A 47,297-nucleotide genomic window follows, 5' to 3' on the forward strand; every position below is an offset into this window, starting at 1 on the left:
GCTCCAGCCCCCCGCGGCCGCTCGTGCCCCCGGCACGGCGCCCCGCGCTCGTGCCGCAGACACGGCGCCCACCCCACCAGCACAGGGCTAGGCGGCGTCCGGGTGCGGTTCTGGCAAGGCGGAGGAGGAAGCCGTAGCGGCGCTACGGCGCCCGACGACAACGCCGCCAGAACCGCACCCGGGCGCCGCCTAGTCGTTGCCGAGGATGATGATGGCGGCGGTAGGGGGTAACGCGTCCTCGTGGTACCGCTCGATCTCCTCGATGGCGATCGGGTCGGCCTGCTGGAGGAACTGGGTGAGGCGGGTGACCTCCTCGGTCTCGCCGATGGAGTCGGCGGCGCGGCGGAGGGCGTAGAGGGAGAGCAGGAATCCGCGGTTGGGTCCGTGGCGCCAGGGGATGGGGCCCTGGCCGCGCCAGCCGGCTCCGCGGAGGAGGTCGAGGCCGCGGTGGTAGCCGACGCGGGCGTAGGCGTAGGAGGGGAGGGCCGCGTCGATGCCCCAGACGCTGTCGGCGAGCAGTGCCCAGGCCAGCGGGGAGCGCGGGTGGGCGGCGGCGAGGGCGGCGAATTCGACGGCTCCCGGGTTCGCGTGCTTCGCGAGGGCCGCGGTGACCGCGGGCTCGTCGGGGAGGAGGGTCGGTTCGGGGCCCAGCAGGTTCTCGCCACTCATGCCTCCCAGGCTATCCCGCTCGGGGCTGTGCGGGTCCGGGGTCCGGCCGTCCGGCGCACGACGGTCGTCCCTCCACAGGGGCGTCAGCGGAGGGAGCCGGGCGGTTCGCCGGTCGTCGCCGTCGTGCGCGGGGGTGCCGCCGATAGCATCGACCCATGGCGACGAACCGCAGTGAAGTCGAGGCCTGGCTCACGGACATGGACGGCGTGCTGGTGCACGAGAACAAGGCGCTCCCCGGCGCGCCCGAGCTGATCCAGGAGTGGACCGATTCGGGCACCCCGTTCCTGGTGCTGACGAACAACTCGATCTTCACGCCGCGGGATCTGGCGGCGCGGCTGCGCGGGTCGGGGCTGCACGTGCCGGAGGAGCGGATCTGGACGAGCGCTCTGGCGACGGCGGACTTCTGCGCGTCGCAGAAGCCGGGCGGGAGCGCGTTCGTGATCGGCGAGGCGGGGATCACCACCGCGCTGCACGAGGCGGGCTTCATCATGACGGAGACGGCGCCGGACTACGTGGTCGTGGGCGAGACCCGCAACTACAGCTTCGAGGCGATCACGAAGGCGATCCGCCTGATCGTCGCGGGTGCGCGCTTCATCGTCACCAATCCCGATGCGACGGGGCCGAGCGCCGAGGGCGTGCTTCCGGCGACGGGGGCGATCGCGGCGCTCATCACGAAGGCGACGGGCAAGGATCCGTACGTGGTCGGCAAGCCGAACCCGATGATGTTCCGCTCGGCGATGAACAAGATCGGCGCGCACAGCGAGAACACCGGGATGATCGGCGACCGGATGGACACCGACATCGTCGCGGGCATCGAGGCGGGCCTGCACACCGTGCTGGTGCTGACGGGGATCAGCGACGAGGCCGAGATCGAGCGCTATCCGTTCCGCCCGGACGAGGTGCTGAGCGGGGTGCACGAGCTCCTGTCGTCGGAGCCGTTGGAGTCGGAGTTCCCGCCGGATTCGGCGGTCTGAGTCCCGGCGGCCCGGCAGCGGGTCGGGCGCCGGTTCCTGACACCGCACCGCGGGTCGCGGGGGTCAGAAGCGGACGTGCTGCAGCACCCAGGCGTGCATCGCGACGGCTGCCGCCGCCGAGGCGTTGATCGACCGGGTCGAGCCGAACTGCGTGATCTCGAGCACGGCCTCCGAGGCGGCGATCGCCTCCTCCGAGAGGCCGGGTCCCTCCTGCCCGAACAGCAGGAGGCAGCGCTCGGGGAGCCGGTAGGTCTCGAGCGGCACGCAGCCGGGGACGTTGTCGACGGCGAGGAGGGGCACGTCCGCCTCCGCGGCCCACTGCACGAGGTCGGCCACCGTCTCGTGGTGCTGGACGTGCTGGTAGCGGTCGGTGACCATCGCGCCGCGCTTGTTCCAGCGCCGCCGGCCGACGATGTGGACGCCTTCCGCGCCGAACGCGTTGGCGCTGCGGACGATCGAGCCGATGTTCATGTCGTGCTGCCAGTTCTCGATCGCGACGTGGAACGGGTGCCGCGTGCGGTCGAGCTCCGCGACGATCGCGTCCATCCGCCAGTAGCGGAACCGGTCGACCACGTTGCGCGCGTCGCCGCGCTCCAGCAGCTCCGGGTCGAGGCGGTCGTCCTCGGGCCACTCCCCCTGCCAGGGGCCGACGCCGTTCGTGGTGAGCTCCACGGAGGCGGTGGGTCCGGTCGCGGGGGTCGCCTCGTTCTCCTGCACGACGAGCGATCCTACTGGGCGCTCCGCGGCTCGGCCGGGTGCACCGGGCCGGTGCCCGGCGGCATCCTCCGAGGCCCGAGGGACGGCGCGCGTCAGGCCGCGGGAGTGCCGGCGAGGGAGCCGGTCAGCTCGCCGCCGCCCGCCCGGTCGACGAAGCAGTAGTAGCTGCGCTCGCCCGCGTCCCACTGCTCCTGGGTGACGGGGAACGCACCGGCGACCTGCACGTCGCCGTAGGTCTCGGCCGCCGCGACGTCCACGACGCCCTGCGCCTGGCAGAGCGAGGAGACGGTGACGGCCAGAGCGTCCTGGCCGGGGAACGCCGCGTCGGTCAGCTCCGCCGTGGCGACGAGCTGGGCGGAGTGAGCCGCCGCGCAGTCCACGACGGTGAACTCCTCCGCCCAGACGGAGTCGAAGGGATCGACGCACTCGCCGCCGAGGAGCGCGCTCCAGGCCCAGGTGCCGACGGGCAGCGGTCCGACGGTCGGGAGGGTCGCGGTCGGCGTGGGCGAGGGGGTCGGCTCCGCCGTGGGCGTCTCGCTGACGACCGGGGCGGCCTGCGGCTCTGCTCGGCCGCCGGCGCTCCCGACGGCGATGCCGATCGCGAAGAGCCCGGCGAGGAGGATCACCGCACCCGCCGCGATCAGGCCGATCAGGAGCCGGCGTCGGCTGAGCGTGCGCCACGCGGGTGCTGCGGCGGGCGCCGAGTCGCGCTCGCGGCTCTCGGGTCGGGACCGGGCGGAGCGGCGCTTCCGCGGCGGAGCGGCGTTGACGTGGGCGGCCGCGGGAGCGGTGCGGAAGGGTGCGGGCTCGGCGCGGTCGGCGGGCTCGGCGGCCGGCTCGAGGTTCCACGAGTAGGCGCCGGCGGTCTCGCGCCACAGCTCCTCGTCGCCGCCGTCCTCGTCGGGCTCGTCCTGCGGAGCGACGACCTGCTCCCACACGGGCGGCTGGTCCCAGTCCCCGCGCGGGTCGGGCCACTCGTAGACGGCGGGCGGAGTCGGCTCGCGCGGAGTCGGCGGGGTGGCGCCGACCGGGCGTCCGTCGGCGGGGTAGGGGACGCCGGAGCGGCCCGCCGGGTCGACGTCGGCCGAGGATCCGGCATCGGGCTCGTCGTCCGGCCGGTGCGCGCTGCGCAGTCCGGCGGGGGCGGTCGGCAGGTCGGCGGGAGGGTCGGTGTGCGGCAGGACCGGGCGCACGGAGTCCGCCCCGCGGCGGTGCACCTCGGTGCGGCCGGCATCGGTGGAGGCGTCGGAGCCGGAGCCGTCGGCGTTGTCGTCGCGGAGGGGGGCGAAGAACGCGTCGAAGGCGTCCTCGTCGGACACGTCCGCGTCGGAGGCACTCGTCTCGCGGGCAGTCCTCCCACCGGCACCCGCCTCGCGGACACCCGTCTCGCGGGCACCCGTCTCGCGGGCACCCGTCTCGGGCGCTCCCATGGCGCGGGCTCCCGTGTCGGGGGCTCCCGTGTCGGGGGCTCCCGTGTCAGGGCCCGGAGAGCTCCGTCCCTCGGCGGAGACGCCGTCGCGGTCGGAGGAGCGCTCCGGCTCCACGACCGTTCCGCGGTCGGCGTCGGCGTACTGCTCCTCCACCCGAGCGGAGTCGTCCGCGGGTTTCGGGAGGTCGCCGCCGGCCTCCTCGGCGGCGGGCGTCGCGCTCAGCACCGGCTCCCCCGGCCACAGGCCGACCGGAGCGGCGGGGGCACGGGGCGGCGCGGCGTCGGAGTCGCTGTCGCTGTCGCCCGAGGACGGTCCGGCCGCGTCGGCGGAGGAGGCCGACTCGCTCGCAACGCTCCGCTCCTCCGCTGACGCGTGGGCCTCGTCGGCTGCGGACTCAGCAGGACCGGACGTCCGCTCCGCGCGCGACTCCTCCACGGAAGGGACGGGGCGGGGCGAGTCGAAGATGCTCTTCAGGCGGCCGCCGCTGAGCTGCTGGAGCAGCCACTCGCTGCTGCCGACGGGACGCTCCGGCTCGGGTCGCTCCGGCTCGGCACGCTCCGGCTCGGCACGCTCCGGCTCGGAGGCCTCCGATCCGGCAGGCTCCGGCTCGCGGCCCTCGGACCCGCGGCCCTCCGGCTCCGGGTGCTCGCCGCCTCCCGGGCCCCCGCCGCGTCCCCCCTCGTCGACCATCAGCTCAGGCCGAGGTCGGCCAGACCGATCGCGGCGAAGTACGGGTAGCCGGCGTCCTCGATGATCTCGCGGGCCCCGGTCGCGCGGTCGACGACGACGGCGACTCCTGCGATCTCGGCGCCGACCTTCAGCAGGGCCTCGATCGCCTTCAGCGGCGAGCCGCCGGTGGTGGACGTGTCCTCGACGACGACGACGCGCTTGCCCTCGAGGTCGGGGCCCTCGACCTGCCGGCCGCGGCCGTGGTCCTTGGGCTCCTTGCGCACGACGAACGCGTCGTAGGCGAGACCGCGGGCGGCGCCCTGATGGAGGATCGCGGCGGCGATCGGATCGGCTCCCATGGTGAGGCCGCCGACGGCGTCGACGCGCTCGATGGGCGCGATGAGGTCGAGCATGACCTGCCCGATCAGCGGCGCGACGCGGTGGTCGAGGCTCACGCGGCGCAGGTCGACGTAGTACGACGCCTTCTTGCCGCTCGTGAGGGTGAAGTCCCCGTGGAAGACGGCGTCGGAGCCGATGTACTCGATGAGCTGCTGGCGTGCGTCGGTCACGCGCCTACTCTACGGGGAGACCCCTCCCCCGCTCGGGAGCGCGCCCGCTGCGGCGTGCTCGCCCGCCTCGTCGCCTCCTCCGCGGAACTGCGTCATGTAGAGCTCGTAGTAGGCACCGCGCTGCTTCAGGAGCGCCTCGTGCGCGCCCTGCTCGACGATCCGGCCCGACTCCATCACCAGGATGGTGTCGGCGTCGCGGATCGTGGAGAGCCGGTGCGCGATGACGAACGAGGTCCGATCGGTGCGGAGCGCGTTCATCGCGTGCTGCACGAGCAGCTCCGTGCGGGTGTCGACCGAGGAGGTGGCCTCGTCGAGGATCAGCAGCGACGGGTTCGCGAGGAACGCGCGCGCGATCGTGATCAGCTGCCGCTCGCCCGCCGAGACGCTGCCGCCGTCGGCGTCCAGCACCGTGTCGTAGCCGTCGGGCAGCTGGCGCACGAAGCGGTCGACCATGGTGGCCTTCGCCGCGTCGACGATCTCCTCGTCGGTCGCGTCCAGGCGCCCGTAGCGGATGTTCTCGCGGATGGTGCCCTGGAAGAGCCACGCGTCCTGCAGCACCATGCCCACGCGCGAGCGCAGATCGCCGCGCGCGAGGCTCGTGATGTCGACGCCATCGAGCAGGATGCGCCCTCCGGTGAGCTCGTAGAAGCGCATGACCAGGTTGACCAGCGTGGTCTTGCCGGCGCCGGTCGGACCGACGATGGCGACCGTCTGCCCGGGCTGCGCCGAGAAGGTCAGGTCCTCGATCAGCGGCTGCTCCGGGTCGTACGAGAACGAGACGCCCTCGAACTCCACGTGGCCGTCGGTGCGCTGCGGGAGCGACGCGGTCGCCGTCTCCGGCTCCTGCTCCTCGGCGTCGAGCAGCTCGAACGTGCGCTCGGCCGAGGCGACGCCGGACTGCAGCATGTTCGCCATGCTCGCCAGCTGGGTCACCGGCTGCGTGAACTCGCGCGAGTACTGGATGAACGCGGTCGCGTCGCCGAGCGTCAGCTGACCTGAGGCGACCCGCAGGCCGCCGACCACGGCGATGAGCACGTAGGAGAGGTAGGAGACGAAGGTCATCGCGGGCATGATCATGCCCGAGACGAACTGGGCGCCGAACGAGGCGGTGTAGAGGCTGTCGTTGCGGCGGTCGAACTCCTCGAGCATCTCGCGGTCGCGGCCGAAGGCGCGGACGATCTCGAGCCCGGAGAAGGTCTCCTCGATGTGGCCGTTGAGCGCGCCCGTGTTCTTCCACTGGGCGGCGAAGAGCTTCTGGGAGCGGGCGCCGATCACGCCCGCGATCACGCCCGAGAGCGGGATCGAGATCAGCGCGATCAGCGCGAGCTGCCACGAGACGATGAACATCATCGCGGCGATGCCGATGATGGTGAGCACCGACTGCACCAGCTGCGAGAAGGCCTGCTGCAGCGCCGTCTGGATGTTGTCGACGTCGTTCGTGACGCGCGACATCACGTCGCCGCGCTGCCGGGTGTCGAAGAAGCGCAGCGGGAGGCGGTTGAGCTTCGCCTCGATGTCCTGACGGAGGCCGAAGACCACCCGCATCACGAGGCCGTTGAGGATGTAGCCCTGCGCCCACATGAGCACCGACGCGACGACGTACATCAGCAGCACGATGATGATCAGGCGGCCGAGGATCACGAAGTCGATGCCCGCGCCGGGCACGATGTCGGTCTTGGCCAGCATGTCGGCGAAGGTGCCGTTGCCCGAGGCGCGCTGCTGCTCGATGATCTGCTCGAGCGGGACGCCGGCGGGGAGCTGCGAGCCGATCACGCCGTTGAAGATCGTGTCCATCGCCTGCCCGAGGATCTTGGGCGCGATGACGGTGAGGACGACCGACAGCGAGACCAGGGCGACCACGAGGACCATCCGGGCGCGCTCGGGGCCGAGCAGCGAGAAGAGGCGCTTGGCCGAGGGCCAGAAGTTCTGCGCCTTGCGGGCGGGCGGCCCGTCCCCGAACATGCCGCTGTCGCCCTCGCCGGGCTCGAACTCGGGCTCGGGGGACGTCGTCTCCTCGGGGGCGGTGGTGTCGCGTGTGCGCGCCATCTCAGGACACTCCTTCGACGCTCAGCTGGGATTCGACGATCTCGCGGTAGGTCGCGTTCGTCTCGAGGAGCTCGTCGTGCGTGCCGCGGCCGACGACGCGGCCCGCGTCGAGCACGACGATCTGGTCGGCGTGGCGGATGGTCGACACCCGCTGGGCCACGATGATCACGGTCGCGTCGGTGGTGGCGTCGGCCAGCGACTCCCGCAGCCGCGCATCGGTCGCGACGTCGAGCGCCGAGAACGAGTCGTCGAACAGGTAGACCCGCGGCTTCGCGACGAGGGCCCGCGCGATGCAGAGCCGCTGGCGCTGCCCGCCGGAGACGTTGGTGCCGCCCTGCGAGACCGGCTCGTCGAGCCCGTGCTCCTTGCTCCGCACGAAGTCCTCGCCCTGGGCGATGCGCAGCGCCTCCCACAGCTCGGCGTCCGTCGCGTCGGGGCGGCCGAAGCGCAGGTTCGAGGCGATCGTCCCCGAGAAGAGGTAGGGGCGCTGGGGCACGAGCCCGATCACCTCGGCGAGCTGCGCCCGGTCGAGGGAGGAGACGGGCACGCCGTCGATCGTGACGGTGCCCTCCTGTGGGTCGAACAGGCGCGGCACGAGGCCGAGCAGGGTGGTCTTGCCGGCGCCGGTGGAGCCGACGACGGCCGTGGTGCGGCCCGGCTCCGCGACGATGTCGATGCCCGAGAGCACGGGGCGCTCGGCGCCCGGGTAGCCGAAGACGACCCCGGAGAACTCGACGCGGCCGCGCGCGGGCGTCGGGACTCCGCCCTCGGGCGTGGTGAGGCTGGTGCGGGCGTCGAGCACCTGCTGGATCCGCTCGGCGCAGACGACCGCGCGGGGGATCATCATCACCATGAAGACGCCCATCATCACGGCGGTGAGGATCTGGAGGAGGTACTGCAGGAACGCGGTGAGCGAACCCACCTGCATCTGACCTGCGTCGACCCGCTGCCCGCCGAACCACAGCACGGCCGCGGTGGCCAGGTGCAGGATCATCATGATCGCGGGGAACATCAGCACGAAGATGTTGCCGACCTTGATCGACACCTCGGTGATCGCCGCGTTGGCCTTGCGGTACCGCTCGGACTCGAACGGCTCGCGCACGAAGGCGCGCACCACGCGGATGCCCGTGATCTGCTCGCGGAGCACGCTGTTGATCCCGTCGATCCGGTCCTGCATGAGGCGGAACAGCGGCAGCAGCAGGAACACCAGGAAGCCGACCACGACGAACAGCAGCGGCACCGACACCCAGACCAGCCAGGAGAGGCCGGCGTCCTCGCGCAGGGCGAAGACGATGCCGCCGACGCACATGATCGGCGCGGACACCATGAAGTTGAGGGTCATCAGCACGAGCATCTGCACCTGCTGCACGTCGTTCGTGCCGCGGGTGATCAGGGTGGCCGTGCCGAAGCCGCCGACCTCGAGCCCGCTGAGCGAGTCGACGCGGCGGTAGACGTCGCGGCGCAGGTCGCGGCCGACGGACATGGCGGTGCGCGCGCCGAAGTAGACGGCTCCGATCGCCGCGGCGACCTGCACGACGCAGACGCCGAGCATGGTCATGCCGGTGCCCCAGATGAAGTCGGTGTCGCCGCGGCCGATGCCCTGGTCGATGATCTCGGCGTTGAGGCTCGGCAGGTAGAGCGCGGCGAGCGTCGCGACGAGCTGCAGCACGACGACGGCGGCCACCCAGCGCGCGTAGGGCTTCGCGTAGGCGGAGGCGAGGCGGAGCAGGATCATGGGTCCTCCGGAGGGGCGGAGCAGGAGCGGGAGGGGAGGGGACCGGGCTGGGGAGCGCGGAGCGCCGGGGAGCCCGTCGGGCCCGCACGGCGCGGGCGGCGGCGGCGTCCGGACGGCGCGACGAACGGCCGGTCGGGACGGCGCTAGACAACCATCGACCACCGACACCGGTTCCGCAATCCGCCGAGGGGATGACTCCCCCGGCCCGCGGCCGCCGGGACGCGCGGAGGACGCGCAGGAGACGTGTCGGCGGCGGCTCCTACACTTCCAGGATGCGCATCGCCACCTGGAACGTGAACTCCATCCGGGCCCGCACCGGCCGCGTCATCGACTGGCTCGTGCGCGAGGACGTGGACGTCCTCGCCATGCAGGAGCTCAAGTGCAAGCCCGAGCAGTTCCCGCACGAGGCCTTCGCCGACGCCGGGTACCACGTCGAGATGGTCGGGCTCAGCCAGTGGAACGGGGTCGGCATCGCCTCGCGCCTGCCGATGGAGGACGTGCAGATCGGCTTCCCGGGCATGCCCGGCTTCGCGAAGGAGGCGGCGGCCGACGGCTCCTACCCGCTCGAGGCCCGCGCGATCGGCGCCACGGTCGACGGCGTGCGCGTCTGGAGCCTCTACGTCCCGAACGGCCGCGCGGTCGACGACCCGCACTACCTCTACAAGCTCGAGTGGCTCGCGGCCCTCGAGGCGAGCACCCGCGAGTGGCTGGCCGCCGAGCCCGACCTGCCGCTCGCTCTGGTCGGCGACTGGAACGTCGCGCCGCTCGACAGCGACGTGGGCGACCCGAGCCTCGGCCCCGGATCCACGCACGTCTCGATCCCCGAGCGCGCCGCCTTCGCCGCCTTCGAGGACGCGGGCCTGCGCGACGTCGTCCGCCCGCTCGTGCCCGAGGGCTACACCTACTGGGACTACAAGCAGCTCCGCTTCCCGCGCAACGAGGGGCTGCGGATCGACTTCGTGCTCGGCTCCCCCGCGTTCGGCGAGCTCGTCACCGGCGCCTCGATCCACCGCGACGAGCGCAAGGGCGACGCCCCGAGCGACCACGTCCCGGTGGTGGTCGACCTCGACCTGGAGACGACCCTCGACGACGACCGCCCGATGATCTTCTGAGCATGGCCTCGTCGAAGAAGAAGCGCGCGCGGGCCCAGGCCGCCTCGGCCGGCGCCTCCCGCCCCGCCGCCCGACCCGCGACGGCACGCCCTGCGACCGCCCGCCCCGCGACCGCCCGCCCCGGAGCCGCGCACGACGAGTTCCGGTCCGACGCCTACCGCTCGGTGGGCGAGATCATCGCCGCCGGGAAGCCGCGCCGGCGCCGCTGGGACCTCGTGCTCTCGATCCTCGGCTGCCTCGCCCTCGGCCTGCTCACGATCGTGCTCGGCTACCTCGCCGCGATCCTCTCGGTCTTCCCCGCGCAGTGCGAGGGCCAGAACTTCGCCTGCGACTTCGACCGGATCGACTGGGGCGTCTCGATCGCGCTGATCGGGCCGCCCGCGCTGACGCTGATCGCCGTGGTCGTGACGGTCGTGCGCTACCTCGTGGGCCGACGCGCGTTCCTCGTGCCGGTCATCGGGTTCGTGCTCTGCATCGCCACCGCGTTCCTCGCCTCCTCGCTCGTGACGAGCTCGATCCCCGGTTCGGCGCTGGTCTAGCACTTACCCGGGGGGCGCGTCAGCGGTCGGAGCGGTCGGCGCTGGTCCAGCACTTACCCGGGGGGGGCGCGTCAGCGGTCGGAGCGGTCGGCGCTGGTCCAGCACCGACCCGGGGGCGCGTCAGCGGTCGGCGTGCTCGGGGCGCGATCGCGCGGTCAGCCGCAGGCGGGCTCGTCGTTCAGCGTGACCGCGGTGGGGTTGATCATCGGGGTCACCCGCACGGTCTGGTCGCCGAAGCCGGAGGCGTCGCCGGCGCTGAACTGCACGTCGAACGTCTCGGACTGGCCGGGCGAGAGCTGCACGGCGACCTTCGAGACGGGACGGCCGAGGTCGTCGAGGCTCTCGGGTCCGTAGCCGGTGCCGTCGGCCCAGGCCGCACTCGACACCGTGGTCCCGGGAGGGCCGTAGACGTAGATGTTGGTGACGAAGTCGCCCAGGGGGTACGCACCGCGCCCGCCGGCCGCGGCGACGTAGCCGGGCAGCGTCCGAGCGACCGCCTTCGAGATCGTGTTGGTCACGGTGACGGAGGTGGTGAAGACCGCGCCGGAGGCGGCGCACCGGCCCGCGCTCGACTGCGTGACCGCCGTGCTCAGGTAGTAGTCCATCTTCGAGCCGCCCGAGGCGTCCTGGAAGAACACTCCGGTGGTCGTGCCGTCGGTCGTCGTCTGCGGCAGGACCCCCGCGATCGGCGTGGGCGCGAGGAGCGCCTGCTCGTCGACGTCGGAGCTGTAGGCGAGGATGCGGCTCTCGTCGACCGCCTTCACGATCGCCGGGAGCATCTTCGTCGGCTCCATCTCCCCGCCGAGGATCTTGCCCAGGACCGTCGCGCTCGCCTCCGAGAAGAACTCGTCGGTGCGCTCGGCCACGACCGACTCCGGGTAGCGGAAGTAGACCTCGTTGAGCAGGGTCGAGACGGTGTTCTCGCTCGTGAGGACCGTGCCGTCGGTGAGGGTCACGGGCCCGGTCGAGCCGAGGAGGTAGGAGAGGGCGACGGGGTCGATCGCGAGGACGCCGTCGATCCTCTGCTCGGGGAACTTCTGCGCCCAGAACTGCGAGGCGATCGAGGCGGCCGTCGGGAAGTCGGGGCGGCTGGTCGAGACGTTGAAGGTCGTCGCCATGTTCTCGCCGATGGTGTCGAGCGCGCTCTGGTCGACGGTGACGGGCGCCAGACCGCGGAAGTCGCCGCTGCCCAGCTGACGGCCGATCGAGATCGCGCCGCCGTCGACGTCGAGCTGCATCACCGACGACGCGCCGCCGCCCAGAGCCTGCGACTCCGCCAGGTTCTGGAACATCACCAGGTAGTGGCGCGGGCCGGAGGCTCCGAGGGAGTCGGGGAGGATCGCGGTGAGCGGCTCGACCTGCTCCATCGCCGCGGTGGCGGTGGCCAGCTGCGGAGTGAAGGAGTCGAGGGCCGAGGCCACCTGCGGCACCAGCGGGCCGCGGTCGATGCCCTCGACGCGGGTCTGCGCCGCGTCGACGACCTCCTTGGCGACGGTGATCTTCTGCGACAGCTCGGTGATCGCCGCGAGGTCTACCCTGCCGTCGACGGGCTTGAGGATGTCGAGCGAGGTCGTGGAGAGCGGCGTGACGATCCGGCCGGAGACGTCGTCGGCGATCTCGGTCGCGGCGCGGACCGCGGACAGGTTCGGCCCGAGGACGGGCACCACCTCCATCACCCGCCACACCGGGTCCTCGGTCTCGTCGCGCGCCTCGCCGGTGAGGGTCGCGATCCGGCCCGCGGTCTCCTCCGCCCCGGAGGTGTCGAACGTCGTCAGCCTGTCCGTCACCTGCGACACCAGTGGGATCGCCTCGGTCAGCTTGTCGCGGACGGTCATCGCCTTGTCGTAGGTGCGCACGCCGAGGAGCACCGCGACGACGGCGCCGATCAGCAGGACCAGGAGGACGATCAGCGTGATCCAGAGGCCGCGACGGCGGCGCGGCCTCCCGCGGGCGGAGCGGTCGGCGGACGTGGTGGTGCTCATTCGAGAGAGCCTAAGCGACGGTCGGCGGAGTGCGACCGGGCCCGCGCCACCGGCCCCGTCCCAGGACGAGGGACACGCGACGCGGATGCGCGGGCCGTCCGGCGCCTCCGCCGGGACCGAGCGGGAGGCGGGGATGCTTCTCCGCTCAGCCCAGCAGGAGGGACACCCCGATGAGCACGGGCACCGCGGCGACCGTGGTCACGAGGGCCGTGTCGCGGGCGACGGCGACGCCCCGGTCGTAGCGCGAGGCGAAGGTGAAGATGTTCTGCGCGGTCGGCAGCGCGGCGGTCACCGTCACCACGAAGAGGTGCTCGGAGTCGAGGTGGAACGCGAAGCGCCCCAGCAGCAGCGCGACCGCCGGCATCACCAGCGACTTGAGGACGGACGCGACCACCACCTCGACCCGCGCCGGCCCCGCCTCCAGCGGCCGCTGCCCGCGCAGCGACATCCCGAAGGCGATCAGCACCAGCGGGATCGACGCGTTGCCGATGATCGAGAACGGCTGCAGCACGGGCGCGGGCAGCTCCACGCCGGTGAGGGCGACGACGAGGCCGAGGGCGGAGGCGATGATCATCGGATTCCGCAGCGGCTGCGTGAGGATCGCGCCGACCGAGGTCCGCCCGCTCGTCGAGACGTCGAGCAGCGTCAGGATCGTCGGCGCGAGGACGATCAGCTGCAGGAGGAGCGTCGGCGCCACCCACTGCGGATCGCCCAGCACGTAGATGGCGACCGGCAGTCCGATGTTGTTGGCGTTGACGTAGGAGGAGGCCGCGGTCCCGATCACCGTCTCCGGCAGCGGGCGGGGGAAGAGCAGCCGTGAGGCCAGCACGTAGAGCAGGGCGACGGTCAGCACCGTCAGGAGCGAGACGAGGAGGAACGAGGAGAAGAGGACGGAGACGTCGGCCCGCGACAGCACGGTGAACAGCAGCGCCGGCGTCGTGACGAAGAAGGCGATCCGCGACAGGATCAGCCGGCTCTCGGGCGGGACGATCCGGAACCGCGCGATCAGGTAGCCGACCGCGATGACGACCCCGATGATCGAGAAGCCGGTGAGCACGCCCTCCACGCCGCCGCCTCCCCGCCGCGGCCCGTCCGCTGTCGCGCCTCCACCCTAGGCAGTGGCCGGGGCGTTGCAGCGCCGGCGCGACGCGCCTACGGTGTGCGGCATGCCGCATCTCGAGGTCCCCGGCGCGAGCCTCCACTGGGAGGCGGACGGCCACGCCTCCGCGCCCGCCCTGCTGCTCGTGCACGCGGGCATCGCCGACCTGCGGATGTGGGACCCGCTCGTCCCCGACCTCTCCCGCGACCGGCTGGTGGTCCGCTACGACGTCCGCGGCGCGGGCGGCACGAGCACGGAGGACGTGGAGTACGACCCGCGCCGGGACGCCCTGGACGTGCTCGACCACCTCGGCGTCGAGCGCGCGGTGGTCGTCGGCTGCTCGCGGGGCGGAACGCTCGCGCTCGACCTGGCGCTCGAGCATCCGGAGCGGGTGACCGGCCTGGTCGTGATCGCGCCGGGCCTGGCGGGCTTCGACTACCCCGCGCTGACGGCGGAGGAGGAGCGGCGCTTCGGGGAGGTCGAGGCGCTGGAGCTCGCGGGCGAGCGGGAGGCGTCGGCGATCGTCGAGGCGGAGCTCTGGGCCGTGGGTCCCGACCGCTCCGCGGACGACGTCGCTCCGGAGTTCCTCGCGCGGGTCCGGGAGCTCGCGCTCACCGGCGTCGGCCACGAGGAGGAGGCCCCCCGCCCGATCGAGCCCTCCGGGCCGGCGGGCGAGCGGCTCGGGGAGATCGCCGTGCCGACCCTCGTCGTGGCGGGCGCGCACGACCTCTCGGAGTCGCTGCCGGTGTGCGAGCACCTCGCCGCCGAGGTGGGCGGTGCCGAGCTGCACGTGCTCGAGGACGCGGCGCACCTGCCCGGCCTCGAGCACCCGGAGGAGTTCCTCGCGGTGCTGCGGCCGTGGCTGGAGCGCCACGGGATCTGATCAGGCCACGGCGGCCAGGTCGAACGCCCAGTCCACGTAGAGCTCCGGCGGCTCGCCCTGCTCGACGAGGTCGATCCGGTCGAAGCCGGCCTCGACGCAGGTCGCGCCGGCGTCCAGGTCGCTCTCCGCCACGAAGGCGTGCACGAATCGGGGCACGGGGAACGCCGCCGCCTCCTCGAGCAGCATCCGCACGGAGTCCGCGGTGATGCCGCGGGCGTGCGGAGCGATGCTCCACGCCGCCTCGTAGGCGACGACGCCGCGCGAGCAGCCGTACCAATAGCCGATGGAGCCGACGGAGAGTCCGTCCAGCTCGACCACGTAGAAGAACGCGTCGCCGTCCGCCCAACCGCGCAGGTAGCGGTCGTGGCGCACGAGGATCTCGCTCTCGCTCTCGAGTCCGCCGCCCGCGTGCGCGAGGGTGTCGCGCAGGACGGAGGCGTCCGCCTGCGGCCAGGGGAGCAGGCGGAGGTTCTCGGGGTGGTGGTCGATGCTGGCTGTTCTCTGGTCGCTTCCGGGTTCGGGTCCCGTCACGCGCTCCGATCCTCTCTCTCAGGATGGCTCGCCGATCGAGCGCGCCGCCAGGGTGTTCGGCGCGCCTGTCCGATCGGATGTCTCCGCACTCGGGATGCGGACACGGTGTCGCCCCATCTTCGACCCGATCAGGGGAGGGAAACGGAAGCGGTGAGGAATCTAGCCCCGGACGGGGGGTGGCACCTGCACAACACCTGGGCAACCGCTGATTGCGGGGCCTCCGAGGGGCGGCGGAGACGTGCGCCCACCCCTGCGAGATCGCCGCTTCAGTCCGCCGAGACGCAAGAAAAGCGCGCGCACGAGCCCATACGCTCGGAGTCGGAGCGCGTTCCGCTCCTGCAGCCCCGTATCACCAGCGTGAGGAGGATCACCATGTCGCAAGCCGTGCAGAGCACCGTCGTCGGAGAACCCGAGGTCGTCGAGGACCGCGTGGAGGAGTCCGCCGCCTGGCTCGACCTGAAGGCGGCCGCCGCCGCGCTGCAGCCGCTCCAGTCCCAGGACGGCTCGCTCGCCGGGCCCGAGAGGCTCGAGGAGGCGCGCACCCTCGTCGAGCGGATCGTCGCCGGCGTCCGCACCCTCGCCCCCGCGTTCCCGCACGACGCCGCGTACCTCGACGCGCTGGTCGTCGACCTCGAGCGCTGGAGCGCCGACGGCCTCGGCCTGCCGGACTTCCTCGACTCGCTCACCGCGTTCCAGCCGCAGCTCGAGCGCGTCGACGGCCGCCGCCACCTCGTCGTCTTCCCCATGTACACCCAGAACGGCAGCCGCGACCGCCACGTCGAGGCCGTCCTCGTCGAGGTCGTCTGGCCGCGGTTCGTCGCCGAGCTGGAGGCGGGCGACTACTCCAACGCCCTCTTCGTGCCCGTGCGCTTCGTCGACTTCACCGCCGGCTACGACACCGACAGCGCCGTGCTGTTCCCCGAGACGGTCGCGATGCGCTCCGTCCCGTCCTTCACCTGGGGCGCGATCTTCGCCGACCGCGAGGCGGCCCGGTTCCGCCGCGTCGTCACGGAGGCGGCCCGGATCACCCGTCTCGAGCTCCCGGAGGACGCGCAGCGCCTGCTGGCCGACCAGCGCCTGGCGGAGGAGTCCTTCGTGATGTGGGACCTCATCCACGACCGCACCCACATGCGCGGCGACCTGCCGTTCGACCCGTTCATGATCAAGCAGCGGATGCCCTTCTTCCTCTACTCGCTGGAGGAGCTGCGGTGCGACCTCACCGCCTTCCGCGAGGCCGTCGCCATCGAGCGCCGCCTCGGCGCGCTCGACCGCCGCGACGACGAGGAGGAGGCGCTGGCCGAGCGCTCGCGCTTCGTGCAGTACGCGATCCTGTTCGACCGGCTCTTCCGCTTCCCGCTCACCGGGTCGCGGGTGCGCAACTACGACGGCCTCGGCGGCCAGCTGCTCTTCGCCTGGCTGCACCAGCACGGCGTCCTGCACTGGACCGACACCCGGCTGGCGTTCGAGTGGGACGGCGTCGCCGACGTGGTCGTCGCCCTCTCGGACGCGATCGACGAGCTCTACTGGCGCTCGATCGACCGGCCGAAGACGGCGCACTGGCTGGCCGCGCACGAGCTGATCGCGGCCACTCTCACTCCGCACCCCGCCTCCGCCTGGGCCCGCGGGCTCCCGGACGAGGTGCTGCTCGGCGCCCCGCGCGGCCTCACCGACGCGGTGCTGGACGACGAGTTCCCGCTGTCGATGTTCTACGAGGCCCTCGGGAAGAAGATGGGCGACGTCATCGCCTCGACCCGGGGCATCACCGGCCGGGACTGACGTCGCGCCCGGGAGGCGGCGGGGTGCGCTCCTCCGCCTCCCGGGGCCCCGTCCGACCGGCGTCGGTTAGCGTGGGGCGCATGCCCTCAAGTGACGGAGCCGCGGACCCGCTCGACGCGGGCTGGATCCGGCGAGCGCCGAGCCGGGCCGGATACGTGCGCGACGCGGTCACCGCGGGGATCCTGCTGGTGGCGACGATCGTCTCCGTCGCGCTGTACTCCTCGGCGGGCTTCCCGGACGCGGCGCACCCCGTCGTCAGCGCCCACTGGGCCGTCCTGATGACCCTTCCCCTCGCGCTGCGCCGCCGGTTCCCCGCGAGCGTGGCGGCCGGGCTCTCCGTCGTCTACGCGCTCGGGATCGTGCTCCAGGTGCCGGAGTCGCTCTTCGGCCAGATCTGCCTGTTCCTCGCGCTCTACACGGTCGGCGCGTGGGGCCGGAACCGGCGCACGGCGCTCGTCGTCCGAGTGGCGATCGCGGTCGGGATGCTGGGCTGGCTGCTCACCACCCTCGCCACGGGCGAGTACTTCGGCAGCTCCGTGCCGGTCGACGACTCCCCCGGCCTGCTCTCGCCCTACGCGGCGGAGTCGGCCCTCGCGGTCGTGTCGAACCTGCTCTACTTCGGCAGCGCCTACGTCTTCGGCGAGGCGTCGTGGCAGTCGGCCCGCCGGCTGGAGGCGCTCGAGACGCGCACGGCCGAGCTCGACGACGAGCGGGAGCGCTCCTCGCGGCAGGCCGTGTCCTCCGAGCGGCTGCGGATCGCGCGCGAGTTGCACGACGTGGTCGCGCACCACGTCAGCGTGATGGGCGTGCAGGCGGGAGCGGCGCGGCGGGTGCTGGCGCGGGATCCGGAGCGGGCGGCGGCATCGCTCAGCGCCATCGAGGGCGACGCGCGCTCGGCGATCGAGGAGCTGCACCGCATCCTGGTCGCGCTGCGCGCCGAGGACGCGGTCCCGAATCCGCTCACCGACGCCGCGTCCACCCGCGGGGTGGCCCAGCTCGAGGAGCTGGTCGCGGCGTCCAGCGGGTCGGGCCTGCCCACCGTCTTCCTCACCCTCGGCACGCCCCGCGAGATCCCCGCGACGGTGGGGCTCAGCCTCTACCGCATCGCGCAGGAGTCGCTCACGAACGTCCGCAAGCACGCGGGGCGCGGCGCGCACGCCGAGGTGCGCCTCCGCTACGCCCCCGACGCGGTCGAGCTCGAGATCGCCGACGACGGCGGGTCCGGCCCGCACCCGAGCGCTCCCGCCTCCTGCGGACTGGGGCACACCGGCATGAGCGAGCGCGCGGCCGCGGTCGGCGGCTGGATCGAGATGGGGCCGAGGGGCGGAGGGTACCTCGTGCACGCCCGGGTGCCGCTGTCCCCCGTCCGGGCGAGCGTGCCGGACGCCGGCGACCCGGTACCGTCGTCGGAGACGTCGCGGGGGCGTCAGGAGCGAGCGAGCGGGGGCCGCCCATGACCGAGCACGTGCGCGTGCTGCTCGTCGACGACCAGGAGCTCGTCCGCGTGGGCTTCCGCATCATCCTCGAGTCGGAGCCCGGGATCGAGGTGGTCGGCGAGGCCCGCACCGGGCTCGAGGCCCTGCAGCGCGCCTCCGAGCTGCGCCCCGACGTGATCTGCATGGACGTGCAGATGCCCGGTCTCGACGGCCTGGCCGCGACCCGCGAGATCGTGGCCGACCCGCGCCTGTGCTCGCGGGTGCTCATCCTCACCACCTTCGACCGCGACGACTACCTCTTCGAGGCGCTCTCGGCCGGCGCCAGCGGGTTCCTGCTCAAGAACGCGTCGCCGGAGGAGCTGGTCGAGGCGGTGCAGGTGGTCGCCCGCGGCGACGCGATGCTCGCCCCCGACGTCACCCGGCGCGTGATCGAGCGGTTCGCCTCCGTGCCCGAGCGCACGCCGGCCGCCGCCGAGCACTCCGGAGTCGCCGACCTGACGGACCGCGAGCGCGAGGTGCTCGTGCACCTGGCGCGGGGCTGGTCGAACGCCGAGATCGCGGCCGAGCTGTTCGTGGGCGAGGCGACCGTGAAGACGCACGTCTCGAAGATCCTGATGAAGCTCGGCGTGCGCGACCGGATCCAGGCGGTCGTGTTCGCCTACGAGCACGGGATCGCGGTACCGGGGCGCCCCTGAGCGGTGGGCCGGGCGGTCGGCACCGTGGTGGACGGCTCGGAGGTGCTCGACGCCGGGGCGGTCAGCGCCGGGGCTGGCTCGAGGCCGGGCGCGGCGGGGTGCGGCGGACGAACTCCATCCGGATCTCCGGCACGATCTTCCGGTCGAGCACGACCGTCATGTAGCGGCCGTCGACGCGGGCGCCGATCGCGACCACGTCCGGATCGGTGTCCACGCGGTAGCCGCGCAGCGCCTCCCCGTCCACGATCACCGGGACGCCCCGCACGACGTCCTCGTCGCGGAGGGCGGCGGCGACGACCGGCATCCCGCCGCGGCGGCTGCGCACGCGGCCCGGGAAGGTGTTGCGGAGCACGTCGCCCATGTGGGCCGCGAGGCGGGACTCCAGGGGCCGGCTGCGCTCGGCGGGGATCGGCACGGAGGTGCGGACCGCCTCCCAGAGCACCGGGTACCGCATCCGCGTCACCTGGTCGACCATCCACGGCGGCAGGTGGTCGTTCTCGGCGCGCTCGATCGCGCGCTTCTGCTCGGGGGTCAGCGGGACGTGGTTGACGGGGTCGGCGCGGTTGCGCGGGTTCTTGTAGAACGAGTACGAGAGCGAGATCTCGACGAAGCGGCCGAGCGCCATCGTCTGCGCGGCGGCGAACTCCTCCAGCCGCGGCTGGGGCGCGAACGCGAGGACGGGATCGCCGAAGCGTGCCGCGATCTCGTCCACCCCGGGAGGGGCGGGCATGTCGCGGACAGCTCCCGAGGTGTCCATGCGCATAGGTCAAGAGTGGCCTGCCTCCCAGCCGATACCAACTTCTTGACGGAGATCGGCTTTCGGGTCGTCGTCCGTTCACCTGCCCGAAACAAACGGGGGGCAGGAGGGGCGTCGCGGAGGGCGCCTCCCGGGCTCCTCCGGGCGGCGGGCTGCGAAGATGGAGGGATGAGCGCTCTGCACGATCCCGACGTCCGCGGCTTCGCCTCCGACAACTACTCCGGAGTGCACGACGAGGTCCTCGCCGCGATCGCCGCGGCCAACGGAGCGCACCAGATCGCCTACGGCGAGGACGTCTACACCGAGCGCCTGCAGGAGGCGTTCCGCCGCGAGTTCGGCGAGCAGGCCCAGGCCTTCCCCGTCTTCAACGGCACGGGCGCCAACGTCACCGGTCTGCAGTCGATGCTGCCGCGGTGGGGCGCCGTCGTCTCGGCGGGCACCGCGCACATCACCTCCGACGAGGGCGGAGCGCCCGAGAAGGTCGGCGGGATCAAGATCCTCACGGTCCCCACGCCCGACGGCAAGCTGACCCCGGCGCTGGTCGACCAGGAGGCGTGGGGCTTCGGCGACGAGCACCGCGCCCAGCCGCTCGTGGTCTCGATCACCCAGTCCTCCGAGCTCGGCACCGTCTACACCCCCGAGGAGGTGCGCGCGCTCGCCGACCACGCGCACGGCCTCGGCATGCGGCTGCACATGGACGGGGCGCGCATCGCGAACGCCGCGGCCGCTCTCGGCCTGCCCCTGCGCTCCTTCACGACCGACGCGGGCGTCGACGTGCTCTCGTTCGGCGGCACCAAGAACGGCATCCTGCTCGGCGAGGCGATCGTCGTGCTCGACCCGGCGGCCTCGACCGGGCTGACCTTCCTCCGCAAGACCAACATGCAGCTGTCCTCCAAGATGCGCTTCATCTCGGCGCAGCTGCTCGCCCTGCTCGGCGACGGCGGCGAGGAGGAGCCCCTGTGGCTCCGCTCGGCCCGGCACGCGAACGCCATGGCGGCGCGCCTGCGCTCGGGGCTCGAGGAGGCGATCGCCGCCGGCCGGATCACCGGGCTCGAGTTCACGCAGCAGACCCAGGCCAACGCGGTGTTCGCGACGCTGCCGCCCGGAGTCGCGGACCGGCTCCGCGCCGCCTACCGCTTCTACGACTGGAACCCGGCGACCGGCGAGGTCCGCTGGGTCTGCTCCTTCGACACGACGGAGGACGACATCGACGCGTTCACGGCCGCGATCGAGCGCGAGCTGGCCGCGTGAGGGCCCGCCTCCCGCGCCTGGCGACGGTCGGCGCCGCGCTCGCCGTTCTCGTCGCGCTGACGGGCTGCACGTCGGCCGAGCGCTCGGACGTCGCGGCCACCCCGTCGGCGTCCGAGACCGCCGCTCCGACTCCCTCCGCGACTCCGACGCCCTCGCCCACGGCCTCGACCCGCCTGGGCTGCGACTCCCTCCTCCCCGCCACGCGGGCGGCCTCGGCGCTGGGGGTCTCCCGCAGCGCTCTCGAGGGCAGCCGCGAGGTGACGACGCGCTCCTCGGGCGAGCTGATCCGCGAGGCCGCGGAGGAGAACGGCGGAGTGCTCCGCTGCGCCTGGTACGACGAGGACGCCTCGATCACCGCGGCCGCGGTCGACGACGCCGCCGAGGCCTTCACCGGCCGTCCGGGCCCGCGCCTCGAGACCGCCGTCGAGGCCTACGGCTCCTGCACCGACGGCAGCTGCGACCTGGACCTGCTCGCCGGCGCCACCTGGGTGACGCTGCAGCTGCGCGGCGCCCCCGCGGCCGTCGACCTCGCCGCGCTGGCGACCGGCACCGCCTCCGCCGCGCTCGGCACCCTCGACGAGCCGGTCACCGCGACGGCGCCCGTCTGCACCGAGGTCCTGACGGCCGAGCAGCTGTCCGGTGCCGCCGGTCTCGCGCAGGCGACCGCGGGGACGGGGACCGGGACGCCGACCACCGCGTCGGCCGCTGCCGCCGCCCGGGCCGGGTACGCCTCCTGCAGCTGGAGCGACGCCTCCAGCGCCGCCTACTCGGGCGTGACGGTCGACGCGCTCCCGAACGGCGACGACGGCTGGCGGAACCTCTCGCTGACCTCGGGCCTGGCGATCCCGCTCGAGCCGCTCGACGGCTTCGGCGAGAAGGCCCTCACCGGCTGCGCGGCGGGCGTCTGCGAGATCGACGCGCTCGCCGACGACGTGTGGTGGCGCGTGACCGTCACCGGCGACGCGTCGAAGGCCGAGGCCGTCGCCCGCGCCGTGCTCGCGAACGCCTGACCCGGGCGCCCCGCTCCTCCGCGAGCGGGTCAGCGCCAGTACTCGTACCAGGACGACTCGCGGCAGCCGAGGGACGCGTAGAGGCGGCGGGCGCCGGCGTTCTCGGCGAGCACCTGGAGCCAGAAGCGCGCGACGCCCCGGCCGGACGCGTCCTCGAGGAGGGCGCGGATCACGGCGGAGGCGAGCCCGCGGCGCCGGGCGTCCGGGCGGGTCGCCAGGGCGAAGAGGCCGCCCCAGAGCTCGCCGTCCGGCGCCGTGACGAGCGCGAGGCGGCCGGTCGCGGCCGGGCCGTCCCCGTCGACGGCGAGAGCGTAGGAGGAGGGGCAGCCCGCGAGGATGCGCTCGGCGACCGCACGCTCCTCCGCGCCACCGCGACCGTCCACCGACCACCAGAGGGCGAGCCAGTCCTCGTCGGGAGCCGGGGCGAGCCGGACGCGAGGCCGCGGCGCGGGCCTCGGCGGCACTGACCTCGACGGCGCGGACCCCGACATCGTGGACAGGGCGGCGAGCGCCTCCTGCACCGATCCCGTCAGCACGAGCGTCCGGTCGATCGGCGCGGCGCCCCGCTCGGCGAGCAACCCGGTCAGACCGGCGGGGCTCGGCGGTCCGATCTGCACGAGGGGCGCGATCCCGTGCTCGCGGGCGAACGCCTCCGCCGCGTCGAGGGCCGCCCCCTGGTCGACGACGTCGCCGGACGCGAGCACCGAGTTCGCGCGCTTGGTGACTCCTGCGGAGGCGCGCAGCTCCCACGCGCCGAGGGGGCGCCGCACGAGCGCGGGCCAGGCGTCGGCGGCGAGGCGGTCGAGCAGGCGCGGATCCATCGGGCCACGGTAGCGGGAGCGGCGCCGGAGCCCTGTGGACGCCCCCGGGAACGGGTCCGGCCCGCAGGATCCGCCGCGGACGAGCCGAGCGGGATCCTGCGGGCCGGAGGCCGTGGAGGGACGAGCCCTACATGTTGATCATGTGCCCCTTGAGGCCGTGGAAGCCCTCCTGCAGCGCCTCCGACAGCGTCGGGTGGGTGTGCACGTTGCGGGCCAGCTCGGTCGCGGTGAGGTCCCACTTCTGGGCGAGCGTGAGCTCGGGGAGCAGCTCCGAGACGTCCGGGCCGATCATGTGGGCGCCGAGGAGCTCGCCGTACTTCTTGCTCGCGATGAGCTTCACGAAGCCGGTGGGCTCGCCGAGGCCGTGGGCCTTGCCGTTCGCCATGAAGGGGAAGGTCGAGACGGTGATCTCGTGTCCCTCGTCCGTCGCCTGCTTCTCGGTGAGGCCGAAGGAGGCGATCTGCGGCTGGCAGAACGTCGCGCGCGGCATCATCCGGTAGTCGCCCAGGGTCTGGGTCTCGGCACCGGCGAGGGTCTCGGCGGCGACGACGCCCTGCGCCTCCGCGACGTGCGCGAGCTGCAGCTTCGCGGTGACGTCGCCGATGGCGTAGATGTGCGGCACGTTGGTGCGCATGTGGTCGTCGATCGCGATCGCGCCGCGCTCGGTGAGCTCGACGCCCGTCTTCTCGAGGCCGAAGCCCTCGGTGCGGGGGACCCAGCCGATCGACATGAGCACCTTGTCGACCTCGAGGGTCGACTGCGTGCCGTCCTTCGCGGTGTAGGTGACCGTGACGTAGCCGTCCTTGTCGACGACCGACTCGACCTTGGTCGAGGTCAGGATCTCGACGCCGAGCTTCTTGTACTGCTTCTGGATCTCCTTGGAGACGTCCGGGTCCTCGTTGGGGAGGGCGCGGTCCATGAACTCGATGATCGTCACGTCGACGCCGTAGTTCTTGAGGACGTAGGCGAACTCCATGCCGATCGCGCCCGCGCCCACGATGGCCATCGTGTCGGGGAGCTCGCGGGTCATGATCTGGGTCTCGTAGGTGACGACGTTCTCGGAGAGCTCGACGCCGGGCAGGAGGCGGACGCTCGCGCCGGTCGCGATGATCGCGTCGTCGAAGGTCAGCGACTCCGTGCCGCCCTTGCTCAGCTGCACGTCGAGGCCCTGCGGGCCGGTGAAGGAGCCGACGCCGTCGAACTCGGCGATCTTGTTCTTCTTCATCAGGAAGTGGACGCCCTTGGTGCGGCCGTCCGCGACCGAGCGGCTGCGGTCGAACGCCGCGCCGAAGTCGAACGAGACGTCGCCCGAGATGCCGAACTGCTTCGCCTGGGTGTGGAAGAGGTGGGCGAGCTCCGCGTTGCGCAGCAGCGCCTTGGACGGGATGCAGCCGACGTTGAGGCAGACACCGCCCCAGTACTGCTTCTCGACGACGGCGACGGACTTGCCGAGCTGGGCGGCGCGGATCGCGGCCACGTATCCGCCGGGGCCTGCCCCCAGGACGACGACGTCGAAGTGCTGGGCCATGGATGATCCTCCAGAGTCGTGGATGGTGGTGCGCGGGGTGACCACGCCGTCTCCCACCGTACCGTTCCGGGGCTCGGAGGCGGCCCGCTCCTCCGTGGGCGAACGCGCGCGCGGGCGCCTGCCGTGCACGCGCGGGAATGCCCGCGGGGCGGGGACGGTTGGGCTCCACGGGCGACGGAGCCCCTCCCCCAGTCCCCCGCACGGAAGAAGCCCCGCGATGTCCGCCACCGCCTCCCGCACCGCCAGCACCAGCGCCCCGATCCTCGACGTCCTCGCGGAGCGCTGGAGCCCCCGCTCCTACGACGCGACCGGGACCGTCTCCGACGAGACCCTCGCGTCCCTCCTCGAGGCCGCGCGCTGGTCCCCGTCCGCCAGCAACTCGCAGCCGTGGCGCTTCATCGTCGCCCGCCGCGGAACCGACGGGTTCGACCGCATCGTCGCGACGCTCGCCGGCTTCAACGGCGCCTGGGCCGGCTCCGCCGCCGTCCTGGTCGTCGCGCTCGCCGAGACCGTCGACTCCGAGGGGAAGCCGCGCCCCTGGGCCGTCTACGACCTCGGCCAGTCGATCGCCCACCTCAGCGTCCAGGCGCACCACGAGGGGCTGCACGTGCACCAGATGGCCGGCTTCGACAAGGACGCCGTCCGCGCCGCGTTCGGCGTCGACGAGCGCTTCGACCCGGTGACGATCGCCGCGGTGGGAGTCGCGGCCGACGCCGACGCGCTGGCGAACGAGACCCTCCGCGAGCGCGAGACCGCGCCGCGCACCCGCCTGCCCCTCGAGGAGCTCGTGCTCGTCCAGGCGTAGCCCTCCCGCGGAAGGCGTCCTCCGTCCGCGGACCGGGGAGGCCTTCCGCGTCCCACCCCCTGTGTTACTCCCCGTGTCGGTCCCCGCTGTGCCGCCGGGAGCCTCTCCGTACGATCGGACGATCCGCCCGCCCGTCCCGCTGCCCGGAGAGACATGCCCGCCACCCCCGCCGCCCGCACGAGCCTGGCCTTCGACGCCGAGCTCGGCCAGTCGGCGTTCCCCGTGCGCTTCGAGGGGGTCGGCCGCACCTTCGCGCCCGGGTCCCCCGTACTGACGGACGTGACGCTCGAGGCCGCCGCGGGCGAGGTCATCGCGATCCTCGGCCCGAGCGGCTGCGGCAAGTCGACGCTGCTGCGCATCGCGGCGGGCCTGGACACCGCCTCCGAGGGGTCCGTCCTCATCGACGGCGCCCCCGTCTCCGGCATCGACCCGCGCTGCGCGGTGGCGTTCCAGGAGCCGCGGCTGCTGCCTTGGCGGAGCATCGCCGACAATGTCGCGCTCGGACTGCCGCGCGGCACCCCGCGCCCGGCCGCCCGCGCCGCCGTCGACGAGCTGCTCTCGCTGGTCGGCCTCACCGCGCACGCCCGCTCGCGGCCCCGCGAGGTGTCCGGGGGGATGGCCCAGCGCGCCTCCCTCGCCCGCGCCCTCGCCCGGAACCCCGGCGTGCTCCTCCTGGACGAGCCCTTCGGGGCGCTCGACGCGCTGACCCGCCTGCGGATGCAGGACCTGCTGCTCGACGTGCACGCGGCGGCTCCGGCGACGATCCTGCTCGTCACCCACGACGTCGACGAGGCCCTGCAGCTGGCCGACCGCATCGTGCTCCTCGGGCGCGACGAGCCCGGAGGCGTCTCGCGCATCCAGCGGATCGTCACCGTCCCCGGCGCGCGGCCCCGCGACCGCGGCTCGGCGGAGCTCGCCGAGCACCGGGCCGAGCTCCTCGCGGGGCTGGGCATCGAGCGGCACTGACCCCGGGCGGATCGACCCGCGTCCCTCCACCCGGGCGGCACGGTCCGGGCGGCACGACCTCCCTCCCCAGCCGCCTCCTCCTCCCGCTCTCCACCGCACGAGCACCTCCCCGCACCGCCCCTCCCCTGCAGCGTCCACACTCGCTGTCACCGCATCCCCGAAGCCGAGGCCCCCATGTCGTTCACCAGCTCCCCGCTCACCCGCCGCACCGCTCTCGCCGGTCTGCTCACCGCCGCCGCCGTCCCGCTCCTCGCGGGCTGCGTGCAGGGCGAGGGCGGAGGAGGAGCGGCGGCCGCGACCGCCGACGCCGCCTCCGGAGGAACTCAGGGCGGCACGCTCACGCTCGACTTCGCGACGTACAACCCGCTGAGCCTGGTCATCAAGGAGAAGGGCTGGCTCGAGGCCGCCCTCGCCGAGCAGCAGGTCACCGTCGCCTGGGTGCAGTCGGCCGGCTCCAACAAGGCCAACGAGGCCCTGCGCGCCGGAGCGATCGACGTCGGCTCCACCGCCGGCTCGGCCGCACTGCTCGCCCGCTCGAACGGCTCGCCGATCAGGACGATCGACATCTTCTCGCAGCCGGAGTGGTCGGCCCTCGTCGTCCCCGCCGGCTCGGCGATCACGTCGGTCGAGCAGCTCAAGGGCAAGCAGATCGCGGCCACCAAGGGCACCGACCCGTACTTCTTCCTGGTGCAGGCGCTCGAGGCCGCCGGCCTGGGCATCGGCGACGTGACGGTGCAGAACCTGCAGCACGCCGACGGCTGGGCGGCGCTGCAGAACGGCTCCGTCGACGCCTGGGCGGGCCTGGACCCGATCATGGCCGGCGCCGAGGCGGCCGGGGCGACCCTGCTCTACCGCAACGTCGACTTCAACTCCTACGGCCTGCTCAACGCGACCGAGAGCTTCCTCGCCGAGAAGCCGGACCTCGCGCAGACCGTCGTGAACGCGTACGAGCACGCCCGCGCCTGGGCGCTCGAGAACCAGGACGAGACGGCGAGCATCCTCGCCTCCGTCGCCGGCCTCGACGTGGCGGTGGCGACGACGGTCATCACCGAGCGCAGCAACCTCGACGTCGACAACGTCCCCGGCTCCGCGCAGACCGACGTGCTCGCCGTGATCGGCCCGATCTTCGTCGAGAACGGCGACGTCGCCTCGCAGCAGCAGGTCGACGACGCGCTCGACTCGCTGCTCGACGACACCTACGCCTCGGCGGCCGACCCGAGCGCCATCGGCGCCTGAGGGTCCGGCCCTCCGCCCCCGACCCCGTGATCCGAGGAGACCGACGATGACGATCCGCGACGACGACACCGCGACCGACGCCGATGTGCTGCGCCGGAGCGCGCTGTCCGCGCCGATGCCGGGTGAGCCCGGACTCGTGACGGCGGGCCCGTCGGTCGCGGCCTCCCAGCGCCGCCTCCGCGAGGACCGCTCCCACCCGCTCACCACGCGACGGTGGTTCGTGGTCGCGGGAGGCGCGATCCTGCCCGTGCTGCTGCTCGCCGCCTGGCAGATCGCGACGACGACCGGGATGGTCTCGGTGGCGGTCTTCCCCTCGCCCGCGATGGTCTGGGCGGCCGGCGTCGACCTCGCCCAGCGCGGCGACCTCGGCCAGGACGTCGCCATCTCGACGCAACGCGTGCTCATCGGGTTCGCGCTCGGCTCGGCGCTCGGGCTCGTGGTCGGCGCGCTCTTCGGGCTCTCCCGCGTCTGGGAGGTCGTCCTCGGGCCGACCCTCGGCGCGATCCGGGCGGTCCCGTCGCTGGCCTGGGTCCCGCTGCTGCTGCTCTGGATGGGCATCGGCGAGGAGTCGAAGATCACGCTGATCACGATCGGCGCGTTCTTCCCCGTCTTCACCACGGTGGCCACGGCGCTCGGCCACGTCGACCGGCACCTCGTCGAGGCGGGCCGCGCCTTCGGCCTCTCGGGCGTCCGGCTCTTCACGACGGTGCAGCTGCCCGCGGTGATCCCCTCCGTGATCTCCGGGCTGCGCCTCGCGCTCGCCCAGTCGTGGCTGTTCCTGGTCGCCTCCGAGCTCATCGCCTCCTCGATGGGCCTCGGCTTCCGCCTCATCGACAGCCAGAACAACGGCCGGATCGACCGGGTGTTCCTGGCGATCGTCCTGCTGGCCGTGCTGGGCAAGCTCACCGATGCCGTCGTCGGCGTGTTCCAGCGCTACGCCGTGAGGAAGTGGGCGTGAGCGCCGGGGAGGGAGCTCCGAGCGTGAGCGGGACGATCGCCAACCTGCTCGACGAGCACCGCCGGTTCCCCCCGCCCGCGGCCTTCGCCGCGCAGGCGAACGCGGGCGCGGAGGAGTACTCGCGAGCCGCCGCCGATCCGGTCGCGTTCTGGGAGGAGGCGGCCCGCCGCCTCGAGTGGGCGGAGCCGTGGCACACCGCCCACAGCTGGGAGCCTGCCGCTCCGCTGCCCGACGGCTCGCTCTCGGTGCCGCGCACGACCTGGTTCGAGGGTGGACGGCTGAACGTGGCCGTCAACTGCGTCGACCGCCACGTGGACGCGGGACGAGGCGGGAAGACCGCCCTCCACTTCGAGGGCGAGCGCGGCGACCGGCGGTCGATCACCTACGCCGAGCTCCAGCGCGAGGTCTCCCGCGCCGCGAACGCGCTGACCGCGCTCGGGATCGGGAAGGGCGACCGCGTCGTCGTCTATCTCCCGGTGATCCCCGAGACCATCGTCATCACGCTCGCGATCGCGCGGATCGGCGCGATCCACTCGCTCGTCTTCGGCGGCTTCTCCGCCGAGGCGGTGCGGTTCCGCGTGGAGGACACCGGCGCGAAGCTCCTGGTCACCACGGACGGGCAGTTCCGGCGCGGAGCGGCGGTGCCGGTCAAGGCGAGCGCCGACCGGGCGGTCGAGGGCGTTGCGTCGATCGAGCACGTCCTCGTCGTCCGCCGCACCGGTGAGACCGACGTCCCGTGGACCCCGGGCCGCGACGTCTGGTGGCACGAGCTGGTCGACGCGCAGAGCGACGTCCACGAGGCCGAGGCCTTCGACTCCGAGACGCCGCTGTTCATCATCTACACCTCCGGCACGACCGGGAAGCCCAAGGGGCTGGTGCACACCAGCGGCGGCTACCTCACGCAGGCCTCCTGGACGCACTGGGCCGTGTTCGACGCGAAGCCGGACGACGTGCACTGGTGCACCGCCGACCTCGCCTGGGTCACCGCGCACACCTACGAGATCTACGGACCGCTCTCGAACGGGCTCACCCAGGTCATCTACGAGGGCACCCCGAGCACCCCGCACACCGCCCGGCACTTCGAGATCATCGAGCGGTACGGGGTGACCGTCTACTACACGGCGCCGACGCTGATCCGGACGCTGATGACCTGGTTCCCCGAGGGCGTGCCCGCCCGGTACGACCTGTCGAGCCTGCGCCTGCTCGGCACCGTCGGCGAGTCCATCAACCCCGAGGCCTGGGTCTGGTTCCACGAGGCGATCGGCGGCGGACGCTGCCCGATCGTCGACACCTGGTGGCAGTCCGAGACCGGCGCCGCGGTGATGTGCCCGCTGCCGGGCGTCTCGACCCTCAAGCCGGGCTCGTCGCTCGGAGCCCTGCCCGGGCTCGGCGTCCTCGTGGTGGACGAGCACGGCGAGCGGGTGCCGAACGGCTCCGGCGGCTACCTCGTGGTCGACCGGACCGGGCCGGCGCTCGCCCGGACCGTGTGGGGCGACCCGGAGCGGTACCGCGACTCCTACTGGGCCCGCTACGCGTCCCAGGGGTGGTTCTTCTCCGGGGACGGCGCGAAGTACGACGCCGACGGCGACGTCTGGGTGCTCGGCCGCGTCGACGACGTCATCAACGTCTCCGGGCACCGCCTGTCCACGATCGAGATCGAGTCGGCACTCGTCGCCCATCCGGCCGTCGGCGAGGCCGGAGTCGTCGGAGTCGCCGACGCGACGACCGGCCAGGCCATCGCGGCGTTCGTCATCCCCTCCGACGACGCCGTCGACCGCAGCGAGGAGGACCCGGCCTACTGGACAGCTCTCGGCACGACGCTCTCGGCGCTCCTGCGCGACCACGTGGCGGTCGCGATCGGGCCGATCGCCAAGCCGCGCGACGTGGTGGTGGTGCCGGATCTGCCCAAGACCCGCTCCGGCAAGATCATGCGGCGGCTGCTCGGCGACATCCGCGACGGCCGCCCGCTCGGAGACGTGACGAGCCTCCAGGACGACACCGTCCCGGCGCGCATCGCCCGCATCGTCGCCGAGCGCGGGTAGGCGCCGCGCCAGTCGGACGCGGCGGGCGGACCCTGTTTCGGGGAGGCGTCGGGAGCCTGCGCGTCCGCGGCGAGGAGGGGCCGCCGGGGAGCATCCGGAGTAGCGTGAAGCCGTGCGCGACGTCCAACAGCAGATCATCTCCGAGCTCCACGTCTCCCCCGCCGTCGATCCGGCCGTCGAGGTCGAACGGCGCAGCGGATTCCTCGCCGACTACCTCCGCAGCACCGGCGCGAAGGGCCTCGTCCTCGGCATCAGCGGCGGCCAGGACTCGAGCCTCGCCGGGCGCCTCTGCCAGCTCGCGGTCGAGCAGGTCCGCGCGAGCGGCGGCGACGCCTCCTTCATCGCGGTCCGCCTGCCGTACAAGGTGCAGGCCGACGAGGAGGACGCCCAGCTCGCCCTCACGTTCATCCGCCCGGACCGCCAGGTCGTCTTCGACATCCACCAGGGCGTCGACGGCGTGGCCGCAGCATTCGGCGATGCGGTCGACGAGCCGATCAGCGACTTCGTGAAGGGCAACGTGAAGGCGCGGATGCGGATGATCGCGCAGTACGCGATCGCCGGCCAGGCCGGGATGCTCGTCGTCGGGACCGACCACGCGGCCGAGGCGGTCACCGGCTTCTTCACGAAGTACGGCGACGGCGGCGCCGACGTCCTCCCGCTCACCGGCCTCACCAAGCGGCAGGGGCGCTCGCTCCTCGAGCACCTGGACGCACCGGCCCGGCTCTACGAGAAGGCGCCGACGGCGGACCTGCTCGACGACAACCCCGGCCAGACCGACGAGACGAACCTCGGGCTCACCTACGCCGACCTCGACACGTACCTCGAGGGCGGCGAGGTCGACCGGGCCGTCGCCGAGGCCATCGAGGCGCGGTACGCCGCGACCGAGCACAAGCGCCAGGTGCCGCTGTCGATGTTCGACGACTGGTGGCGCTGAGCCGCTGACCGCTTCCAGCGGCCGGCAGCTCAGGACCGCACGGGGCCCCGCTGAGGCGGGGCTCCCGTGCGTCCGGCGCGGAACCGATGCGAGGAGTGGACCCGCCGCGAGGTCAGGAGTCGGCGCGGGCGTTGTAGACGAGCACCTCGCCGGAGTCGACGGAGGCGCGGTAGGCGCGGAACACGTCGAGGGCCTCGTCGCGGAGCACGCCGTCGACGACCTCGATCCCGCGGGCCTCGAACTGGGCGGCCCAGTCCTCGCGCATCGGCCCCTCGTCGAAGGTGCTGATCTCCTCGAGCTCGGGGCCGGAGCCCGCGACGACCAGGCGGCGCACCCCCGACCACATCGTCGCTCCGTAGCACTGCACGCACGGGCGCCAGTTGACGACCAGGTCGTGCGCGGGGAGGCCCTCGCCGCCGAGGTCCCAGGTGCCGAGCGCGGTCTGCGCGAGACCGAGCGCCGTCACCTCGGCGTGGCCGGACGAGACCCCGCTGCCGAGGACGACGTTCACTCCGACCGAGACGAGACGACCGGAGTCGCGCTCGACGACGATCGCCGCGAACGGGCCGCCGTTCCCCTCGCGGAAGTTGCGGTCGGCGAGCGCGTGCACGAGGGCCATCCGGTCCTCGAGGCTCGGGAGGACCTCGGGGACGTCGCGGAGGGCGTCGCCGATCCAGGCGGGCAGGGCGATCTCGTAGCGGGTGGCGAGGCGGTCGATGTCCATGGGTCCTCCGGGAGACGGGGCGGGGCGGGGCGGCGGGCGGAGACGGATGCGCGGCAGGCACGGCACGGGTGACGCGCGGGCGGCGGCCGTCGCCCCTCAGCCTCGCAGTGCCGAGCGCCGGAGACGGAATCGGCCCGGCGCGTCGACGCGGAGGTCAGGCGAGGAGGGCCTCGCCGAGCGCCGCGGCCTGCGCCGCCCAGAAGCGCTTCGCCACACCGGTCCGGCGGAACAGGGCGTCGAAGCCGTGGAAGGCGCCCTCCACGATCTCGAGCCCGCACGGCACTCCGGCCGCGCGCAGGCGCTCGGCGTAGCGGACGTCCTCGTCGTGGAAGAGGTCGAGGCCGCCGACGCCGATCCAGGCCGGCGGGAGGCCCGTGAGGTCGTCGCGGCGGGCGGGGGCGGCGTAGGCCGTGACGCCGGGGCCGCCGGGCTCGCCGGCGAGGTAGGCGGTCCAGCCGAAGCGGTTGCTGCCCGGGGTCCAGACGCGGACTCCGCGCGGAGGAGGACCGGGCCGGGTGACGGTGCGGTCGTCGAGCATCGGGTAGACGAGCAGCTGGAACGCGGGCTGCGCTCCTCCGCGGTCGTGGGCGAGGAGGGTCGCACCCGCGGCGATGCCGCCGCCCGCGCTCGCGCCTCCGACGGCGATGCGCGCCGGGTCGACGCCGCGCTCCCGGGCGTGCGCGACGAGCCAGTCGAACGCGGCCAGCACGTCCTCGACGGCAGCCGGGGCCGGATGCGCGGGCGCGAGGCGGTAGTCGACGGAGACGACCGTGATGCCCAGGGTGCGGGCGAAGTCGATGCAGGACGCCTCGTCCTGGAGGTGGCTGCCGAGCACCATGCCGCCGCCGTGCACCCGGAGGAGCGCGGGAGCGGTACCGCGGAGGATGCGCGGCCTGTAGCTGCGGGCCCGGACGGGAGCGGCTCCGGCGACGGGGATCTCGACGTCGTCGACCACGATGTCGGGCGGGGCCTCGCCTCCCTCGGCGGCGCGTCGCGTGGCGAGGCGCAGCAGTCGCGGGCCGAGGACGATCGGCGGGAGGAAGCGGCCGAGCGCGAGGTCGGGGTGGAAGAGGGGCGCCGTCGCGGCGGTGCGGGCTGACGCGGTCATGCGCGGGAGGCTACTCCTCGCGGCCGTGCCGGCGCCCCTCCGCGGGATTACGGACGCACGAGGGTCTTGATCGCGCGGCGCTCGTCCATGGCGGCGTACGCCTCGGCGATCTCCTCGAGGGGCAGCTCGAGGTCGAAGACCAGACCGGGCTCGATCGCGCCGCTGAGCACGTCCGGCAGCAGCTCGGCCATGTAGCCGCGGACCGGCGCGACTCCGCCGTTGACGCCCACGTTCGAGCCGAACATCTGGCGGACGGGCAGCTCGGGGCCTCCGTTGGGGACGCCGACGTAGCCGACCATGCCGCCGGGGCGGGCGGAGTCGAGGGCCTGCTGCATCGACTCCTTGGTGCCGACGCACTCGAGCACGCAGTCGGCGCCGATCCCGCCGGTCAGCTCGCGGACGCGCGCGACGCCCTCGTCGCCGCGGGTCTCGACTATGTGGGTCGCCCCGAAGCGGCGGGCGAGGTTCTGCCGCGACTCGTGCCGCGACATCGCGATGATCGTGGTCGCGCCGAGGCGCTTGGCCGCCAGGACGGCGCAGAGGCCGACCGCGCCGTCGCCGACGACCGCGACGGTCGAGCCAGCGGTGACGCCGGCCGAGACCGCGGCGTGGTGGCCGGTCCCCATCACGTCGGCGAGGGTGAGCAGGCTGGGGATGAGCGCCGGGTCCGGGTCGATGCCCACGCGGAAGAGCGTGCCGTCGGCGAGGGGCACGCGCACCTTCTCGCCCTGGGCGCCGTCCGCGAAGCCCTCCTCGCGGACCTCGGCGCCCCACCAGCCGCCGGTGAGGCACGAGGTGGAGACGCCGTTGGCGCAGTTCGCGCAGGTGCCGTCGCAGACGTAGAACGGGGCGATCACGAAGTCGCCGACCGCGACGTCGTGCACGTCGTCGCCGATCTCCTCGACGACGCCGACGAACTCGTGGCCGATGCGGTGCGCCTCCTTGGTGGGAGTGACGCCGCGGTAGGGCCAGAGGTCTGAGCCGCAGACGCAGGCCGCGGTGACGCGGACGATCGCGTCGCGCCCCGTCGAGAGCTGCGGGTCGGGGACCTCCTCGAGTCGGATGTCGCGCTCGCCGTGGATGAGTGTTGCTCGCATGGGTGCTCCTGGTCGGGAGGGGGGTGGGGTCGGCGTCCACGGTACGCCCGCGACCGGCCGCGGGTGCCGGAGAGGCGGGGGCTTGCACGAACGCGCGCCGACGCGGCACGGGTGGAGAGCCGGGGTACGGCCGGGGGCGGTCCGGCGCGGGGCGGGAGGCGTCCTGCCGGATCGGAGCAGCCTCGCAGCAGCCCTGCGCCGCGTCACGGCTGCGCCTCCGCCCAGCCGTCGCGCCCGATCACGACGTGCGCGAGGAACCGCAGGCCGCACGCCTCTGCCCCGTCGGCGATCGCCCGCGTCGCCGCACGGTCGGAGGGGAGCACCACGGCCTCGCCCGCGTGGCTGTGCGCCAGGCCGATGCCCGCCGCGCCGCGCGCCAGCACCTCGGCGAGCACGGCGGCGACGGGGATCTCGGCGTGCGCCGGGGCTCCGTCGGCCAGCGTCAGGACGTCGCGGACGGCTCCGGACTCGGCGAGCGCCACCGCCAGCACGGTCTCGACCGGCCGGGCGGCCAGCAGCGGAGCGACGAGCCCGGCCAGGCCGGCGGCGTCGGTCACCCGGGCGGCGCGCGAGGCGCGGTTCATCCTCCGCCGCAGCTCGAAGGAGGCGACCAGGCGGCAGGCGGCGACCTCGCCGACTCCGCGGTGCCGCATCAGATCGCCCACCCCGGCCCGGGCGACGGCGTCGATGCCGCCGAAGCGCGCGAGGAGGCGCTGCGCGACGACGGTCGCGTTGGCGCCGCGGACGCCGGCCCCGATGAGCACGGCGAGGGTCTCGGCGTCGGTGAGCGCCTCCGGTCCGTAGGCGCGGAGGCGCTCCCTCGGCCTCTCCTCGGGAGGGAGGTCGGCCATCCGGGGGCCGGGCGTTTCGAAGGACATGCCGCCGACGCTACGGAGCCCGCCGGACGGGCGCGCCGCGGATCCCGCCACTGTGGACGAGTACCGCCCGCGAGCGCCCTGTGGAGGGACCTCCCGTCACCGCCGGCGCGCTCCTTCCCGTCCCCCTAGACGTCGGCGTCGACCGCGACCACCGCGACCTCTGCGGACTCGCGACAGGGGTCGAGCACCCCGGTCAGTCCGACGCGGGCATCCCCGCCGTCACCGACAGGCTCTCGCCGTCCGGCGCCACGTCCACCAGCACCACGTCCCCGTCGCGCACCGTGCCGCCGAGCAGCGCCGTCGCCAGCTGGTCGTCGATCGCCCGCTGCATCAGCCGGCGCAGCGGCCGCGCGCCGTACTGCGGGTCGTAGCCGCGCTCGGCCAGCCACCCGCGGGCCGCGGGCGTCACCGCCAGGTCGAGCCGTCGCTCCGAGAGCCTCCTCGACAGCCGGTCGACGTACAGCGACACGATCTCGCCGAGCTCGGTGCGGTCGAGCGCTTCGAAGATCACGATGTCGTCGAGCCGGTTCACGAACTCGGGCTTGAAGGCCTGGCGCACCATCTGCTGGACCGCCTCCTCCTTCTGCGGCCGTGACAGCGCCGGGTCCACGAGGAACTGCGACCCCAGGTTGGAGGTGAGGATGAGGATCGTGTTGCGGAAGTCGACCGTCCGCCCCTGGCCGTCGGTGAGCCGGCCGTCGTCGAGCACCTGGAGCAGGACGTCGAACACCTCGGGGTGCGCCTTCTCGATCTCGTCGAGGAGCACCACCGAGTACGGGCGGCGGCGGACCGCCTCCGTGAGCTGGCCGCCCTGCTCGTAGCCGATGTAGCCGGGAGGGGCGCCGACCAGCCGCGAGACGGCGAACTTCTCGCCGTACTCCGACATGTCGATGCGGACCATCGCCTTCTCGTCGTCGAAGAGGTGGTCGGCGAGCGCCTTCGCCAGCTCGGTCTTGCCGACGCCGGTCGGCCCGAGGAAGAGGAAGGAGCCGGTCGGCCGGTCGGGGTCGGAGATGCCCGCGCGGGTGCGGCGCACCGCGTCCGCGACGGCCGACACCGCCTCGTCCTGGCCGATCAGTCGGCGGTGCAGCTCGGTCTCGAGGTGCAGCAGCTTCTCGGTCTCGCCCTGCAGGAGACGCCCGACGGGGATCCCCGTCCAGGCGGCGATCACCGCGGCGATGTCGTCGGCCGTCACCTGCTCGTTGACCATGCGGCCCTCGGCCGGCTCCTCCTCCGCCTCGGCGGCCGCGAGCTCGCGCTCGATCACCGGGATGTCGCCGTAGAGCAGCTTCGACGCGCGCTCGAGCTTCCCCTCGCGCTGCGCGCGTTCGGCGGCGATCCGCAGGGCGTCGAGCCGGTTCTTGAGCTCGCCGACGCGGTTGAGGGAGGCGCGCTCGCGCTCCCAGCGCTCCTGCAGCTCCTCGAGCTGGGCACCGCGGCGGGCCAGGTCCTCGCGCAGCTTCTCCAGCCGCGCCTTCGAGGCCTCGTCCTTCTCCTTCTTCAGCGCCAGCTCCTCGAGCCTCAGCCGGTCGACGGAGCGGCGCAGCTCGTCGATCTCGACGGGAGCGGAGTCGATCTCCATGCGCAGCCGCGACGCGGCCTCGTCGATCAGGTCGATCGCCTTGTCCGGCAGCTGGCGGGAGGTGATGTAGCGGTTCGAGAGCGACGCGGCGGCGACCAGGGCGGAGTCGGCGATCGCCACCTTGTGGTGCGCCTCGTAGCGCTCCTTCAGCCCGCGGAGGATCGCCACGGTGTCCTCGACGGTCGGCTCGCCGACGAAGACCTGCTGGAAGCGGCGCTCGAGAGCGGCGTCCTTCTCGATGTACTGGCGGTACTCGTCGAGCGTCGTCGCGCCGATCATCCGCAGCTCGCCGCGCGCCAGCATGGGCTTGAGCATGTTCGCGGCCGCCACCGATCCCTCGCCGCCGCCCGCGCCCATCAGCGTGTGCAGCTCGTCGATGAAGGTGATGATCCGGCCGTCGGACTCCTCGATCTCCTGGAGCACGGCCTTCAGCCGCTCCTCGAACTCGCCGCGGTACTTCGCTCCGGCGATCAGGGCCGAGAGGTCGAGGCTGACGAGCTGCTTGCCCTTGAGGCTCTCGGCGACGTCGCCAGCGACGATCCGCTGGGCGAGCCCCTCGACGACGGCGGTCTTGCCGACGCCGGGCTCGCCGATGAGGACGGGATTGTTCTTGGTGCGGCGCGTGAGCACCTGGCTGACGCGCCGGATCTCGGCGTCCCTCCCGATCACCGGGTCGAGCTTGCCGCTCGCCGCGATGGCGGTCAGGTTGACGCCGTACTGCTCGAGTGCGGACTTCTCGTCCTGCTGGGGCATCCGACCGGCCTGCATGATGGTGGTCTCCTCCGTGGCTCGAAAGTTGAGTTCGACGGACTCAACTTTACTCCCGCGACGGCTCCGGCGGTCAGGCCGTCAGAAGATCGCTGTCGCGGCCCTGGAGCGCCTCGAGCGCGTCCCGGAGGATCGAGCGCAGCCGGAGCTCGTCGATCCCGGTCAGCGCCGAGATCTCGGCCTGCGAGAAGCCGCCGGCCGCAGCCAGCAGCAGGAGCTCGCGGTCCGGGCAGTCGAGGGCGAGCAGGCCGCTGCCGAGCGGACGCCGGGCGAGCTCGTGCGCGGACCCGAGGGTCTCGCAGAGGACCTCGAGCACCCAGAGCACCGGCTCCGGCGAGCGGGCGCCCTCGCGGGCGCGGCGCCAGACGGCGGTGAAGACGTCGGTGCAGAGCCGGTCGCGGCCGGCCGGGTCGGCCTGGACCGTGCCGACGCACGCCGAGACGAGGCCGCCGAAGCGGTCGACGAGCTCTCCCAGAGCGGAGGCGTCCCCCGTGGCGGAGCGGGTCAGCAGACGGGCGGCGTCCTGCGTCAGCGGCGGACGCACCCGTCCTCCGGTCACGTCCTCGCCTCCAGCACTCACAGGCCTCAGCGTGTCACCGACTCCGGGACGGCGGGACCAGTTGCGCGGAAGGGGGGTGACAGGTATGGAGCGGATCCGCTATCCGACATCAGAGGCGCGGCCAGCGCGCGCGGGCGAAGCAGAAGAGCCCGTAGGCGATGAGCCCGACGGCGACGAAGCCGAGGAGGAGCACGCCCGCCGGCAGCTCCACGAGCGACTTCAGCGCCTCGTCGAGCCCGCCCGCCTGCTCCGGATCATGGGTGACGGCGGCGACGATCAGCAGCACGCCGAGAGCGCCGAGGACCACGCCCTTGGCGACGTAGCCGGCGACGCCGAGCACGGTGACGACGGTGCCCGCCGCGCCGCCCGGCTCCGCGACGTTCTCGAGGAACTTCCTGCTCGCTCCGCGGTACACGAAGACGCCGCCGACCGCGAGGACGGCCAGTCCCGCGATCACGAGCAGCACGACTCCGCCCGGCGCCGAGAGCACCTGCGCGCTCGCGCTCTCGGACGACTCGGACGAGCTCGACCCGCCGCCCGTCGCGAACTTCAGCGCCGTCACGCCGAGGGCGCCGTAGACGACGGCCTTGCCCGCCTCCTTGAGCCGGCTGCCCCAGGTCTTCAGGGCGCTCTCGCGCGGGCGGACGAGGAACGCCTCGAGCAGCCCCCACAGCGCCAGGCCGAAGAGGCCGACCGTGCAGATCCACAGGATCACCAGACCGCCGGGCTGCGCCGCGAGGGCGCCGAGAGCACCGCTCTGGTCGGCCTCGCCTCCGCCGCCGCGGGCCACGCCGAGCGCGATCACTCCGATCAGGAGGTGGACGAGGCCGTTCGCCGCGAAGCCGCCGCGGGCGAGGGTCCGCACCGCCCGCGAGTCCTGGATGTCGTCGGCGGTGCGCTGGGCGTCGGCGGTGCTCGGAGTGTTCACAGGGTGGACGCTACGCGTTTCCACACCCCCGCGCCCGGCGCTCCGCCGTTCGGAGCTGCTCCCGGAGCCGGTTCTCCACACCTTTCCACAGGGTTGTCCACAGCTGTGGAATCGCTAGAGGGACGAGCGGATCACACGTCGACGGCGCGGACGAGCCCGTCCTGCACGCCGCCCAGCCAGTCGTAGACGCTGCGGATCGCGGCCGCGCTCCCCTCCTCCGGGACGACGTCGTCGGTGTCGTCGATCCCCAGCCGCACGGCCAGAGCGAGCCGCATGTCGGTCAGTGCGCGGAGCCAGGCGATCGCCTGCGGCTCCTCGAGACGGACCGCGACCTCGCCCAGCCCCTCGAAGATCCGGCCGTGACTCGTGCCGTCGCCGGCGTCGAGGGCCGCCGTGACGGCGCGGGCGTCGTCCATCTTGCGGGCGGCGAGGTCCGGAGCGGTGAAGCGGCGGAACTCGTCGGCCGCCTCGGCGTCGTCGCGGTAGGCGTCGGGCAGGAGGCGGGCGAGCGCCGGATCGGAGCGGGCCTCCTCCGAGGACGCCCCGCGATCGAGCAGCTCGAGCATCTCGCCGGCCAGATGGCGGAGGATCCCGGCCTCCTCGCGGTCGAAACGGGCGACGGCCGCTCCGGAGGAGTCGCGGCGGAACGCGCGCATCAGCCGAGTCCTCGGATGCCGCGAGCGGGGTGCTCTCCGGTCTCCGCGGCCGCGGGGCGTAGCGGGGCGCTCACGCGTCGGCCTTCTGCAGCGTCGCCCACAGGCCGTAGCCGTGCATCGCCTCCACGTGCCGCTCCATCTCCTCGCGGTTGCCGGTCGCGACGACCGCGCGCCCCTCGGTGTGCACCTGCAGCATCAGCCGCTCCGCCTCGGCCCGGCCGAAGCCGAAGTAGCTGCGGAAGACGTACGAGACGTACGACATCAGGTTGACCGGATCGTCCCAGACCAGCACGATCCACGGGACCTCGGCCGCCGAGCGGGTCGCCAGGCGCTCGTCCGCGCGCTCGATCGTGTCCGCCATCCCTCCAGCGTAGGCCGCAGCGCGGACGGACGCCCGGGCGCGCGGGCCGGAGCGTGCTGCCCGCAGCCCGCGAGTGCCCAGGAGTCGTCGCACTCGGCGCGGGGGCACGAGGACGGGGACCGCGAGAAGCCAGGAGTCGTCGCTGATTCGGCTGCAGCAGCGGCGCCCACTACGCCGACAGGCGCGGCAGGACCTCCCGGGCGAAGAAGTCGAGGTGGTCGAGGTCCTGCAGGTCCATGAACTGCAGGTAGACGCGCTCGCAGCCAGCCTCGCGGAGGGACTCGAGGCGGTCGACCGCCTCGTCGACGCCGCCGGCCACTCCGTGCTCGCGCAGCTCGGCGGGCTCGCGGCCGATCGCCGCGGCACGGCGCGTGAACTCCGCCTCGTCGCCTCCGCCGACCGCGATCAGCGCGACCGAGTGCACGAGCGACGAGGGCTCGCGCCCGATCGCCCGGCACGCCTCGTCGACGCGCTCGAAGGCCCCCGGGATCGCGTCGAACTCGGGGAAGGGCAGGTTGAACTCGCTCGCGAACCGCGCCGCGAGCGCCGGGGTCCGCTTGGGGCCGCCGCCGCCGACGATCACCGGCAGCGGCAGGCGCGCGGGCTTGGGCAGGGCCGGGGAGTCGGTCAGCGTGTAGTGCTCGCCGGCGAAGGAGTAGCGCTCGCCGACCGGCGTCGACCACAGGCCGGTCACGATCTCGAGCTGCTCCTCGAGGAGGTCGAAGCGGCGCGGAGGGAAGGGGATGCCGTACGCGGCGTGCTCCTCCTCGAACCAGCCGGTGCCGAGGCCGAGCTCGGCACGGCCCCCGGACATCGCGTCGACCTGGGCGACCTGGATCGCGAGGATCCCCGGCGGCCGGTAGGTGACGGAGGAGACGAGGGTGCCGAGCGCGATCCGCTCGGTCTCGCGGGCGAGGCCGGCGAGCGTCGTCCACGCGTCGGACGGGCCCACGCCGGGGTCGCCGTCTCCCATCCGGAGGTAGTGGTCGGAGCGGAAGAAGCCGTCGTAGCCGAGGCTCTCGGCGGCCTGCGCGACGGCGAGGAGGTCCTCGTAGCTCGCGCCCTGCTGGGGTTCGGTGAACACTCTGAACTGCACGGGTCCAGCCTCCCGCACCGGGGCCGGATCATGCCAGCCCGGCTCCCCCGGCCGGGGCCGCCGACGGGCCCCCGTGTACCGTGGACGGTTGCCGCCGACGAGAGGACCCCATGTCCGAGCACCCGTCCTCCCCGGACACCGCCCCCGCCACCGCGGGCACGACCGCCCCTCCGCACCGCCTCGCGCGGTGGGTCTTCTGGCCCGCCGCCGTCCTCACGCTGTCGATCGCGGCCTTCGCGATCCTCGCGCCCGACGCCGCGACCTCCGTGTTCTCGACACTGCAGACCACGGTCGTCAACACGTTCAGCTGGTACTACGTGCTGATCGCCGCGGTCTTCGTGGCCTTCGCGATCTGGATGGGCGTCAGCCGCTTCGGCGACATCAAGCTCGGCGCCGACGACGACGAGCCCGAGTTCTCGATGCTCGCCTGGATCTCGCTCCTCTTCGCCGCCGGCATGGGCATCGGCCTCGTCTTCTACGGCGTCGCGGAGCCGCTCACCCACTTCGCCACTCCGCGCCCGGGCGTCACCGGCACCGAGACGCAGCTCGCGCAGAGCGCGATCTCGCAGACCTACCTGCACTGGGGCGTCCACGCCTGGTCCATCTACGTGGTGGTCGGCCTCGCCCTCGCCTACGCGATCCACCGCCGCAAGCGGCCGGTGTCGATCCGCTGGGCGCTGGAGCCGCTGCTGGGCCGCCGGGTCCGCGGCGGCTGGGGCAACGCGATCGACGTGGTCGCCCTGGTCGGCACCATGTTCGGAGTCGCGACCTCGCTCGGCCTGGGCGTCACCCAGATCTCGGCGGGCCTGGAGGCGAGCGGCATCGTGGAGTCGTCGCTCACCGTGCAGATCGTGGTCATCGCCGTGGTCACGGGCCTGACCGTCTTCTCGCTGATCTCGGGCGTGGGCAAGGGCATGAAGTGGCTCTCGACCGGCAACCTGCTGCTCGCCGCCGCGCTCCTCGTCTTCGTGCTCGTCGCCGGCCCGACCCAGTTCCTCCTCCGCGAGTTCGTGCAGTCGCTCGGCAACTACCTGCAGAACTTCATCGGCCTGACCTTCACGGTCAGCGCCTACGCCGGCCGCGAGGGCGAGCAGTGGCAGGCCTCGTGGACCACGTTCTACTGGGGCTGGTGGATGTCGTGGGCGCCGTTCGTCGGCATCTTCATCGCCCGCGTCTCGAAGGGCCGGACGGTCCGCGAGTTCGTCGGCGGCGTGCTGCTCGTGCCGACGATCATGACCTTCCTCTGGTTCAGCGTCCTCGGCGGCACGGCCATCTACCGGGAGCTCTACGGCGACGGCGGCCTCGTCGGCGCCGACGGCTCGGTCGACACCAACCTGGCGCTCTTCTCGATGCTGCAGGGACTGCCCGCGGGCTCGGTGCTGACGATCGGCGCGATCCTCCTGATCGGCGTCTTCTTCGTGACCTCCGCCGACTCCGGAGCGCTGGTCATGGCGATGATCGCGACCGGAGGCCAGGCGGAGCCGCGCAACCCGATCCGCGTGTTCTTCGCCGTCGCGACCGCTCTGCTCGCCCTGTCGCTCCTGATCGCCGGGGGCCTCGATGCCCTGCAGACCGCCGCGATCCTCTCGGCCCTGCCGTTCAGCGTCGTGATGATCCTGATGTGCATCGCGACGGTGATCGCCTTCCGCCGCGAGATCCGCGCGTACGACAAGGCCCGCCGCAAGGCGTTCGTCGGCGACATCGGCACGTTCTACGGCCTCGAGGTCGAGGATCCGGCGGAGCGCGAGCCCGCCCACCCGATCAAGCGCCTCGCGAGCCGCCTGAAGCCGGGGTCGAAGGAGTAGTCGGCTCGGAGGAGCAGCCAGGTCGGAGGAGGCCGGGCGCCGCTGGGGCGCCCGGCCGGCCGATCAGCTGGGCGACGGGATGAAGGGGTGCTCCGGCGGGTCCTGGTCGTCGCCGAGGCGGGCGTCGGCGCCCTGGTCGAGCGCCTCGTCGATCGACTCGGGGTCGTCGATCTCGGCCGGGTCCTCCGGCGGGACCGGCAGGGAGTCGCCGTCGGGGCGGGTGGTGTCGGTGACGTCCTCGGGGGCGTCGAAGCCGAAGCTGCTCATGGTTCCCTCTCCGCGGTGCGCCCGGGAGGCGGCGCCGCTGCGGGCAGCCTAGGTCGCGCCCCCGGAGGCGGTCACGGACTTGACGGGGCACCCGAGGGGCCCCGCGGGATCGGCCTGCTCCGGAGGAGCCTCCGTCCCGGCAGCCGTCAGTGCACGTACTCGAGCAGGTCGGCTCCGAGGGTGCGCATGCCCTCCAGCACCGCGAGGCGGTAGTGCAGGGTCGTGTCGTCGAACTGCGTGGCGACCGCGTAGGCGACCCCGGCACGCGGGCCGCGGAGGACGCCCGCCTCGGCGCGGACGCCGACGTCGGTGCCGGTCGCGTTGACGAGCAGGACCCCGTGGTCGGGGTGGCGGTGCGCGAGCGGGTCGAGCCCGAACGAGGCGGCGACCATCGAGAGGTCGGTGCCGAGCGAGAGCCAGCCGATCACCCGCGAGCTCACGGCTGCGTCGACGATCTCGCCGTTCGCGAGGGTGGCGAGCAGCCAGGTCAGCTCGCGGGCGGAGCCGATCGAGAGCTGCGGCGCGTCGTCGGGACCGCGCTCATCGCGCACGACGTCGAGCAGGGCGGTGCGGGAGAGGCCGAGCGCCTCGGCCCGCTCGCGCACGGCGTCGAGACCGACGCGGCGCAGCAGGACGTTGGTCGCGAGGTTGTCGCTCGAGGCACCGACGAGGGCGGCGAGGTCGGCGATCGGCATCGACGGCACCTGGAGGTGCTGCCAGAGCCCGGAGCCCGAGACCGCGTCCGCCGCGGTCCGGTCGACCAGGCGCAGGTTCTCCTGCGGCTCGTTCGCCAGCCGGGCGGCGACCTCGATCAGCAGCACGACGGTGCCGAGGGAGGCGGTGGGCATCGAGACGGAGTCGTCGACCGCGAACAGGGTGCGGCCGGTCGCCAGGTCGACGGCGCGCGCCGAGACGACGACCCCGTCGATCGCGAGACGGCCGAGGGCGTCGAAGCCGCGCTGGAAGTTCTCGCGGTCGCCGCCGCCCTTGTGGCGCCCCCGGCGGTTGCGTCGGCTCTCACGGCGGGTCTCGCTGGTGGGGATCACCACGGGTACGGCCCCTCTACGGGTCGGGAGTGCGGTCGTGCGGAGGGGGGACCTGGGTCCTCACGCGCCGGCAGGACGCGCGATCGGCGGACGACCCCGCTGCATCGGTCGGCTCTCGATGCCCGGGGCTCCTCGTCCGTGGTGCGGAGGTGGTCGGCGGCGACTACCAGATGGTGACGCGCTCGCTCGGGGAGAGCCAGAGGGCGTCGCCTTCGGAGACGTCAAAAGTAGCGTAGAACTCGTCGATGTTCCGGACGATCTGGTTGCAGCGGAACTCGGCCGGAGCGTGCGGATCGATGGCGAGGAGGCGGATCGTCTCCTCGTCGCGCGACTTCTGCTGCCAGGCCTGCGCCCAGGAGAGGAAGAAGCGCTCGGCGCCGGTCAGGCCGTCCACGACGGGCGGCTCCTCGCCGTCCAGCGAGAGCAGGTACGCCTTCCAGGCGATGCCGAGACCGCCGAGATCGCCGATGTTCTCGCCGATGGTCAAGGCGCCGTTCACGTGGTGCCCGGGCGTGGTCGCGGGAGCGAGCGCGTCGTACTGCGCGATGAGCGCCTTCGTCCGCTCCTCGAACGCGGCCCGGTCCTCCTCGGTCCACCAGTCGGTGAGGCGGCCGTCGCCGTCGAAGCGCGAGCCCTGGTCGTCGAAGCCGTGGCCGATCTCGTGACCGATGACGGCGCCGATCGCTCCGTAGTTCGCGGCGGGGTCGCGGGCCTCGTCGAAGAAGGGGAACTGCAGGATCGCGGCCGGGAAGACGATCTCGTTGAAGCCCGGGTTGTAGTACGCGTTGATCGTCTGCGGGGTCATGAACCACTCGTCGCGGTCGAGCGGGCGGCCGATCTTGCCGAGCTCGCGGGCGAACTCGAACTCGGCCACGCGGCGGGCGTTGCCGAGCAGGTCGGCCGGGTCGATCGAGAGGGCGGAGTAGTCGCGCCAGCGCACCGGGTAGCCGATCTTGGGCGTGAACTTCGCGAGCTTCTCGAGCGCGCGCTCGCGGGTGGCGGGGCTCATCCACTCCAGGTCGACGATGGAGCGGCGGTACGCCTCGATGAGGTTCGCGACCAGCACGTCCATCGCGGCCTTCGCCGTCTCGGGGAAGTGGCGGGCGACGTAGGTGCGGCCGACCGCCTCGCCGAGCGACCCCTCGACGAGCGAGACGGCGCGCTTCCAGCGCTCCCGCTTCTGCGGGGTGCCGGTGAGGGTGCGGCCGTAGAAGTCGAAGTTGGCGTCGACGAAGCCGCTGGACAGGTAGGCCGCGGCTCCGCGGATCACCTGCCAGGACAGCCAGTCGCGCCAGGCCGGGAGCCGGTCCTCGGTGAGCAGGCCCGCGAGACCCTGGAGGAAGCTCGGCTGGCGGACGACCACCTCGGCGAGCGCCCCCTCCGGAGCGCCCATCGCGGTGAGCCAGACGCCGAGGTCGACGCCCGCGGCGAGCTCCTCGACCTCGGACCAGGAGCGGAGGTTGTAGGTCGCCTGGCTGTCGCGGCTGCGGACCTTGTCCCAGTGCGCGGCGGCCAGGTCGGTCTCGAGGGCGACGATGCGCTCGGCGCGGGCCTCGGCGGCGTCGATGCCGGCCAGGGCCAGCATCCGCGCGACGAACGGCGTGTAGGCCTCGCGGACGGAGGCGAACTCCTCCTCGCGGTAGTAGCTCTCGTCCGGCAGGCCGAGGCCGCCCTGGTTGACGAAGACGAGGTAGCGCTCGGGGCTGCCCGGGTCGTTGTCGACGAAGAGGCCGAAGAGCCCGGGGACGCCGGTGCGCTCGAAGGCGCCGACCGCGCGGAGCAGGCCGGGGATCGAGTCGACCCGCTGCACGGCGGCGAGATCGTCGGCGATCGGGGCGGCGCCGAGCTCCTCGGCCCGCTCCTCGTCCATGAAGGAGGCGTAGAGGTCGCCGAACAGGCGCTCCTCGGTGCCGTGCTGCGCGGTCTGCGCCTCGACGATGATGTCGCGCACGGCCTTCTCCGCCTCCTCCTGGAGGACGTGGAAGGAGCCGTAGCGCGCCTTGTCGGCGGGGATCTCGGTGCGGTCGATCCAGAGCCCGTTGACGTGCCGGTAGAGGTCGTCCTGCGGGCTCGTCGCGGGGTCGAGTTCGGAGCGGTCGATACCGGAGCGAGGCGTCGTCGAGGTCATGGCGGACAGCCTACGTCGGGGCGCCGACACGGTGGCGCGAGGTGCGGCGGGTCGGGCGCGGAGCCGCGGAGGGCGGGCGCGGAGCCGCGGAAGGGAGTGACCGGCGCGGCGCCGCGGGAGGCCGGGCGCGCCACCGTCCGGCTCGCGGGAGCGGGGTGCTCCTGCGAGCCGGACGGGAGCCGGAGGGGGACGCCGGAGCGTCAGCGCCCGAGCTGCTCCTCGACGTACGCGCGGATCGGCGTGGTCGGCCGGCCGATCAGGCGGGCGAGCGAGCCGTCGGTCCCGCCGAGGAGGCCGTCGGAGATGTTCGCGTCGAGGCCGACGACGAAGCCGACTCCGCCCTCGGGGACGCCGGCGCCGGTGAGGACGCGGGCGTGCTCGTCGGAGGAGACGTGGCTGATCGCGGCGTCGCGTCCGGCGACCTCGGCGACGATCGCGGCCAGCTCGTCGAAGCTCCAGGCGGTGTCGCCGGAGAGCTCGTGCACGGTGCCGACCAGGGACGGGTCGGTCAGGGCGACCGCTGCGGCCTCGGCGTAGTCGGTGCGCGCGGCGCTGGCGACGCGGCCCTCGCCGGCGCTCGAGAGGGTGCTGCCGGTGGAGGCGAGCTCGGCGACGGTCTGCTCGTAGTTCTCGTTGTACCAGCCGTTGCGGAGGACGACGGCGGGGACGCCGCTGGCGGCGATCGCCTCCTCCGTGGCCTTGTGCTCGGGGGCGAGGATGAGCGCGCTCGTGGTCGCCTTCGGGGCACTCGTGTAGACCAGGCGCGCGCCGGCGCGGACGGCGGCGTCGATCGCGGCGGTGTGCTGCGCGACGCGCCTGCCGACCTCGGAGCCCGAGACGAGGAGGACGGCCTCGGCGCCGGAGAAGGCGGCGTCGAGCGAGGCGGAGTCGTCGAAGTCCGCGACGGCGGTGCGGACGCCGAGGTCGGCGGCGAGCGCCTCGAGCTTCGCGGCGTCGCGGCCGGTGGCGACGATGTCGGAGGCGGCGGTGCCGCGGGCGAGCAGGTGCTCGACGGCGAGACGGCCGAGGTGGCCGGTGGCTCCGGTGACGACGAGGGTCATGAGGGGTCCTTCCGTAGGGGCGGCGCGCGTGCCGCCGTGGGGTGTAACGGGAATGCCTCGGAT

Annotated in this window: 42 protein-coding genes; 16 read left to right on the forward strand and 26 right to left on the reverse strand. The window is 73.3% G+C overall.

Annotation, left to right across the window (positions count from 1 at the left end; translation table 11 throughout):
- Positions 1-189: 189 nt before the first annotated feature.
- Complete coding sequence (locus C5C10_RS13350; RefSeq protein WP_104234388.1) at positions 190-669, reverse strand: DUF3151 domain-containing protein; 480 nt, start codon at positions 667-669, stop codon at positions 190-192.
- Positions 670-824: 155 nt separating this feature from the next.
- On the opposite strand from C5C10_RS13350, the gene C5C10_RS13355 reads away from it, so the two are divergent.
- Positions 825-1,643 (forward strand): HAD-IIA family hydrolase, encoded by an 819-nt coding sequence (locus tag C5C10_RS13355; RefSeq protein WP_104225721.1) that lies wholly within the window; start codon positions 825-827, stop codon positions 1,641-1,643.
- Between the two features lie 63 nt (positions 1,644-1,706).
- Here the strand turns inward: C5C10_RS13355 and C5C10_RS13360 are convergent, their stop codons facing one another.
- From C5C10_RS13360 to C5C10_RS13380, 5 genes are all read right to left on the reverse strand, one after another.
- On the reverse strand, positions 1,707-2,360 hold the full coding sequence (locus C5C10_RS13360; RefSeq protein ID WP_104282714.1) for a TrmH family RNA methyltransferase: 654 nt from the start codon (positions 2,358-2,360) through the stop codon (positions 1,707-1,709).
- Positions 2,361-2,452: 92 nt separating this feature from the next.
- Positions 2,453-4,480 (reverse strand): septum formation family protein, encoded by a 2,028-nt coding sequence (locus tag C5C10_RS18375; protein WP_104329474.1) that lies wholly within the window; start codon positions 4,478-4,480, stop codon positions 2,453-2,455.
- A complete protein-coding gene (pyrE, locus tag C5C10_RS13370) occupies positions 4,480-5,028 on the reverse strand; it encodes an orotate phosphoribosyltransferase (protein ID WP_104222804.1) in 549 nt (182 codons plus the stop codon). The genes C5C10_RS18375 and pyrE overlap by 1 nt, the downstream gene beginning before the upstream one ends.
- A 9-nt stretch (positions 5,029-5,037) precedes the next feature.
- Complete coding sequence (locus C5C10_RS13375; protein ID WP_104329475.1) at positions 5,038-7,074, reverse strand: ABC transporter ATP-binding protein; 2,037 nt, start codon at positions 7,072-7,074, stop codon at positions 5,038-5,040.
- 1 nt (position 7,075) lies between these two features.
- Positions 7,076-8,809 (reverse strand): ABC transporter ATP-binding protein, encoded by a 1,734-nt coding sequence (locus C5C10_RS13380; RefSeq protein ID WP_104239193.1) that lies wholly within the window; start codon positions 8,807-8,809, stop codon positions 7,076-7,078.
- 272 nt (positions 8,810-9,081) lie between these two features.
- Here C5C10_RS13380 and C5C10_RS13385 point away from each other — a divergent pair, with 272 nt between their 5' ends.
- The gene (locus tag C5C10_RS13385) at positions 9,082-9,921 is read left to right on the forward strand and encodes an exodeoxyribonuclease III (RefSeq protein WP_104329476.1); all 840 of its coding nucleotides are present in this window, start codon (positions 9,082-9,084) and stop codon (positions 9,919-9,921) included.
- Between the two features lie 2 nt (positions 9,922-9,923).
- Positions 9,924-10,460, forward strand: coding sequence for a hypothetical protein (locus C5C10_RS13390; protein ID WP_104234383.1), 537 nt, complete (start codon positions 9,924-9,926; stop codon positions 10,458-10,460).
- Positions 10,461-10,615: 155 nt separating this feature from the next.
- Here the strand turns inward: C5C10_RS13390 and C5C10_RS13395 are convergent, their stop codons facing one another.
- Together C5C10_RS13395 and C5C10_RS13400 are read right to left on the reverse strand one after the other, a co-directional pair.
- Entirely contained in the window at positions 10,616-12,442 is a 1,827-nt protein-coding gene (locus C5C10_RS13395; protein WP_104329477.1) for a DUF4012 domain-containing protein, read from the reverse strand.
- Positions 12,443-12,587: 145 nt separating this feature from the next.
- Positions 12,588-13,508, reverse strand: a complete 921-nt coding sequence (locus tag C5C10_RS13400) for an AEC family transporter (protein WP_104222809.1) — start codon at positions 13,506-13,508, stop codon at positions 12,588-12,590.
- A 100-nt stretch (positions 13,509-13,608) separates the two neighbouring features.
- Between C5C10_RS13400 and C5C10_RS13405 the strand changes: the two genes are divergently transcribed.
- Positions 13,609-14,424 (forward strand): alpha/beta fold hydrolase, encoded by an 816-nt coding sequence (locus C5C10_RS13405; protein ID WP_104329478.1) that lies wholly within the window; start codon positions 13,609-13,611, stop codon positions 14,422-14,424.
- On the opposite strand, the gene C5C10_RS13410 is transcribed toward C5C10_RS13405, so the two are convergent.
- Complete coding sequence (locus tag C5C10_RS13410; protein ID WP_104260956.1) at positions 14,425-14,955, reverse strand: hypothetical protein; 531 nt, start codon at positions 14,953-14,955, stop codon at positions 14,425-14,427. It abuts the gene before it with no gap.
- Positions 14,956-15,327: 372 nt separating this feature from the next.
- Here C5C10_RS13410 and C5C10_RS13415 point away from each other — a divergent pair, with 372 nt between their 5' ends.
- From C5C10_RS13415 to C5C10_RS13425, 3 genes are all read left to right on the forward strand, one after another.
- Positions 15,328-16,731, forward strand: a complete 1,404-nt coding sequence (locus tag C5C10_RS13415; RefSeq protein ID WP_104329479.1) for a DUF6421 family protein — start codon at positions 15,328-15,330, stop codon at positions 16,729-16,731.
- Between the two features lie 80 nt (positions 16,732-16,811).
- On the forward strand, positions 16,812-18,188 hold the full coding sequence (locus tag C5C10_RS13420; protein WP_104329480.1) for a sensor histidine kinase: 1,377 nt from the start codon (positions 16,812-16,814) through the stop codon (positions 18,186-18,188).
- Positions 18,185-18,862, forward strand: coding sequence for a response regulator transcription factor (locus tag C5C10_RS13425; protein WP_104234377.1), 678 nt, complete (start codon positions 18,185-18,187; stop codon positions 18,860-18,862). The genes C5C10_RS13420 and C5C10_RS13425 overlap by 4 nt, the downstream gene beginning before the upstream one ends.
- Before the next feature lie 61 nt (positions 18,863-18,923).
- Here C5C10_RS13425 and C5C10_RS13430 read toward each other — a convergent pair whose 3' ends face one another.
- Complete coding sequence (locus C5C10_RS13430; protein ID WP_146082167.1) at positions 18,924-19,625, reverse strand: hypothetical protein; 702 nt, start codon at positions 19,623-19,625, stop codon at positions 18,924-18,926.
- Positions 19,626-19,787: 162 nt separating this feature from the next.
- Between C5C10_RS13430 and C5C10_RS13435 the strand changes: the two genes are divergently transcribed.
- Both C5C10_RS13435 and C5C10_RS13440 read left to right on the forward strand, forming a co-directional pair.
- Positions 19,788-20,870: a low specificity L-threonine aldolase gene (locus C5C10_RS13435; RefSeq protein ID WP_104222816.1), complete on the forward strand. Its 1,083-nt coding sequence runs from the start codon at positions 19,788-19,790 to the stop codon at positions 20,868-20,870.
- Positions 20,867-21,880 carry a hypothetical protein gene (locus C5C10_RS13440; protein ID WP_104329482.1) on the forward strand — a complete coding sequence of 338 codons (1,014 nt, stop codon included), beginning with the start codon at positions 20,867-20,869 and terminating at the stop codon, positions 21,878-21,880. The genes C5C10_RS13435 and C5C10_RS13440 overlap by 4 nt, the downstream gene beginning before the upstream one ends.
- Positions 21,881-21,909: 29 nt before the next feature.
- Here C5C10_RS13440 and C5C10_RS13445 read toward each other — a convergent pair whose 3' ends face one another.
- Together C5C10_RS13445 and lpdA are read right to left on the reverse strand one after the other, a co-directional pair.
- The gene (locus C5C10_RS13445) at positions 21,910-22,701 is read right to left on the reverse strand and encodes a GNAT family N-acetyltransferase (protein WP_104329483.1); all 792 of its coding nucleotides are present in this window, start codon (positions 22,699-22,701) and stop codon (positions 21,910-21,912) included.
- Positions 22,702-22,828: 127 nt separating this feature from the next.
- Complete coding sequence (gene lpdA / locus C5C10_RS13450) at positions 22,829-24,229, reverse strand: dihydrolipoyl dehydrogenase (RefSeq protein WP_104222818.1); 1,401 nt, start codon at positions 24,227-24,229, stop codon at positions 22,829-22,831.
- Positions 24,230-24,446: 217 nt separating this feature from the next.
- Between lpdA and C5C10_RS13455 the strand changes: the two genes are divergently transcribed.
- The 6 genes from C5C10_RS13455 to nadE all read left to right on the forward strand — a co-directional run bounded on the left by C5C10_RS13455 (position 24,447) and on the right by nadE (position 31,170).
- A complete protein-coding gene (locus C5C10_RS13455; RefSeq protein WP_104329484.1) occupies positions 24,447-25,034 on the forward strand; it encodes a nitroreductase family protein in 588 nt (195 codons plus the stop codon).
- Positions 25,035-25,187: 153 nt separating this feature from the next.
- Entirely contained in the window at positions 25,188-26,000 is an 813-nt protein-coding gene (locus C5C10_RS13460) for an ABC transporter ATP-binding protein (protein ID WP_104222820.1), read from the forward strand.
- Positions 26,001-26,174: 174 nt separating this feature from the next.
- Positions 26,175-27,236, forward strand: coding sequence for an aliphatic sulfonate ABC transporter substrate-binding protein (locus tag C5C10_RS13465; RefSeq protein ID WP_104250694.1), 1,062 nt, complete (start codon positions 26,175-26,177; stop codon positions 27,234-27,236).
- Positions 27,237-27,282: 46 nt separating this feature from the next.
- Entirely contained in the window at positions 27,283-28,194 is a 912-nt protein-coding gene (locus tag C5C10_RS13470; protein ID WP_244229541.1) for an ABC transporter permease, read from the forward strand.
- A gap of 23 nt (positions 28,195-28,217) precedes the next feature.
- Positions 28,218-30,236, forward strand: coding sequence for an acetate--CoA ligase (gene acs, locus C5C10_RS13475; protein WP_104329492.1), 2,019 nt, complete (start codon positions 28,218-28,220; stop codon positions 30,234-30,236).
- Positions 30,237-30,348: 112 nt separating this feature from the next.
- A complete protein-coding gene (gene nadE / locus C5C10_RS13480) occupies positions 30,349-31,170 on the forward strand; it encodes an ammonia-dependent NAD(+) synthetase (RefSeq protein ID WP_104222821.1) in 822 nt (273 codons plus the stop codon).
- 112 nt (positions 31,171-31,282) lie between these two features.
- Here the strand turns inward: nadE and C5C10_RS13485 are convergent, their stop codons facing one another.
- The 10 genes from C5C10_RS13485 to C5C10_RS13530 all read right to left on the reverse strand — a co-directional run bounded on the left by C5C10_RS13485 (position 31,283) and on the right by C5C10_RS13530 (position 40,927).
- Positions 31,283-31,894: a nucleoside deaminase gene (locus C5C10_RS13485; RefSeq protein WP_181027247.1), complete on the reverse strand. Its 612-nt coding sequence runs from the start codon at positions 31,892-31,894 to the stop codon at positions 31,283-31,285.
- A 154-nt stretch (positions 31,895-32,048) separates the two neighbouring features.
- Positions 32,049-33,002, reverse strand: a complete 954-nt coding sequence (locus tag C5C10_RS13490; RefSeq protein WP_104329485.1) for an alpha/beta hydrolase fold domain-containing protein — start codon at positions 33,000-33,002, stop codon at positions 32,049-32,051.
- A 47-nt stretch (positions 33,003-33,049) separates the two neighbouring features.
- Complete coding sequence (locus C5C10_RS13495) at positions 33,050-34,099, reverse strand: zinc-dependent alcohol dehydrogenase family protein (protein WP_104222823.1); 1,050 nt, start codon at positions 34,097-34,099, stop codon at positions 33,050-33,052.
- Between the two features lie 203 nt (positions 34,100-34,302).
- Positions 34,303-34,977 carry a RadC family protein gene (locus C5C10_RS13500; RefSeq protein ID WP_104225738.1) on the reverse strand — a complete coding sequence of 225 codons (675 nt, stop codon included), beginning with the start codon at positions 34,975-34,977 and terminating at the stop codon, positions 34,303-34,305.
- Positions 34,978-35,170: 193 nt separating this feature from the next.
- The gene (locus C5C10_RS13505) at positions 35,171-37,312 is read right to left on the reverse strand and encodes an ATP-dependent Clp protease ATP-binding subunit (protein ID WP_374953352.1); all 2,142 of its coding nucleotides are present in this window, start codon (positions 37,310-37,312) and stop codon (positions 35,171-35,173) included.
- An 88-nt stretch (positions 37,313-37,400) separates the two neighbouring features.
- On the reverse strand, positions 37,401-37,886 hold the full coding sequence (locus C5C10_RS13510) for an RNA polymerase sigma factor (protein ID WP_146082168.1): 486 nt from the start codon (positions 37,884-37,886) through the stop codon (positions 37,401-37,403).
- A gap of 109 nt (positions 37,887-37,995) precedes the next feature.
- On the reverse strand, positions 37,996-38,814 hold the full coding sequence (locus C5C10_RS13515; RefSeq protein ID WP_104329488.1) for a DUF1206 domain-containing protein: 819 nt from the start codon (positions 38,812-38,814) through the stop codon (positions 37,996-37,998).
- A 131-nt stretch (positions 38,815-38,945) separates the two neighbouring features.
- Complete coding sequence (locus tag C5C10_RS13520) at positions 38,946-39,470, reverse strand: DUF2017 domain-containing protein (RefSeq protein WP_104225742.1); 525 nt, start codon at positions 39,468-39,470, stop codon at positions 38,946-38,948.
- Positions 39,471-39,540: 70 nt separating this feature from the next.
- Positions 39,541-39,831 carry an ATP-dependent Clp protease adapter ClpS gene (gene clpS, locus C5C10_RS13525; RefSeq protein WP_104222829.1) on the reverse strand — a complete coding sequence of 97 codons (291 nt, stop codon included), beginning with the start codon at positions 39,829-39,831 and terminating at the stop codon, positions 39,541-39,543.
- Positions 39,832-40,000: 169 nt separating this feature from the next.
- On the reverse strand, positions 40,001-40,927 hold the full coding sequence (locus C5C10_RS13530; protein ID WP_104234367.1) for an LLM class F420-dependent oxidoreductase: 927 nt from the start codon (positions 40,925-40,927) through the stop codon (positions 40,001-40,003).
- Between the two features lie 110 nt (positions 40,928-41,037).
- Between C5C10_RS13530 and C5C10_RS13535 the strand changes: the two genes are divergently transcribed.
- Complete coding sequence (locus C5C10_RS13535) at positions 41,038-42,732, forward strand: BCCT family transporter (protein ID WP_104329489.1); 1,695 nt, start codon at positions 41,038-41,040, stop codon at positions 42,730-42,732.
- Positions 42,733-42,795: 63 nt separating this feature from the next.
- Here C5C10_RS13535 and C5C10_RS13540 read toward each other — a convergent pair whose 3' ends face one another.
- The 4 genes from C5C10_RS13540 to C5C10_RS13555 form a co-directional block, all read right to left on the reverse strand.
- A complete protein-coding gene (locus C5C10_RS13540; protein WP_104222832.1) occupies positions 42,796-42,999 on the reverse strand; it encodes a hypothetical protein in 204 nt (67 codons plus the stop codon).
- 146 nt (positions 43,000-43,145) lie between these two features.
- Complete coding sequence (locus tag C5C10_RS13545) at positions 43,146-44,048, reverse strand: serine hydrolase (RefSeq protein WP_104222833.1); 903 nt, start codon at positions 44,046-44,048, stop codon at positions 43,146-43,148.
- A gap of 160 nt (positions 44,049-44,208) precedes the next feature.
- Positions 44,209-46,173 carry a M13 family metallopeptidase gene (locus C5C10_RS13550; RefSeq protein ID WP_104329490.1) on the reverse strand — a complete coding sequence of 655 codons (1,965 nt, stop codon included), beginning with the start codon at positions 46,171-46,173 and terminating at the stop codon, positions 44,209-44,211.
- 200 nt (positions 46,174-46,373) lie between these two features.
- Positions 46,374-47,234: an NmrA family NAD(P)-binding protein gene (locus C5C10_RS13555; protein WP_104329491.1), complete on the reverse strand. Its 861-nt coding sequence runs from the start codon at positions 47,232-47,234 to the stop codon at positions 46,374-46,376.
- Positions 47,235-47,297: the final 63 nt, after the last annotated feature.

The organism is Rathayibacter sp. AY1A3 (genome assembly GCF_002930975.1).
In the GTDB taxonomy this organism is placed as follows: Bacteria; Actinomycetota; Actinomycetes; order Actinomycetales; family Microbacteriaceae; genus Rathayibacter.

What these genes read in the sequence shown, in the direction of transcription:
- C5C10_RS13395 (WP_104329477.1), bottom strand. Translation starts at nt 12,442, where the DNA reads ATGAGCACCACCACGTCCGCCGACCGCTCCGCCCGCGGGAGGCCGCGC.
- C5C10_RS13500 (WP_104225738.1), bottom strand. Translation starts at nt 34,977, where the DNA reads ATGTCCTTCGAAACGCCCGGCCCCCGGATGGCCGACCTCCCTCCCGAG.
- C5C10_RS13415 (WP_104329479.1), top strand. Translation starts at nt 15,328, where the DNA reads ATGTCGCAAGCCGTGCAGAGCACCGTCGTCGGAGAACCCGAGGTCGTC.
- C5C10_RS18375 (WP_104329474.1), bottom strand. Translation starts at nt 4,480, where the DNA reads ATGGTCGACGAGGGGGGACGCGGCGGGGGCCCGGGAGGCGGCGAGCAC.
- lpdA (WP_104222818.1), bottom strand. Translation starts at nt 24,229, where the DNA reads ATGGCCCAGCACTTCGACGTCGTCGTCCTGGGGGCAGGCCCCGGCGGA.
- C5C10_RS13425 (WP_104234377.1), top strand. Translation starts at nt 18,185, where the DNA reads ATGACCGAGCACGTGCGCGTGCTGCTCGTCGACGACCAGGAGCTCGTC.
- C5C10_RS13405 (WP_104329478.1), top strand. Translation starts at nt 13,609, where the DNA reads ATGCCGCATCTCGAGGTCCCCGGCGCGAGCCTCCACTGGGAGGCGGAC.
- C5C10_RS13355 (WP_104225721.1), top strand. Translation starts at nt 825, where the DNA reads ATGGCGACGAACCGCAGTGAAGTCGAGGCCTGGCTCACGGACATGGAC.
- C5C10_RS13535 (WP_104329489.1), top strand. Translation starts at nt 41,038, where the DNA reads ATGTCCGAGCACCCGTCCTCCCCGGACACCGCCCCCGCCACCGCGGGC.
- C5C10_RS13550 (WP_104329490.1), bottom strand. Translation starts at nt 46,173, where the DNA reads ATGACCTCGACGACGCCTCGCTCCGGTATCGACCGCTCCGAACTCGAC.
- C5C10_RS13485 (WP_181027247.1), bottom strand. Translation starts at nt 31,894, where the DNA reads ATGGACATCGACCGCCTCGCCACCCGCTACGAGATCGCCCTGCCCGCC.
- clpS (WP_104222829.1), bottom strand. Translation starts at nt 39,831, where the DNA reads ATGGCGGACACGATCGAGCGCGCGGACGAGCGCCTGGCGACCCGCTCG.
- C5C10_RS13455 (WP_104329484.1), top strand. Translation starts at nt 24,447, where the DNA reads ATGTCCGCCACCGCCTCCCGCACCGCCAGCACCAGCGCCCCGATCCTC.
- C5C10_RS13380 (WP_104239193.1), bottom strand. Translation starts at nt 8,809, where the DNA reads ATGATCCTGCTCCGCCTCGCCTCCGCCTACGCGAAGCCCTACGCGCGC.
- C5C10_RS13520 (WP_104225742.1), bottom strand. Translation starts at nt 39,470, where the DNA reads ATGCGCGCGTTCCGCCGCGACTCCTCCGGAGCGGCCGTCGCCCGTTTC.
- C5C10_RS13555 (WP_104329491.1), bottom strand. Translation starts at nt 47,234, where the DNA reads ATGACCCTCGTCGTCACCGGAGCCACCGGCCACCTCGGCCGTCTCGCC.
- C5C10_RS13435 (WP_104222816.1), top strand. Translation starts at nt 19,788, where the DNA reads ATGAGCGCTCTGCACGATCCCGACGTCCGCGGCTTCGCCTCCGACAAC.
- C5C10_RS13445 (WP_104329483.1), bottom strand. Translation starts at nt 22,701, where the DNA reads ATGGATCCGCGCCTGCTCGACCGCCTCGCCGCCGACGCCTGGCCCGCG.
- C5C10_RS13460 (WP_104222820.1), top strand. Translation starts at nt 25,188, where the DNA reads ATGCCCGCCACCCCCGCCGCCCGCACGAGCCTGGCCTTCGACGCCGAG.
- C5C10_RS13390 (WP_104234383.1), top strand. Translation starts at nt 9,924, where the DNA reads ATGGCCTCGTCGAAGAAGAAGCGCGCGCGGGCCCAGGCCGCCTCGGCC.
- C5C10_RS13490 (WP_104329485.1), bottom strand. Translation starts at nt 33,002, where the DNA reads ATGACCGCGTCAGCCCGCACCGCCGCGACGGCGCCCCTCTTCCACCCC.
- C5C10_RS13495 (WP_104222823.1), bottom strand. Translation starts at nt 34,099, where the DNA reads ATGCGAGCAACACTCATCCACGGCGAGCGCGACATCCGACTCGAGGAG.
- C5C10_RS13350 (WP_104234388.1), bottom strand. Translation starts at nt 669, where the DNA reads ATGAGTGGCGAGAACCTGCTGGGCCCCGAACCGACCCTCCTCCCCGAC.
- C5C10_RS13430 (WP_146082167.1), bottom strand. Translation starts at nt 19,625, where the DNA reads ATGCGCATGGACACCTCGGGAGCTGTCCGCGACATGCCCGCCCCTCCC.
- C5C10_RS13505 (WP_374953352.1), bottom strand. Translation starts at nt 37,312, where the DNA reads ATGCCCCAGCAGGACGAGAAGTCCGCACTCGAGCAGTACGGCGTCAAC.
- C5C10_RS13465 (WP_104250694.1), top strand. Translation starts at nt 26,175, where the DNA reads ATGTCGTTCACCAGCTCCCCGCTCACCCGCCGCACCGCTCTCGCCGGT.
- C5C10_RS13375 (WP_104329475.1), bottom strand. Translation starts at nt 7,074, where the DNA reads ATGGCGCGCACACGCGACACCACCGCCCCCGAGGAGACGACGTCCCCC.
- C5C10_RS13540 (WP_104222832.1), bottom strand. Translation starts at nt 42,999, where the DNA reads ATGAGCAGCTTCGGCTTCGACGCCCCCGAGGACGTCACCGACACCACC.
- C5C10_RS13420 (WP_104329480.1), top strand. Translation starts at nt 16,812, where the DNA reads ATGCCCTCAAGTGACGGAGCCGCGGACCCGCTCGACGCGGGCTGGATC.
- C5C10_RS13385 (WP_104329476.1), top strand. Translation starts at nt 9,082, where the DNA reads ATGCGCATCGCCACCTGGAACGTGAACTCCATCCGGGCCCGCACCGGC.
- C5C10_RS13470 (WP_244229541.1), top strand. Translation starts at nt 27,283, where the DNA reads ATGACGATCCGCGACGACGACACCGCGACCGACGCCGATGTGCTGCGC.